Below are 56,298 nucleotides of genomic sequence, written 5' to 3'. Positions count from 1 at the left end.
TTTTCCTAGGCTCGATTATTTGGCTATCGACACTTGGACCTCCGGTAGGTCACAAAAAATAATATCAATAATATGATTGAGACAGAAGACTCCCCAATGAGTCATTGGACCAGGATAACTATTATCGGCAACAGTCGCATGCCACCAAGACTACTCCTTCTCTTCTTCAGGAGTTTCTATTTTCGGCTTAAGCAGGTTTCTCACTTTCTCCCGCATTTCGTTTCTTTGATTGATGGCTTCCGTAGCTACCCGCCAAGAGGATTTCAGGAATTTCTCTGCTTGCTCATCAGCGAAACCAGCACTTTTGACCTTGCCGGCGATCTTCACCGGATCACTGCCCTTAATGTGATCTTCGTCCATTACCTTCTTGAGTTCGCCTTCAAGGTAATCCCAAAATTCCTGTGTCGCGTAGTGCCCTTCTGCCTTAGCGATGGAACCCTGGGCACCATAGAAATCAGGAATCACTACCGACTTGCGAAGATCCAGCCATTCCACAAGCTGCTTTGCCTTCCCATTGCTGGCTTCCTTCAAGATATCCAGCGCATGGATGACGGGCAAATCTTCCGAAACAGCGAGTTCACATACAGGCAGCAGATCCAGCATCAGATGGATTGCCGTTTCTTCCAAATCGCCATCGACCAAGCCACCATGCGCGACCAAGTTTCTCAGCACTGGGAACTTAAAGGAGTAGTATTCAAAGTAGAAGAAGCTTGTCATCTTGCCATCAATGTGCTGAAGCTTGTCGTTCAGCGACGAAATGTCTAGCTGACTCTCAGAGACGCCGATTTCCCTACAAATGTCTGCAAAAATCCCCTCGATCTGCAAGGGGGCCATGCTGACCAACGATATGTAGTCTTTCGCTTCGTAGTGCCGAAGCATCGTTTCGATGACATTCCTTCGGGTGAAGAGGATGTGCGACTTCTCCACGAGATCAAGAAGCTTTACCCGAAGACTGGAAAGCTTATCAGGAATTCCGTTTATATAGATAGTCGAGCATTCTTTGAATTTCTCAGGAGAACTCTTGCACTCCCTCACCATCTCACGGTAACTGCCCGTTGGCAGATCCATGAACTTATTGGAATAGGAGTCCAGCGAGCGAACATCGTATGGGTCGGAAATCGCCCAAAGGAACTTCCGTCCAAAGGCATAGGGACTATCACCCAGCAACGACCTTCCTAAAATCATAATGCTGGATTGAACAGATGCCTTTGATATGGCATAGCTCTTGATCTTGTGCGTCATGAAATCAACGATCTCATCTTTCGCAACAAGATTCTTCTTCTCAAAATATTCCAGTTGATTCCTGTAGTACCGCTCATCAGCAGTCAGTCGCCCATCAGTTTTCTTCTTCTCTTCCAGGTTGGCTAGCTCTTTCTTGATATAAGAAAGATTTCCCGCCAGCTCTACAAGGTGCTCGTTCACACGGAAGCAGATGTCGGTGAACTTGGTCTTCGGCTCTGCCTCAAGATGCAGATATTCCTTCTCGACAAAGCTCCAGAATTCTGTTGAATCTTCGGGGATTTTTTCCCTTGGAGAACACGCCTTGTATGTGGTTTCCAGTTCCGCATCGGCGGCACTGGCAGGGAGGTCCAGAAGCTCACGAAGAAAGATCTTCGCAAGCTTCCTCTTCCCCTGCGCGAACACATCGTTCTCTCTCTTGACCTTGGCACTCAGACTGAGAATTTCGCCAACAGTGGTGGAATTGTTGTAAGCCATTTTTTTATCAACCCATTTTTCTATTTTGCTTCCCTATACGGCAGCAGTAACCCTTGTCACTGACGCCACCGACGCACCAGGTGCTCTAGGAATGGAGAAATTTCTCCATCATGAACCCGGTAAACTCAGCCGCCTTCTCCTTGGGAATGAAGATCCGATCCTTGGATCTGCCTTCAACAAGATCGGAAAGATATGCGAAGCCAAACGGGATGGCTTCAGCTTCAGGATTCAGCAGATACTGGCGCATATTGGTTCAAGGTCTGGACTTCCTCACGAAATGAATGGGGGCAAATGGCCGCAAGCGGGAGCGTTTCAATTCACCGAACTGTTACGAATTCGCTTGAACGACACCAGTTCAAACGCCACGCCAGCAAGAAAGAGGATGCCGGAGCCATATTCGAGTCCCAGGTAGTAAGTAACCAGTGCCGCAGCAACAAATCCAGCTGTAATCAGATGACGCATGTTATCTCCTAATTTTTCATTGGGTCATTCCAATGGCGCGGCCGCTTTTGGCCGATTACAGCCTTCGGTGACAGGATATCATCTTGGTGAAAGGAAAAATGCGCGCTTTCTCACGTATATTGGTCGTGCGGGTGGCGGTATCGGTTGAGTTTTCAATTTCCCCGTGTAGAATCGGCACATCTCAGTTCATTGAAAGGACCATCTATGTCGACTTCATACCAGGAAATTCAAAAGCAAATTGCGGAACTGCAGGCGAAGGCAGAAGAAGCTCGGCGCTCTGAAGTGGCTGCAGCGCGTGCTCAAATTCAGGCAATTATGAGCGAGTACGGATTAACGCTGGCCGATATCGCCGGCGGCGCTAAACAGCCCAAGGCTGCACGCAAACCAGTAGAAATCAAGTACAAAAATGAAGCAACTGGGGATACCTGGACCGGCCGTGGGCGCGCACCGAAGTGGCTCGAAGGTAAAGACAAGAATCAATACCTGGTTCGATAATTACTCCGCTGCGCGTTGGTCAGATTTATCTACGCATCAGTTTGCTCGGCCAGTTCTAGCGCATCGTCAACTTCGATTCCCAAGTAGCGGACGGTGCTCTCCAATTTGGTATGGCCAAGCAACAGCTGGACCGCCCTCAGATTCTTTGTCCGGCAGTAGATCAAAGTTGGCTTTGTTCGGCGTAGGGTATGCGTGCTGTACGCGGTAGGATCCACTCCTATCTCATCGAACCACTGATGAACAATACGGGCGTACTGCCTGGTTGAGATATGTGGTGAGTTCCCGACTCGGCTCGGGAACAAGAAGTCGCGATGCCTGAGTGCTGCAACCGCGATCCATTCATCCAGGCTTTTGCGCGTGCCGGTCGTCAATTCAAACTGCACCGGCTGCTTTGTTTTTTGCTGCATCACAGTGGACCGGCTGGCGACGTGACCGCCGTGGCAAACATCTTGTACCCTCAGCTGAACAAGATCGCAGCCCCGCAGCTTGCTGTCAATGGCCAAGTTGAATAACGCAAGGTCCCGCCGACGCCCATAGATTTCCAGGCGTACTCTAATCGCCCAGATCTCGCTGATCCTCAGCGGCGCTTTCTGCCCAATCAGTTTGCCCTTGTTCCAAGGGATGCCATGTTCGCGGGCTATACCAGTACGGGTATTCATGATCGTCCTCCTCCGTTGGTTGGGCCTCAACTATGCGCTTTGGGGACGGGGCCGCCTGACGTGGGAATGTGTGAGGTTTTCATTTCGGCAAGCTGGTATCCTATGACCTTAAGCCGTAGCCGATCAGGATCGGCCCTTGGATTCGAAATACCAGATAAGGAAACCATGAGTGAGCAGCTTGTAATTCGAGCAATAGAAAAGAAGGATTTAGCAGGATGGACTCCGCTTTGGGACGGCTACAACGCCTTCTACGGACGTTCGGGAGAAACTGCTCTAGCGCAAGAAATTACCCAAATGACCTGGTCTCGCTTCTTCGATACCTATGAGCCAGTGCATGCAATGGTCGCGGAATGTTCCGGAAAACTGCTTGGACTAGTCCACTTTCTTTATCACAGAAGTACCACTCAGATTACCCCGACATGCTATTTACAGGATTTATTCACTGCCGATGAGGCAAGGGGCCTCGGTGTAGGCAGAGCACTTATCAATGCTGTATACGAACAGGCCAGAGCAGCTGGAGTTTCTCGCGTTTACTGGCAGACTCGCGAGACCAATGCCACCGCTATGCGGCTGTATGACAAGGTTGCTGAAAAGCCTGGATTTGTCATTTATCACAAATTGCTGTGATATGGTCAATTAGGCTGAATTCGGCCAATTTCGGACCGTCCGTATATAAATAACGTAATAGGTAGCGTTTAACTCGAATCACTCATAAAAGATCTTTCAATTTCTAGGGATTATTATGAACATCGATTTCCATTATGGTGTGGTATACGTCATTGGCCGACTAGGTGGCCTAAGCAAAGAAGATGCTCGAGTCGTGGCCCATGCATGTCAGTATGTCGATGACGCTACGACTCCAGGATTGCTTCGATTTAGTGGTGGGGAAACGTTCGAACGCTTTGCTAGCGCACACAAGATGTTCGATTACAAAAATGCCGACAATGACCAGAATCGTATTGTTTGGGCGCCGTTTCACTTTTTACCTGGGGCTGAGGGCGACACACTTGAAAAGAAGGCCCTGTGTCGGCCGAATAGTATTGTCGCCAAAGAGATGGTCAAGCACGCTTTGGCACAAAAAAAAGCAACGAATTCTCTACATCGACTGGGCGTAACATTGCATGTCTACGTCGACACGTGGGCGCACCAAGGATTTAGCGGAACCGAGAGTAAGTACAACAAACTGACTTCCCTTGTCGGCGACCAGCATGATCACCAGACATGGTTAGAGAAGCTGAGGTCTGGGTTGCAGACACTGGAGGAAAATGCGGAGGCAGTCACACTGGATCTTATATCTGGACTTGGGCATGGTGCTGCGTTGCATTTCCCAGACATGCCGTGGGCAAAATGGAAATATACCAACGCCCACAAGGAAACGATTGAGCGAGAAAATCTTCCAGACTTCATTAACGCTGCAGACATGGCTTGCAAAGTCGTGCAAGCATTTTGTGCAGGTGTTTGGGACTTCGAAGGCCAGCCTGGTCTCCCCGCGCAGGCTAAAGCAGACTTAATTAAATTACTCGAATCAAATCAGGACCATGACGAGAAAAAACGCTTCGAGGTTGTGTGCAGTAGCGTTGCAGCCGGCGCAATCTCAGGACTTCATGAGCCGATTCCCCCTTACATTCCTAAGGGCGAGGGTTCTTGGAAGGCACTGGGAACCGGTATCACGTCTGAAGATGACGGTGACGAAAGGCCGGCTTGGACACCAGCCTTCGAGGAGTCAGACTATCGTAAATTCCATGACGCAGTGAAAGAGCACCGTTTCGTAGTGATACAGGAGATTTTACCGGCCAATGGTATCCGTCTTGCTTGATTTAACACGCCCGCAACCGGCCAACAGCAGTCCTTGGAATAGCTGAGATTGGTAACAATTATTGACGATATATATGATATATAGACCCGACTCGCAACATCGAAAAAATATCCAAGGCGTTCTAATGCCGTTGACCGCTGCCGTTTACCTAGTTTTCGGAAGTCGGGCTCAAGATAATGGAAGACCCATTGGTGCGTTCTATCCTAAAAATGTGAGCGCTGATACATGGGAACATTTGGGTGGAATTTGGTATCGAGCCAGAGATGAGCAGAAGGTGTTAAGCCGAAGGGTTAATATTGAGATTGTCCAGGCATTCGCGCATAGTATATGCACTGGAGAGGACGTCATACTTCTAAGTGGTAAAGTCATCACCTGGGAGCCGATTCCCACCGTCGATGCTTCAAAGTTGCCGCCACCTCTTTTCAACAATTAAGCCGGATTTCCATTGTTGTGGGCCGCGTTCGGCCACAAGCTGCCACTTCGTAAGTTTAACAAAACTCGTCATGTATTTAATTAGACATGTAATCTAAATACAAAAAATGGCAAAAGCTGCATCATCTTGAATTTAACCACCGGGCCCTCTTACTATAATGATTCGATCATTTGCCATCGACAATCGCGTATACTCTCTTATCCCGTCTTCAGTTCAAAAAGACCCCAATCTAAATATTTTTTCTGCTAATTCGATGACGCTGTTAGTTGGACCAAATGGAAGTGGTAAAACTCAAACACTCCTCTCATTAGGGAAGGCGATTGCGCGATACGAGACGCCAGAAGTCGAAATTGATTGGAGTGCCAATGGCGAGTCTCGTAAAACATTCGCTCTCTATTTTACTGCAATTCCGTACATAATTGATCTGCCTGGTGATACAAAACATTTTTCCGCTGTGCATCCGAAAAGTACTCGAGGTCATGTCCTCCCAGAGGTTAAAACTGCGACTGATTTAGCGAAGGAATTTAATCTGTCGCCAAGTCCAACGCTTACTCTCACCTCCTTCGAAAAGGTATTCAGCTTCGTCAAAGACTTAATCTTTCGTCCATATATATATAGGAGAGAGAAGTACAAGCTTGGTGCTGATTGGATCGCGTCACTAGTGGAACTCGAAAATAAAATCACTACCCGTCGAACAGAGTTGTCAAAAATGCGAAGAGATAATAATATTACCTTCGAAGATATGTTCAATTCCGAGGAATATAGATCTATCCTTAACGAAGAAATATTGCTACGGAACCAGTTGCTGGCATCGATGGAAGAACTCTTGGGAGAGGAGGCTTTGTTAAGAATGCGCGCTGTACACAGAGTCACCCAGGAGCAGCGGTTGACCAAAGATGTGAGAATTGATCTCCTCACTCGGCTTGGCTTACCTGTTATCTTGGCTGATGGGAATAAAGCCCAGCCCAAAGCAGAAGAACGATTTAACCATGCTCTCCAGCAACTACGGGAAATTCACAAAGTCTTAGGGCGACCGGACTTCAAAGGAAAACATTACAGATTAAACGTCACGCAATGGGAGAAATTATCAAAACTAAATCTTAATGGCATTGCACAGCTATCACTCGCAGGAGCAAGCTCGGGTGCCGCGGCACTTCTAGACCAGTTTGCTCGATTAAAGCGCAAAATCGATGACATCTCTCTTGATAAATCGATACGCAATCTCGTTTTATTAATTGATGAGGGCGACGTGTTTCTTCATCTAGAATGGCAACAGCAATATGTGAATTTTCTGGATTTGACTATCGAAAAATTCTGGAAACAGCGCTTCGATTGTATACAAATCGTGATGGCGACCCATTCTCCTGTTCTAATGTCGGACTTCCCTAAGGATTGCATCCATAAGTTGTCTCCGACCACAGACCAGCCGAACAACAAGACAGCGCCCAATGAAATGATGTCGTTTGGCGCGCCTTTAGATAGGATCGTGCGAAGTGTTGGAGGGGCAGGCACATTGGGGGCGTTCGCCACGCGTACTATTCGAAAGTTGTTAGCGGACATTGAAAAGGGAGTTCCTATCAATCAATACCACCTAGATATGATTGACGATCCAGTTATCAAGCAACACATACAGCGAATTCTCGAAACTATAGATCTTACTGCTCAAGCCAATGCTAATTAATATACAAGACATCTGGCATGCCGACGTCCTGCGTACTCATGATGAGTATGTTTCTGATATCATTGATAAGGCTATTGTTGCGCCGGGTTCCTATCTTGATGTGTTAATTAAAAAACATAGAAATCATTTCGCAATCGCTGAGCCAAAACAGCTTCGATTAATTATCAAAAGTGTCAAAGACATGACGAGTTCGGCGTGTCATGCGACGTACCAAGAGTTTTTGGAAGACTGCAAGAAAATCTTCAATTATGGGAAATTTTCTGATAAGGATAAAAAAGGATGGAATGCATTCCAGCTTTGTGCATCATCCATGTATCAAATGTGCCCCTATTGTCAACAAGCTGGTGCATTAACCGTCTATCGCGAATCAGACACTCAAGCCTTTCGGCCGACCTTAGATCATTTTTACCCAAAAGCACAATATCCATTTTTGGGGTTGTCGCTCTACAATCTAATTCCAAGCTGCCATAGCTGTAATAGCTCCCTTAAGACTACGGCAGATTTTTATGAAGAAGAACACCTGCATCCATTCGAAGATGGTGAGCTCATTCGCTATGAATGGGATGTAGAGCAATATTTGCGCAATCGTGAAGCTATTGGTCCTATTGGTGGCTCACTAGACCTGAACGGGGTAAGCATTCAATCTATCCCAGCTGGGCATATCAAGTCTGCTAGTATAAAAAATTCTATTTCGACTTTTCTAATTGAGGAAAGGCTGACTTTGAACTTGATGTCACTACGCCGATTTCAAGACATTTTGCTTTATTACAGTCCAGAACGTTTGGCAGAAGCGAATGCCAAGATACTTTCCCCATCGGGATGGACGTTGACTGAGGATCAGGCATTACAGTTTTCATACAAAGACTACAAAAATGAATGGCTTGGACGGTTAAAAGCCGATCTCTACGATGCGGCATGGGTTCGCATTTAATAAAATCTCTCTAATCACTTGACTTTTCGCAGCCGACACTTTCCTGTAGTTGGAAATCTAAACATAACATAGCGAGACGCTTATCTTAGTGATAGATATTTAAAAATAGGAATTCAAATTTTATTAAATCTCATTTATATAATTTTTTTGCAAAAATAAATATGGCTTGATAGAAGAGGTATTATAAATATGGTTAGCTTATAGTGGCGGTCTATGGTGATACTGGCAAAGTGAAGGTCTATTCTTATGTCTGAAATATTGGAAGATGATTTTTTGTGATGTAATTTCATTTCAAGGCCGGAATTGCGAATTCCGCTTTGGGGCGATAACAGCCAGAGCTGATGGTTGGCATTTTAAAAGTGTAGCGCGACCTTTTTCGTTTAGTGTGGGCAAGCAGTACGAAGGTGCTTTGAAAGGATGTTATGAATAAAATAAAGAGCTTTAAGGATTTTTTTAACGATGGAATTTTATGTTTTGTATATATACTTTTTTTGACTGCGGGCTTTTCTCCTGTCGCATCGGCGGAAGTTGATTATTTTCGAAATTGCCCAATTAAAAAAGGTGATTCGATTTTAACAGTTAAGGAACACTACAAAATTAATTATGAGCCTCAGATGTATGAAAAGGCGACTCCTGGGGGTACGTATTATAATTATCACCTCACTGAGTATGGTATTTACATATTTCTTGACGCCTCGAAAAATGTATTATCACTTCGATTTGATGCTCCTTTTTCTGGAAAAATCGATGGGGTTTCAGTAGGTGATACAAAGGAAAATGTGGTTAAACTTAAAGGAGAGCCCCTTAAGCAATTTGAGGGACTGCCTGATACGGAGGTGATTGAGGGTAGAAAAAAGCGGGCACTTTTGATCATTGAGAATTTGCCGGATCCTGCTTCGAAAGATCAAGTGCGCAAGGCGTTTTCAGAAATTGAGGCCATTAGGGCGCTGCCGCTTCCGTTTGAAACGGCGTGGATGTTTAAAGGAAATGAGAGGGGATTTCTTCGTTACGATTTTGGCTCAATAAGTAGCAAGGTTGAATCAATTCTATCTGACCGGGGGAATTGAGAACCTGCTACGCTGTAAAGCTGCGTTATTGGTGCATGTCGTTGGATAAGTATCGCGTCGGTTGCAACTGTACCCAATAAAATGGGCCGATGGCTACGTCGGCCCTGAGTCTCTCATGTCTGCCGTGGGGCGAAGGCTGACCTGCCAGAGGTGTAGTCTATTTAGTAATTGTCAGATGGTAAAGGGCGATGATAGTGCTTGAGCGCTGTTAAGATTTACGCAGCGGGAAAGAGACTTCTTTACTGTTGCCCGGGAGGCTCATCGAGGAAGCTGATATCGTCTGAAATGTTGCCTATTTGGTACGCTTCCAATTGCGATTCACAATTGTGAATCGAACCGTGGAACACATTTACAATGTGATGGACCTGTGATGGACTTTTTGACGTTTTTGGCGTTGTTCTCATAGGGAGTGTGATTCCGGCCCGAGCACCAGGAACAAGTACTACGCTGTATCGAAACCCGCTTAGCCGACCGCTACGCGGGTTTTTTGTTTTCCGGCCAGGCGTTGCCCCCTCCCCGCTTCCCGTTCCGTTTGTTCCCCCTCAATTGCCACAATTTCCGCACGGATAGAATCGACCGGCGGGCGCGCATTTTCTACCTGGAATCGCCCGCCTCACGAGGACAGCAAGGGCAAGCCATGGCACACGTCGCGACATGGAGCAATGACAGCCGGCACAGCGCCCGCGGCGGCCCGCCACGGCCGTGCCCGGACGGCCGGCGGGCGCCCCAGCGCGGCGCCGTCCTGATCATGTTCGCGCTGCTGACCATGGTGGTGCTGGGGTTCATGGGCATGGCGCTGGATCTGGCCCAGATCTATAACCGGCGCGAGGAACTGCAGACCCTGGCCGAGAGCGTTGCCCTGGCCGCCGCCCGTTCGCTCAACGGCACCCAGGCCGGTGTCAGCGCCGCGCTGGCGCAAGCGGCGACGGAAGCGGCCAGCATGCGGTATCGATACAATAACGCGGCCGTGGACTGGTCGGAGACGGCGATCAAATTCGCGGCCTCAGCCACGGCCCCGGACGGCGCATGGCTCGACGCCGCGTCCGCCCAGGCGGCGCCGGACGGCTTGTTGTTCGTCAAAGTGGACACGTCAGCATTCGCCTCCACCATGGGCACCGTCAACGCCGTGTTCTTGCAATTTCTGACCGGCAGTATGACGGCCACCACCTACGGACGGGCAATCGCTGGACGCTCGACCATCCGCGTGGCGCCGCTGGCCATTTGCGCGCTGTCGGCCGCGCCGGCCGCCGCGCGCAACAACGGTGGCGGCAACGTGGAACTGGTCGAATTCGGTTTTCGCCGTGGCGTCGCCTACGATCTGATGCAGCTCAATCCGAATGGCGTGACGCCGGTCAATTTCGTGGTCGACCCCATCGATGCGCTCGGCACGCTGGGGTCGGCGGCCAATGTGGCCCCGTCCGTGGTCGGCCCTTTCGTCTGCACCGGCGCCATGCCGATGACGCGGGTGACCGGCGCGCAACTCACCGTGCAAAGTCCCTTTCCGCTGGCCTCGCTGTTCCAGCAGCTCAACTCCCGTTTCGACCAGTACCCGGGCGGCCTGTGCAGCCCTAATTCAGCGCCGCCCGATGCCAATATCAAGTCCTACCAGTTCGCGGCCATCCCATGGATGAGCACCGCCCGCATAGGCCAGAGCGCCGCCTCGGCGACGACCGCCGGCACCAAGCTGTGGACCGTCGCCGACCCCGTGCCCGCCACCGGCACCGCCACCAATTACGGACCGTTATGGGCTTATGCCAAGGCGGTGCCGTTTGCCGCCTATACGGCGGGCGTGCCGGAACCGACGGCCGGCTATACCACCTTCGCCAGCGCTACCTGGGCGACACTTTATCCCGGCAATCCGGTCGCCATCAGCTATCCCACGCAACCGCCCTTTATGGCGGCCAACGGCGTGAATTTCCTGGCCCCGTCAACGGCCAACAGGCCGGGTTCGCGCGGGCGCCGGGTATTGAACCTCCCCTTGTTATCCTGTCCGGTCGCCACCGGCACCCCCACCTTGGCCACCGTGCTCGGTATCGGGAAATTTTTCATGACGGTACCGGCCACGGCGACCAGTATCAGCGCCGAGTTCGCCGGCGTGGTGCCGGAACAATCACTGGCGGGCCAAATGGAGCTCAGCAAATGAACACACGATACCAGTACCAGGCGGCGGCGCGCCAGCGGGGCATCGCCGCGATCGAGTTCGCCCTTATCCTGCCTTACATGGTGGGGCTGCTGGCGTTTCTGCTGCTGTATGGACGCGCGTTCTTCCATTATGGCGCGGCCCAGCAAGCGGCGCGCGACGCGGCGCGCTATATGGCGTCCGTGCCACCGATCGCGCTGAGCAGCACCCCCAGAGCCAACAGCGAGGTGGCGGTCGCCAAAGCGATCGCGGCTATGGAACTGGCCGATCTCAATCCTGGACCGTCTGCCCCAACCGTCGCCATCCGCTGCAATAATAACCTCGATTGCGACGGTGGCGGTCCGCCCGCCAACGTCGTGGCGCTGGTACACATGTATTTATTTGACGACATTTTCCAGGAACTCACCCTGCAAGTCACCGGATATGATGGCTTGTCGCTGACCGCCGGCGTGACGATGCGCTATGTGGGCATTTGAATCATCACCGGCGCGCCGGCGCCAGCCCGGCACAGCACGCCAGACGGGCGTGGCGGCGGTCGAATTCGCGCTGGTGGCGATCCTGTTCTTCATGCTGCTGTTTTTCACCATCGACCTGTCGCGCGCCATCTACATGTGGAACACCCTGCGCGAAGTGAGCCGGCGCGCCGCGACCGCGGCCGCCAACACCGACGTGGCCGATCAGGCGGCGAAGGACTTGCTGCGGCAAAACGCGGTGTTCCGCACGACGCCCGGCCCACTGGCCTGGGGTGCCCCCGTGACCGACCAGCACATCCGGATCGACTATTTTTCGCTGGCGCGCGACGCCAACGGCGCCCAGACCCTGCAGGCGATCCCGACCGCCAACCTGCCGGCGTGCCCCGCGCGCAACCGCCTCAATTGCGAAACGGACCAGAACGCTGGCAACTGCGTGCGGTTTGTGCGGGTGCGCCTGTGCGCCACCGGCACGGACGAGAGCAGCTGCGATCCCATCCCCTATCGGTCGCTGACCTCGCTGTACAGCTTCAGCGTCAATCTGCCCACCGCCACCATGGTGGTGAAAGCGGAAACCTTGGGCTATCAGCCGGGGATGGCGTTGTGCCCCTGAGCCGCTACGGCCGCCCGCGCTCGGCCCGTTCGATCGTCTCCAGCGTGGCCTGGGCCTCGGCGCGCCACGGGCCGCCGAGCGCCAGCGCGCGGGTGGCCGCCGCGCGGGCCGCGCCATAGTCGCCCAGCTCGCTCAGCACAAAGGCCAGGTTGTTGAAGGCCGGCGCGCTGTCCGGATGGGCCAGCGTGGCGCGGCGGAAGGCATCGGCTGCGCCGGCCCGGTCGCCCGCCGCATACGCCGTGTTGCCCAGCCCCAGTTGCAAGCCCAGCACGTTGGGCCAGCGGCGGTCGGCGGCCGCATAGCTTTGCCGCACGGCGGCCGGCTGGCCGTTGCGCTCCCAGGCCACCAGCGCGTCGAGCACGCTGTGCTGCTCACTCGTCTCAGGCAACTGCCCTGGCGCCAGCGCCACCATGGCCCAGTAGCCGCTGCGGGCCCAGGTATGTTCGAAGGTCGACATGGCCATCACCATGTGTTCCGTGGTACCGGAATGGAGCACGATGTCGCCCTGCGCCAGGTCGTAGCCGGTCACGACGGCGTAATGCCAGCGGGGGAAGATGGGCAGGCTCAGGTTCTGCAGCACCAGCACCGGATGGCCGGCGCGCAATTCGGCCAGCAGCGCGTCCAGCCGCGGCGCGATGGTCACGCCCAGCGCACCATGGCGGCGGGCGGCGGCCAGCATCTCCACTTGCAGGCTGCCTTCGCGTGCGGGCAGGTAGACTTGCGGCACCAGCGCTTCGGGCGCGACGGCGATGCCGGCCGCGCCCAGCGCCATGGCCAGCGCGGCCGGGCCGCACTGGTAACGTTCCTGGGCGAAAAACGGCGTGCCCGCCAGTTCCAGCCGGGGCGCCAGACCGGCCGGCGGGGCCGCACGCAGCGCCGCCGTCTGGCTGGCGCAGCCGGCCAGCGACAGGGCCGCCAGCAGCAGGACCGGCCACAGCCGGCCCCGGCGCGCGCGCCGTGCCGCCATCAACGATGACGGGTGAACGGGAACACCTTGGTCAGGCCCAGGATGTCGGTCACCAGCAACAGCACGAAGATGAACACCAGCGCCCCCACGATGCCGTCGCCGCCGGCCGGCAGGCTGTCGACCTGATGCGCCACCGATGCCACTTCAGCGTCGCTCAAGGCGGCGATGCGGGCCTGGGCTTCGGCCGGGTCGATGTGGTAACGCTGCAACTCGGCTTGTACGTCGGCACGATTGAGAGTGGCGGCCAGGCTGGCGCGCGCCTGCTCGGCGTTGGCGGCGGCCACCACTTGCTGGGTGCCGACGAGGGCGGCCTGGGCCGGTTGGGCGATGCCCACGCTGACAAAGGCAATCATGGCGGCATGGACGCACAGCTTCTTGAATGGATGGGGCATGTTGTTCTCCTTGTGATGGCAAATAATCAAGCGTAGCGGAAATTAAATTTCCGTGGCGCACGAATGGTCTGGCGGGAACACGTTGCAGCACCAGCGGCGTGGCGCTGGCCATCCTATTGTACGGAGGGGAAGAATTGCTGTCGATCAGCGGCGGCGCGCTCGCCGGCGGAAACGGCGCCGCCGTGGTGAACTCTCGCCACCCGCGCCGTCGTTGCGTCGCATGAAACCGTCAATCACTGGCCCGACCGGTATTACGGACCGGCAACGGGGGCAGAGAGTCCAGCGCCATGGTAGCGTCCGCCCGGCGCCGTGGTTTGCGCCAGATCAAACGGCGGTGAAAAATCAGCGCGCGCGCGCCGCCACCACGTCGCGGTACAAGGCCGCGTAGCTGGCGGCCATGCGCTCGGCCGTAAACAGCGCGTGGTAGCGGGCGGCGGCGCGCCGGCCCATGGCGGCGGCCAGTTCCGGCTGCTCCCACAGGGTGCGCATGGCGGCCCCGAACGCGGCCGGATCGTTGGGCGGCACCACCAGCCCCGTGTCCTGGTCGATGTTGATGTAAGTGGTGCCGGTGCCGATCTCGCTCGAAATCATGGGTTTGCCGTACATGGCGCCCTCCAGCAGCGAGATGCCGAACGCTTCCGAGCGCAAGTGGGACGGGAACACCATCGCGTAGCACAACTGCAGCAGCGCCACCTTGTCCTCCTCCTCCAGCGCCCCCACGAACAGCACGTGGTGCAGGCCCAGGCGGGCGGCGTGGGCCTTGAGTTCCTCCTCGATGGGGCCGGCGCCCACGATCACCACCGGGTAATCCACGCTGGCCATGGCGTCGAGCAGGATGTGCAAGCCCTTGTAGTAGCGCAGCACGCCCACGAACAGGAAGAAGCGCTCGCCGCACAGGGCGCGCCACTTGTCGCGCGTGGCCTGGGCCGGTTCCGGATAGATGGCCTGGTCCAGGCCATAGGTGATGGTGCGGGTCTTGTGCTGGTAGCGGGTCAGCACGGGCGAGGACGCCAGGTAGTTGGGCGAGGTGGCCACGATTGCGTCCACGCTGCGCAGGAAACGCTGCTTGAGCGGGGTGTACAGGCGCAGCAGATGCCTCTGGCGCACGATGTCCGAGTGGTAGGTCACCACGCTGGGCTTGTCGATCCGGGCCAGGAAGTGGGCCAGGTCCATGAACGGCCACGGGAAGTGGTAATGGATCACGTCGGCCTGGCGCGCCAGCCGCGCCAGCTGACGGATGGCGGCCAGCGAGAAGCCGGTGGAGGCGATCTCGAAATCGAGCGGCACCCGGTGCACCAGGTGGCCTTCCAGCGCCAGCTCGGCCGGCTCGGGCTGGCGCGTGAGCGTCAGCACCTCGTTGCGCACGCCCAGCTTGCCGGTGCCCACGCACAGTTGGCGGATCACCTGTTCGATGCCGCCCCAGCTGTCGGGGTAATAGGTCTTGTAAAAATGAAGCACGCGCATGGGGGAGGGGACGCTCGCGCGTCACTGAGTAAGGATGGATTGGTAGACGGCCAGTGTGCGGCGCGCCATCTCGGCCCGGGTCGCCCGCAGCGCGCGGCGCTGGCCGGCCGCCACGCAGCGTGCCCGCAGCGCCTCGTCGCGCACGATGCTGTGCAGGGCGGCCGTCCATTCCGGCAGCGACCGCGGGTCCGCTTCCAGCGCGGCGCCCTCGGCCAGCTCGGCCAGCACGCCGCCGGCCGCGCACAGTACCGGCAGGCCGGCGGCCAGCGCTTCCAGCATGGCCAGGCCGGCGCGCGCATGCAGCGCCGGCAGCACGAAGGCGCCGGCGCCGGCGTACAGCTGATGCAGTTCAGGCTGTTCCGCCACGCTGGCCAGCCACAGCACCTGCTCGCCTTGCTGGTGGGCCGCGGCGATGCGCCGCACCAGCTGCGCGCTATCCCAGCCGGCCTGGCCCACGATCAGCAGCTGGCGCGCCGCGCGCACCACGGGCGGCAGGGCCAGGTAGGCTTGCAGCAAATGTTCAAGGTTCTTGCGCGGCTCCAGCGTGGCCACGCACAGGAAGTAGCCGGGCCGCAGGCTGTGGCGTTCCAGCGTGGCCGCCACCGCGTCCGCCGGCGGCGCCTCGAACCAGGCTGGCGCCACACCGTGCTGCACCACGCTGACGCGGCCCTCGGCGATGCCGTAGGCGCGCACCAGTTCCGGCACGGCGTGCCGCGACAGGGCGATCACATGGTCGGCCTTGCGCACCGCCTTCACCAGCAGCCAGTTTTGCAGGCGGCGCCGGCGCGGCGCACACCATGCGGGATGAGCGATGGGCAGGGCGTCGTGCAAGGTCGCCACCACCGGGCAATCCATGCGCACGATGCGGTGGTCGGTGGCATGGAACAGGTCCAGCGGCTGGCCATCATGGCCCGCATCGCGCACGGCCAGCCGCGCGCTGGCCGGCAGGATCAGGTCGCCGACCGAGGCCAGCGCGTACGACAGCGGCAAGGCGCGGCCCACACGCAGGGATTCGGGCAAGCCGGGCGGCGCGAACGACAGCGGCCGCACGGCGCAGCCGGCGGCCGGCAGTTCGTCCAGCAGGGCCTGGGTGTAGCGGCCCATGCCATCCAGGTGGCCGTCCGTCAGGGCAGGTTCAACTGAGGTGGCGGACAGGCCGATGCGCGGCGCACTCACCCCGCGTACATCCAGCGCAGCGTGTCGGCCAGCGGCGGCGGCGCCAGCGCGCCCACCACGGCGGCCAGGCGGCTGTTGTCGCCCGTCAGGCGCTCCACCTCGTTGGCGCGCACGAAGGCCGGGTTGACATGCACGTTGATGCGGTAGCCGGCGATGCCGGCCATCATGTCCAGCACCTCGCCCAGCGAGTGGGCGCGGCCGGAGCAGATATTGAACGTCTGGCCGGCCGGCGCGGCCGCCAGCAGCGCGCGGTAGCTGGCCGCCACCATGCGCACGTCGGAAAAATCGCGCCACACGTGCAGGTTGCCCAGCTCGATGTCGGCGGCGCGGCGGCGGAAATGGCCGACGATCTTGGGCAGCAGGAAGTTCTCGTGCTGGCCCACACCCGTGTAATTGAACGGCCGGGTGACGATCAGGGGCAGCTTGTCCTGCCACAGGCGGGCCATGTATTCCATCGCCAGCTTGCTGACGGCGTAATCGTTGGCCGGCGCGGCCGCCACGTCCTCGCCGATGACGGGCACGCTGGTGTTGCCATAAATATTGGCGCTGGACGCCAGCAGCACGGCCGACGGCTTGCGCTCCAGCCCCGCCAGCGCTTCCAGCAGGTGGCGTGTGCCCACCACGTTGACGCGGTAGAACTGCTCGACGTCGGCATGGCCGACGAAGGCGATGCCGGCCAGGTGGGCCACCACATCGGGCCGCACTTGCTGCACCATGGCCGCCACGGCGGCGCGGTCGGTCAGGTCGACCGGGTACAGACCGGGGGCGGCCGGGTGGCCGGGCGTGGTGCTGCCGTGCACTTCATAGCCGGCCGCGCGCAGCTCGCGCTCCAGGTAGCGCCCCGTGAAGCCGGCCAGGCCGGTGACCAGGGCGCGCTTGCCGGCGCCCTCCTGCGCGGGGGCCATCAGGGCCAGCGGTGCGGTCGCCATGGCGCGCGCTTAGAACGAGAAGCCGGCCGCGTTGCGGCGCAGGTCGGCCTCGACCATCATCTGGCACAGCTGTTCCAGCGTGGTCCGGGGTTTCCAGCCCAGTTCCGTGACGGCCTTGGCCGGGTCGCCGATCAGCAGCTCCACTTCGGCCGGACGGTAGAATTTCGGGCTGACCCGTACCAGCACCGTGCCGGTGCGGCTGCAGTGGCCCGTCTCCTGGTCGGCCGTGCCCTGCCATTCGATGGCCACGTCGATCGCCTTGAACGCCATGGTGACGAAATCGCGCACGGTCTCGGTACGGTTGGTGGCCAGCACATAGGTGCCCGGCTGGTCGGCCTGCAGGATGCGCCACATGCCTTCCACATATTCCTTGGCATAGCCCCAGTCGCGCTTGGCGTCCAGGTTGCCCAGTTCCAGCACGTCGAGCTTGCCCAGCTTGATCTTGGCCACCGCGTCGGTGATCTTGCGGGTGACGAATTCACGGCCGCGCAGCGGCGACTCGTGGTTGAACAGGATGCCCGAGCTGCCGAAGATGCCGTACGATTCGCGGTAGTTGACCGTCATCCAGTGCGCATACAGCTTGGCCACGCCATACGGGCTGCGCGGGTAGAACGGGGTGTCTTCCTTTTGCGGGATGGCTTGCACCTTGCCGAACATTTCCGAAGTCGACGCCTGGTAGAAACGGATCTTGGGGTTGACGATGCGGATCGCTTCCAGCAGGTTGACGGGGCCGATGCCGGTGATCTCGGCCGTCGTCACGGGCTGCTCGAACGACACGCCGACAAAGCTTTGCGCGGCCAGGTTGTACACCTCGTCCGGCGCCGCGTTCTGCATCAGGCGGATGCTGGAGCCGAGGTCGGTCAGGTCGTACTCCACCAGCTTGAGATTGGGGTGGGCGGCGATGCCCAGTTCCTCGATACGCCAGAAATTGACGGAACTGGTGCGGCGATAGGTGCCCGTGACTTCATAGCCCTTCTCCAGCAACAATTCTGCCAGATAGGCGCCGTCCTGGCCGGTGATGCCCGTGATGAGCGCTTTCTTCATTTTTTGCATGATAGTTGAATCCGATGCTGGGAATGGCGGGAGGACGCGTTGCGCCCTCGAACAACCCGGTATTGTAGCAGAGCGCTAGTGACGCACTTCTCACCAATTATGGCGATTACAACACTTACATATTGTTACAAGGCAATTTTTAAGAACCCAGCAGCCATTGTTTGATTTGCATCAACAACCAGTCCGCCCCCATCATCATGGCGCAAAAAACAACACCGGGGTCAGGTCATGCAATCCAGCATGACCTGACCCCGGTGTGTCAGTCGGGACCGGATCAGTTCTTGCGTTCCGCCACCGCGTCCACCACGCACAGGGCCGTCATGTTGACGATACGGCGCACCGTGGCCGACGGCGTGAGGATGTGCACCGGACGGGCGCAACCGAGCAGGATCGGGCCCACGGCGATGCCGTTGCCGGCCGCCGTCTTGACCAGGTTGTAGGCGATGTTGGCGGCGTCGATATTGGGCATGACCAGCAGGTTGGCGTCATGCGCCAGGTTGGAGCCGGGCATGATCTTGGCGCGCAGCTTGGAGTCGAGCGCCGTGTCGCCGTGCATCTCGCCATCCACTTCCAGTTCCGGCGCCTGTTCCTTGATGATGGCCAGCGCGGCCCGCATCTTCTGCGCCGACTCGCTGTTGGACGAGCCGAAGTTCGAGTGCGACAGCAGCGCCGCCCGTGGCGACAGGCCGAAGCGCACCATCTCGTCGGCCGCCATGATGGTGATCTCGGCCAGTTGCGCAGCCGTGGGGTTCTCGTTGACGTGGGTGTCGACCATCACCAGCTGGCGTTCCGGCAGGATCAGCACGTTCATGGCCGCATACACCTTGGCGCCGGCCCGCTTGCCCAGCACCTGGTCGATGTACTTCAAGTGCAGGTCGGTGGTGCCGAAGGTGCCGCAGATCATGCCGTCGGCGTCGCCCTTGGCGATCATCATGGCGCCGATCAGGGTGTGGCGGCGGCGCATTTCCAGCTTGGCGTATTCCTCGGTCACGCCCTTGCGCGCCGTCAGCTCGTAATACGCCTTCCAGTAATCGCGGTAGCGGGCATCGAAATCGGGGTTGATCACGTCGAAGTGCACGCCCTGCTTGAGGCGCAGGCCGAACTTCTGGATGCGCGTTTCCAGCACGGCCGGACGGCCCACCAGGATAGGACGGGCCAGGCGTTCGTCGACCACCACCTGCACGGCGCGCAGGATGCGCTCCTCTTCACCTTCGGCGTAGACGATGCGCTTGAGGTCGGCGTGGGTGTTCTTGGCGACCTGGAACAGCGGCTTCATGAAGGTGCCGCTGCGGTACACGAATTGCTGCAGGCTGTCGGCGTAGGCTTGCAAGTCCTTGATCGGACGGGTGGCCACGCCGGACTGCTCGGCCGCCTTGGCCACGGCCGGGGCGATCTGGATCAGCAGGCGCGGATCGAACGGCATCGGGATCAGGTACTCGGGGCCGAACGACAGGTTGCTGATGCCGTAGGTAGTGGCCACGATGTCGCTCTGCTCGGCGTGCGCCAGCTCGGCGATGGCGTGCACCACGGCGATCTCCATCTCACGGGTGATGGTGGTGGCGCCGCAATCGAGCGCGCCACGGAAGATGTAGGGGAAGCACAGCACGTTGTTGACCTGGTTCGGATAGTCCGAACGGCCGGTGCAGATCACGGCGTCGTCACGCACTGCCTTGACGTCTTCCGGCAGGATTTCCGGCGACGGGTTGGCCAGTGCCAGGATCAAAGGCTTGGCCGCCATCTGGCGCACCATGTCCTGTTTCAGCACGCCGCCGGCCGACACGCCGAGGAAGATGTCGGCGCCAGGAATCACTTCGGCCAGGGTACGGGCCGTGGTGTCGCGCGCGAAACGTTCCTTGTCCGGGTCCATCAGCTCGGTGCGGCCCTTGTAGACCACGCCGGCCAGGTCGGTGACGAAGATATTTTCCAGTGGGAAACCCAGATCCACGATCAGGTCCAGGCAGGCCAGCGCGGCCGCGCCGGCGCCCGACACCACCAGTTTGCAATCCTTGATGTCCTTGCCCACCACCTTGATGCCGTTGAGGATGGCCGCGCCGACGATGATGGCGGTACCGTGCTGGTCATCGTGGAACACGGGAATCTTCATGCGGTCGCGCAGCTGGCGTTCGATGTAGAAGCACTCGGGCGCCTTGATGTCTTCCAGGTTGACGCCGCCGAAGGTCGGCTCCAGCGAGGCGATGATGTCGCACAGCTTGTCGGGGTCGGATTCGTTGATCTCGATATCGAACACGTCGATGCCGGCGAACTTCTTGAACAGCACGCCTTTGCCTTCCATCACCGGCTTGGCGGCCAGCGGGCCGATGTTGCCCAGGCCCAGCACGGCGGTGCCGTTGGTGATCACGGCCACCAGGTTGCCGCGCGCCGTGTACTTGTAGGCGTTGGCCGGATCGACAACGATCTCTTCGCAGGGCGCCGCCACCCCGGGCGAATACGCCAGCGCCAGGTCGCGCTGGTTGGTCAGTTGCTTGGTGGGGGTGACGCTGATTTTGCCGGGGCGTGGTATCTCGTGATACTCAAGTGCGGCAAGGCGCAGTTGTTGGCGAAGTTCCTCTTTTTGATCAGATGACGAATCCATGCTGTGCTGCCTTCCTGTATGTTCGATCGGAAAGCTTCCGATTTTATCAGACCCATTCTTTCAATTAAGTAGGTATTTTCACCAAGTGTTATAACCATTTTGTAGATAAATGACACGCAGGCAACGGAAATTGCATATCAATTTGTATCAATCGCCCCGCGCCGCCGCCCTTTCCGCTTCGGTACAATAGCACCATGCTCTCTGAATTCGACCTGATCAAACACTATTTCAACCGCGACCGTCCGGCCCGCGCCACGCTGGGCATCGGCGACGATTGCGCGCTGCTCACGCCCACGCCCGGCATGCAGATGGCCATCTCGTCCGACATGCTGGTCGAGGGCCGCCACTTCTTCGCCGGCGCCGAACCGTATCAATTAGGCCACAAAAGCCTGGCCGTCAACCTGTCGGACCTGGCGGCCATGGGCGCGCGGCCCGTGGCCTGCACCTTGGCGCTGGCGCTGCCGGCGGCCGAACGGGACTGGCTGCACGGCTTCTCGTCCGGCCTGTTCGCGCTGGCCGACGCCCACGCGTGCGAACTGATCGGCGGTGACACCACCAAGGGCCCGCGCAACATCTGCATCACCGTGTTCGGCGAACTGCAGCCGGGCCACGCGCTGCGGCGCGACGCGGCCCAGCCGGGCGACGACATCTGGATCTCCGGCACCCTGGGCGACGCCCGCCTGGCGCTGGCCGGCTACCTGAATGAAGTGCCGCTGGACGAGGCGAGCCTGCGCGCGGCCGCCGTGCGCATGCACGCGCCCACGCCGCGGGTGGAACTGGGCATGTTGCTGGCCCGCCAGCGCCTGGCGCACGCGGCGATCGACATTTCCGACGGCCTGGTGGGCGACCTGGGCCACATCCTGGCCCGCTCGCGGGTGGGCGCCACGCTGGACGTGGACGCGCTGCCGGCCGGCGACGTGCTGGCCACGCGCGACACGGCCCTGCGCCGCGCCTACACGGCCGCCGGCGGCGACGATTACGAACTGTGCTTCACGGCCCCGGCCAGCGCCCGCGCCGCCGTGCTGGCGGCGGCCGGCAGCGTGGCCACGCCCGTGACCCGGGTCGGCCGGATCGAGGCTGCCCCCGGCCTGCGGCTGGTCGATGCCGGCGGCCATGCGCTCGACCTCAAACTGAGCAGCTTCGACCACTTCACCAGCTGAGCGACGAGCCGGCCGTCACAGGGCAGTGTGATCCTCGTCCGGCAGCCCCACGCGGCGGCCGCTGCCGTGCATCAGCCAGTAGTGGTGGAACGCCAGCCGGATATTGTCGCGCAGCTGGGTGTCGTCCCACGGCTTGGTGTAGAAGCGGTAGATGGCGCCCCGGTTGATGGAATCGAGCACCGCCTCCAGCCCCGTGTAGCCGGACAGGATGATGCGTATCGTGTCCGGGTACATCTCCTTGACCTTGCTGAGAAATTCCGTGCCGCTCATGATGGGCATGCGCTGGTCGCACAGGATCACCTGCACCGGGTGCAGCGCCAGCAACTGGAACCCTTCGGCCGGCGACTCGGCCGTGAGAATCTGGTAGCCGTCGCGCCGGAACAGCCGGTGCAGCGAGGACAGCACGTTGACGTCGTCGTCCACGATCAGCAGGGTCTGGGGCGGCGTGTCGCGCCCGCCCTCCTCCGGTGGCACGCCCTTGCCCGCCTCCACCAGCGCGCCCATCTCGGCGGCCGGCAGCGGGCGGCTGAAGAAGAAGCCCTGCATCTCGTCGCAGCGGTTGCGGCGCAGGTATTCCAGTTGGGGCCGGGTTTCCACCCCTTCCGCGATCACCCGCAGCTTGAGGCTGTGCGCCATGCTGATGATGGCCAGCGCAATGGCCGCGTCGTTGGGATTGGTGGTGATGTCGCGCACGAAGGCGATGTCGATCTTGAGCTTGTCGATCGGGAAGCGCTGCAGATAGGCCAGGCTGGAATAGCCGGTGCCGAAATCGTCGATCGCCACCTGCACCCCCAGTTCCTTGAGGCTGGCCAGCACCACGATGGTGCGCTCGGCGTTCGACATCAGGGCCGTCTCCGTCAATTCCAGTTCCAGCAGTTCGGGCGGCACCTTGTAGCGCTCCAGCGCCGTGCGCACTTCCTGTTCCAGGTCGCCCTCGACGAACTGGCGGCTCGACACGTTGACGGCCACGTGCACGGCGCCCACCCCGGCCCGGGCCCAGGCCGCGATCTGGCGGCAGGCCGTGTCGATGATCCACGCCCCCACCCGCACGATCAGCCCCGTATCCTCCAGCACCGGCACGAATTCGGCCGGGAACACCAGGCCGTAGCCGGGCCGCTGCCAGCGCAGCAAGGCTTCCGCGCCGCTGATGGCGCCCGTGTGCAGGTTGACCTTGGGCTGGTAGTACAGCACCAGCTCGTCGTTGTCGAGCGCGCGCCGCAGCGCCATCTCCAGGTCCAGCCGCGCCAGCACCTGCACGTTCATGCCGGCCGTGAAGAAGCGGTAGCCGTCGCGCCCCGCCTCCTTGGCCCGGCTCATGGCCGTATCGGCGTAGTTGACCAGGGTTTCCGGGTCGGTGGCGTCATCCGGGTACATGGCGATGCCGATGCTGGCCGTCAGCGTTGGCCGGTGGCCGCCCAGGTCGAACGGCGCGCGCAACGCTTCGCGCACTTCGTTGGCCACATACACGGCATCCTGCTGGTCGCGCGTCATGGTCAGGATCAGGCCGAACTCGTCGCCGCCCAGCCGGCCCACGGTGTCGCGGATCCGTACGCACTGCACCAGCCGGTTGCTGAACTGGCGCAGCAGTTCGTCGCCCGATGCCGCACCGAGCGAATCGTTGATGTTCTTGAAGCGGTCCAGCGCGATGAACAGCACCACGATGCGCCATTCCTTGTCCTGCGCCAGCTCGATCGATTCGGCCAGGGTCTGGAAGAACAGGCTGCGGTTGGGCAGGCCCGTCAGGCTGTCATAGCGGGCCATGTGGCGCAGCCGTTCCTGGGCCTGGCGGCGTTCGCTGATGTCGCGCGCCACCCCCAGCAGCACGGGCGGCTGGCCCGGCGCGGCGCCGGGCCGCAACTGCCAGTAGATCTCGACCGGCACCTTGGCCTGGTCCTGGCGCGCCAGTTCGATCTCGGCCAGTTCCGGCGCCCGCGCGGCCGCGCAGTCCAGCGCCGCCTGCTCGTCGAGCCGGCCGGCCAGCAGCGCGGCCTGCTCGCGCAGCATCTCCGGCGCGCCCAGCGCCAGCCGCTGCGGCGTTTGCGCTAGCAGCGCGGCCCGCTCGTAGCCGAGCATGCGGCAGGCGCCCTCGTTCACGTCCAACAAATCCAGGCTGTGGGCGTCGAGCAGGAAGATGGCGTCGGCGGTGGCATCCATGGCGCTGCGGAACCGCTGCAACTCGGCGGTGCGCTCGCGCACGGTCTGCTCCAGGCGGACGTTGTAGTCGCGCGCCTCGCGGTGCAGCAGCCGCACTTCCAGCATGTTGCGGATGCGGGTCAGCACTTCCACCGGGTCGAACGGCTTGCTGACGAAGTCGCGCGCGCCCGCCTCCAGCGCCGCCAGCTTCTTGTCCGGCTCGGCCGTCACCACCAGCACCGGCAGGTAGGCTTCCGTCTCCAGCGGCTTGAGCGCCTCCATCACGTCGAAGCCGCTCATGTGCGGCATGTGCAGGTCGAGGATGATCAGGTCGTAGTGGTGCTGCCCATGCCAGCCGGCCACCACGGTGGGGTCGCCGGTGGCGCTGACGGCCTGGTAGCCGCTGCTCGAGAGCAGGAATTCGAGCAGCTGGATGTTGACCGGCTGGTCGTCCACGATGAGGATTTTCGCCCGCAGGATATCTTCTGGTCTGATCATGTGCGCACCGCCGCTTTGGCCAGGGCGCGCCGGCTGGCCAGGTGGGCCAGCGTGGCGTTGATCGCCTCGGTGAATTCATCGATGTTGATGGGTTTGACGAGGTAACGGAAAAAGCCCAGCGCCAATCCCTTCTCCACATCGCGCGGCATGGCGTTGGCCGTCAGCGCGATCACCGGGATGTGGGCCGTGGCCGGGTCGGCGCGCAGCAACTGCAGCGCGTCGAAGCCGCTCACGCAGGGCAGGTGGATGTCCATCAGGATCAGGTCCGGCAAGTGGGCGCGCGCCAGTTCCAGGCCCAGGTGGCCGTCCGGCGCCGACAGCAGCCGCAGGTCGGGCCGGTAGCGCAGGATTTCCTCCACCAGTTTCAAGTTGGCCGGATTGTCCTCCACGTACAGCAGCGTGGCCTGGCCCAATGCCTCGGCGCCGGCCGGCACGCCGGCCAGCGCGCGGGCCGCCTCGTCCTCCAGCGGCGACGGCAGCGGTTCGGTCGCTTGCAGCTCGATCCAGAACGTGCTGCCCACGCCGGCGCTGCTGGACACGCCGATGGCGCCGCCCATCAGTTCGACGAGGCGCTTGGTCACCACCAGGCCGATGCCGGTGCCCTCCTCCGCGCCGGCCTCCTGGCCGAGCCGGTTGAACGGCTGGAACAGCAGGGCCAGCTGCTCCGGCAGCAAGCCCAGGCCCGTGTCCTGCACCGACACGCGCAAGCGGTCGGCCGCCGTCATGCTGCAATCGACCACCACGGCGCCGCCGTCGCGGTTGTACTTGATGGCGTTCGACAGCAGGTTGAGCGCGACCTGCTTGAGGCGGGTGCGGTCGGCCTGCACGGTGGCATGGCAGTGGGCCGGGAACAGCAGCCGGATATTGCGCTGGGTCGCCAGCGGTTCCGTCATGGTATGGCATTCCTGCAGGATGTCGTCCAGCGCCACCGGCTCCAGCGACAACGCCACGGCGCCCGATTCGATCTTGGCCAGGTCGAGGATCTCGTTGATCAGGGTCAGCAGGTGGCGGCCGGACTTGAGGATGTGGCTGGCGAACTCCTTTTTCTGCGGCAGGGTCGAGGGCAGCTTGTCGGAGGTGAGGATCTGGGCGAAGCCGAGGATGGCGTTGAGCGGCGTGCGCAGCTCATGGCTCATGGACGACAGGAAGGCTGTCTTGGCCTGGTTGGCGTCGCGCGCCTCCGCCATGGCCCGTTCCAGTTCGGCGTTGGCCGCCTCCAGCTGCAAGGTGCGCTCATGCACGCGCTGCTCCAGCTCCTCGTTCAGCCGCATCACTTCCTGCTGCGCGAAACTGCGCTGGCCGGCCTCGCGTTCCAGCTCGTGGTTGGACAATTCCAGCGCCTGGGTGCGGGCCTCGATCTCGCTCAGCATGCGGTTGAAGGAATCGACCAGTTGCGCCACCTCGTCATCCGACAGCTTGCGCGCGCGGCGCGAATAGTCGCCCGTCTCCACCACCTCGCGCGCGATGCCGGCGATGTCGAGGATGGGCTGGGTGATCACGTGGTTCAGGCGTCCCATGACCAGCCAGGCGATCAGCATGGCCAGCGCCGTCACGCCCAGCGCGATCACCAGGTAGTCGACGATGCGGCCCACCATTTCGTAGTCGGCGCGCAGGTAGACGGTGCCCAGCAGCTCGCCATTGTCGACGATGCGCTTGAACAGGATCAGCTTGCCCTGCTCGAAGCGGGCGCTATCCTCGTTGGCGGCCTGGCGCGGGAAGTCGCCCTCCTGGCCCGGCGCCACGTAGTTGGCGAACAACTGGCCGCGCGCGTTGTAGATGGCGCCCGCGTTGATCTTGGGCCGCAGCCGCAACAGGGCCAGGTTTTCCGTGGCCAGGCGCTGGTCGTCGAAGGCCAGCGCGGCCGACGTCATGTGGCCGATCAGTTCGGACTGGGTGCTCATGTCGGCCAGGATGGTGCGGTGATAGGACCGCAGGTCGTACGCGATGATGGTGCCCACCGACACCAGCAGCGCCGCCAGCGTGGTCAGCAGCACCACTCCCAGCAGTTTCCGGCGCAGGCTGCGGGCCGGTTTCATATGGCCCCCTGCACGCGGTAGGCGGCCGACAGCATGCGCGCGCTGATCTTGATGCGCGCGGCGAGCGCCTGCTTGAGCGCCACTTCGAAGCGCAGCTTGTCATCGGCGATCACGAAATGGATGATGCTGCCCAGCGCGTGGGCTTCCTCGCTGTCGGACACGGTCAGCACCGACTGGCTCTGGCTGGCGGCCAGCAAGTCCTGCGCCTGGGCCTTGTCCATGGCGCCCATGAACAGGATGTGGACCCCAGCCAGCGGTTCGCCCTTGCGCACCCGCTTCACTTGCAGCGGATGGCCGCCCGCGTTGCGCCCGGCCACCGTCAGTTCCAGCTGGTCGGCCAGCGCGTCGGCGCCGGCCACCCCGATCACCAGCGGGCTGTCGGGCCGGGCGAAGCTGCCGTCGGGCCACTCGACGAAGCCGGCGAATTTGTACAGGTAGGCGGCCTTGACCTGGCGTTCCAGCGCGCCCGCCGGCGACTGGGCCACGGCCGGCACCAGCCAGGCCACGCCCAGCGCCGCCAGCAGCAGGCGCCGGCGCGCGCGCGCGGACGCGCCGGCGCACGCGCCCGGGGTCGCTCCAGTGTCGAAACCGTTCAACAACGTCATAGCTGAGCTGTCAGATCAATGCGGTGGAAGCGCGCCGGCTGCCCTTGCGGTGGGCGCCGTCGGCCAGGTCCGCGCGCGGCGCGCGGCTTGCAAATGAACAGTCGTGCGGCGCGGATCCAAGGGCGTGGAACGCGCGCAGTGCGTTTTCGAGTGTACGCATTTTCATCGGGCTTGGGGAGCTTTTTTCGTAATATTGCCGATTGAACAGGACGACCGCAAAGACGGTGGCGGCCGCCCGGCCAGGTACTGGCACCGGCCCTGGCGGCATGGTAAAGTGAACTCAGGCTGTGACGAGGAGACCGTCGCCCATCCGACAGACTCTGCTGCGAAGGAGCATATCGTGACCACCCCCACCATCATCGAACTGGCCACCAATGTAGGCCAGGCATTGCAGCGCAAAGGCTGGCTGCTGGCCACGGCCGAATCGTGCACGGGGGGCGGCATCGCCCAGGCCATCACGGAGATCGCCGGTTCCACCGGCTGGTTCGACTGCGGCTTCGTCACCTATTCCAACGCTTCCAAGACGGAAATGCTGGACGTGTCGGCCGCGCTGATGGCGCAGCTGGGCAGCGTGAGCGAGGAAGTGGCGGCCGCCATGGCCAATGGCGCGCTGGCCGGCAGCAACGCCCATGTGGCCGTGTCCGTGACGGGCATCGCCGGTCCCACCGGGGCCGTGCCGGGCAAGCCGGTGGGCACGGTGTGCTTCGGCTGGTCCGACGGCAACCAGGTGCACACGGAACGCCTGGTGTTCCCCGGCGACCGCCAGGCCGTGCGCGAACAGACCGTGATCCACGCGCTGCGCGGCCTGCTGCGCTTTATCGACTGAATTGCCGCCGCGCCGGCCCGGCCGGTTGCCATCCGCTCCCAAAACAATTACCCTCGACGCTGTGCGGCGGGCCCTCGGCCCCCGCACGTCCGACGGAATCACAGACTCAGGGAGTATTTCGATGCAAAACACGGTACATTTCATTCTCCAGGGCAAGGGCGGCATCGGCAAGACGCTGGTGTCGACCATCCTGGCCCAATGGATCGCGGGCAAGGATGAAGCGCCGCTGCGCTGCTACGACACCGACCAGGAAAACGCCACCTTCTCGCGCTACAAGGCGATGGAGGTCAAGCATGTGCCGGTGATGACGGATAGCCGCAACATCGACCCCAAGCGTTTCGACGCCCTGATGATCGACATCCTGGAGGAGGATGGCAACTGCGTGGTTGACAACGGCGCCAACACCTTCTCGCCGCTGATGGGCTACCTGATCGAGAACGATTGCTTCTCGCTGCTGGAGGAATCGGGCCGCAAGGTCTACATCCACACCATCGTCGGTGGCGGCGACACGCTGCACGACACGGCCATGGGTTTCGTGTCGACCGCCAAGTCGACCAATGTGCCGCTGGTGCTGTGGGAGAACGAACACTTCGGCCTGCTGCAATCGGCGTCCGGCAAGCAGTTCACGGAATCGCAGACCTATGCCGACAACGCGGCGCGGGTCAAGGGCCGGGTGGTGCTCACCCAGCGCAACGCCGACACCTTCGGCGCCGACATCAAGAAGATGAACACGGCGCGCCTGACGGCCAATGAAGTCAAGGAAAGCGACAAGTTCAACGTGATGGAGAAGCAGCGCATCAAGGTCGTGTTCCGCGACCTGTTTGAACAACTCGACAAAGTGCAGTGGTAAGGCCCATGGACCAGCACAAGCTGCGCAGCCTCGTATTCGACAAGACCGGCGTGCGGATCGACATCGACGATCCCATCTTCGCGCTGGTGGCCCTGAACGAAGCGGTGCTGGAGGAGACCGTGGAACGCCATGTGGCGCTGATCGAGGCGGCCTCGCGCGACCTGGCGCAGCACGCGCGCGCGGCCGGTGGTTTGCCGAATGCGCCCGTCGCGCCAGCGGTGACGGCTGCCGGCCGTAGCGCGGCCGAAGCAGCGGGCACACCGTCCGCTGCGCCTGCACAATCAGGCTCAACCTCAGCCCCTACCTTAGCCGTGCCCGCATCCGGCGCGCCCATGGAGGGTGGTTTCTCCCCGCGAGAATGGCGCTTGCTGGGCGCGGCGGCGGCCGTGTCCGTGCTCAGCGCCTTGCTGGTGCTGGGTGGCCAGGCCCTGTTCTTCAAACCCGTGCCGCCACCGGCGCCCGTGCTGCAAGCCAAGAGCCTGACGGCCGAACAACTGCTGGCCATCCAGAACGGCGAAAAACTGGCCAAGGCCGTCCAAAAGCTCGACCCCAAGACCCGCAACCTGGTGCAGGCGGAAATGCAAAAGTAAGGCGCGGTACCCCGCCGTCCTGATGGCGGCTGCCACTACACGTCGTTTTCTGCTAACATATGAACACCTATTCATATGTTAGCCATGAAATCCTACGCCGAATCCGATCCCGCCATCGCGCAACTGGCCGACCTGTTCCACTTGCTGGGCGATCCAACCCGCTTGCGCATCGTGCTGGCCTGCCTGACCACGCCGGTGGCCGTGAGCGCCATCGCCGCTTCGCTGCACCTGAGCGGCTCGCTGGTGAGCCACCACTTGCGCCTGCTGCGCGCGGCCCGCATCGTCAAGTCGGAACGGCATGGCAAACAAGTGTTCTACACCGCCGCCGATGGCCACATCAGCGACGTCCTGTGCGATATGCTGGAACATATCGCCGAACCTACTTCGGGAAATGAAGCATGAGCCGCCACCACGACCACCACGGGCATGACCATGCTCAGCACGACCATCCGCACGGCCACGCGCCCGCCGCCAAAGGCGCGGCGTGCGGCCACGATCATGGCCACGGTCACGGCCACCATCACCACCACGGCGACCCGACCACCCACGCCCGCGCGTTCGCCATCGCCATCGTGCTCAACAGCGCGTTCACGGCGATCGAATTCATCTACGGCTTCATCGCCAATTCCACGGCGCTGATGGCCGACGCCGGCCACAACCTGTCGGACGTGCTGGGCCTGATGCTGGCCTGGGTGGCGGCCATCCTGGCCAAGCGCTTGCCGGACGGGCGCTATACCTACGGCATGCGCAGCAGTTCCATGCTGGCGGCGCTGTTCAATTCCATGTTGCTGATGCTGGCCTGCGGCGCCATCGCCTGGGAGGCGATCCAGCAATTGCTGCATCCGTCGCCAGTGGCGGGCCTGACGGTGTCGGTGGTGGCGGCGGTGGGCATCGCCATCAACGGTTTCTCGGCTTGGCTGTTCATGGCCGGCAGCAAGGACGACATCAACATCCGTGGCGCCTACCTGCACATGGCGGCCGACGCGGCCATCTCGCTGGGCGTGCTGCTGGCCGGCCTGGCCGTGATGTACACGGGCTGGACCTGGCTCGATCCGCTGGTCAGTATTTCCATCGTGGCCATCATCGCGTGGAGCACATGGTCGCTGCTGAAGATGTCGCTGCGCATGATGATGGCGGCCGTGCCCGATGGCGTGAACCATGGCGAAGTGGAGCAGTTCCTGCGCGGGCGCGACGGGGTGAGCGGTATCCACGACCTGCACATCTGGGCCATGAGCACTACCGAGACGGCCCTGACGGTCCACCTGGTGATGCCGGCCGGCTATCCGGGCGACGTGGCGATGGACGCCATCACCAACCAGCTCAAGCAGGACTATGCGATCCACCACTGCACGCTGCAAATCGAACAGGGCACCACCGTCCACGCCTGCAGCCTGCACGATCAGGGCATAGTGGACAGCCATGCCGGCGATCATCCGCATGACCACGACCATGACCACGACCATGACCACAAACACGATCACGATCACGAACACGGTCATGAGCACGGCCATGAACATGGCCACGATCACGATCACCGGCATTAAATACAACGGCCGGCATGCAAGCCGGCCGTTGTTGTAAGCAGCGGCGCCCGTGCGGCGCCGCGTCCGTTCTCAGTCCGCCAGGTTGGCGTACAGCGGCGTGCTCAGGTAGCGTTCGCCGAACGACGGCACGATGGTGACGATCATCTTGCCCGCGTTTTCCGGCCGCTGGGCCACCTGTATGGCCGCCCACAGCGCCGCGCCGGACGATATCCCCACCAGCAACCCTTCCTGCCGTGCCGCCTCGCGCGCCGTGGCGAAGGCGTTGTCATTGCTGACGCACACCACTTCGTCATAGACCTTGGTGTTCAACACGCCCGGCACGAAGCCGGCGCCGATGCCCTGGATCGGGTGCGGGCCCTTGGTGCCCTTGGACAGCATGGGCGACGCTTCCGGCTCCACGGCGATGCACTGGAAGCCAGGCTTGCGGGCCTTGATCACTTCGCCCACGCCGGTGATGGTGCCGCCCGTGCCCACGCCAGCCACCAGGATGTCGATCCGGCCCTCCGTATCGCGCCAGATTTCCTCGGCCGTCGTGCGGCGGTGCACGGCGGGATTGGCGGGGTTGTTAAATTGCTGCGGCATCAGGCAGCGCGGGTCGGCCGCGCACATTTCCTCGGCCTTGCGGATGGCGCCCAGCATGCCTTCGGCGCCCGGCGTGAGCACCAGTTCGGCGCCGTAGGCACGCAACAGCATGCGCCGCTCGCGGCTCATGGTGTCGGGCATGACCAGCGTGCAGCGATAGCCGCGCGCGGCGCACACCATGGCCAGCGCGATACCGGTATTGCCGCTGGTCGGTTCGACGATGATGGTGTCGGGCCGGATCTGGCCAGCCGTCTCGGCCGCCTCGATCATGGCCAGGCCGATGCGGTCTTTCACGCTGTGGGCCGGGTTGGCATATTCCAGCTTGGCCAGGATCTGCGCGCCGGCGCCGGCGCCCAGGCGGTTCAGGCGTACCAGCGGGGTGTTGCCGATCAATTCGGTGACGTCGTTGGCGATCTTCATTTGTTGTTCTCCGCGGGTGGAATTCGAATCAATAGTCTACCGCTTTTTATTGCATGCGGGAGCGGCTGGTGCTGGCTCCGCCTTATTTCACGTCCATCAGTTCGACTTCGAACAGCAGCGCGGAATTCGGTGGGATGTCGCCACCGGGCGCGCCGCGCGAACCGTAAGCCAGGTCGGCGGGGATGATCAGGGTGCGCTTGCCGCCCACTTTCATGCCTTGCACGCCCTGGTCCCAGCCCTTGATGACCTTGCCTGCGCCCAGCGGGAATTCCAGCGGTTCGCGGCCAGGGTCGCGCGAGGAGTCGAACTTCTTGCCGCGGAAATTACGTGCCAGCGGACGGTACAGCCAGCCCGTGTAATGGACCCGGACGGTGGAGCCGGCCATGGCTTCCTTGCCGTGGCCTAGCTTGGCGTCGGTGACGATGAGCTGTTCGGCCAACGGGCCTGGGCTGGCCGATCCCGGCACCACGGCGGCGGCTGGCGCAGTGGCCGGCGTGTCGGCGGCAGGCACGCTGGCGGCCGGTGCACTGGCGGCAGGCATGCCGGCAGCCTGGTCCTGGGCCTGGGCCGGCATGGCGGCCATGGCGACGCTGGCGCCGCAGAAAGCGAGGGTAATGAAACGACGCATCATGTTGTATTCTTTCGGTCAGAGTTGAACTTGGCCGCCCCGGCTTGCCGCTCCGGCTTGCCGGGGCACCAAGGTGGAGCGGCATCATCATAGCAAAACCTGCCTTTTATGCACGACGATCACGGACCACAGAAGTTGTTTTTTGCGCTCTGGCCCGAGCCGGCCGAGCGGGATGCGCTCGCCCCCTGGCAGACGCTGGTGCGGGGCCGCCCCGTGGTGACGGCCAATCTGCATCTGACGCTGGCCTTCCTGGGCTGGCAGCCGGCCGCCGCCGTGGCGCCGCTGATGGCGATCCTGGATGAACTGTCGGTGCCGCCGCTGCGACTGGAATTCGATATGCTGGGCTACTTCAGCGGCCAGCGCATCGCCTGGGCCGGCATGCGCGCCCCGCCGCCGGCGCTGCTGGCCTTGCAGGAACAATTGACCGGCGCGCTGGCGCGGGCCGGGTTCACGGCCGACAGCCACGGTCCCTTCCGTCCGCACGTGACGCTGACGCGCCACGCGCCCGCGCCGGAAGCGCTGATCACCACGCCGGTGATATGGCAGCACGCCCAGGTGGCGCTGATGCGTTCAGGAACGCCGGACGGCGTGTACCGCGTGCTGCGCGCCCGGCGGCACTGAGCGCGCGGGCCGGCGCGGAAAGCGCCGGTCAGGCTGCGGTGGCGGGCGTGCTGCGCACGTCCGGCGTGGCGGCCGGCTGGCCCGCCGCTTCCGGGGCCACCTCGCCCCCCGCCACGCCCACAACCTCAGGCGCCGCCGCGGACGTCAAATCAGTCGCCACTTCCGGCGCCACGGCCACACTGTCGGCCAGCTTGCGCAACATATGGCTGGCGGCCACCATGCCAAAGCTGGCCGTGACCACCATGGCCGAGCCGAAACCGGCGCAGTTCAAGCCCGTCACGCCGCCGCGGTCGTCGCCATCCACGGCGCACGTCTCACCCGACTCGGGAAACTTGAGCGGTTCCATCGAGAATACGGCGTCCACGTTGAACTTGTTCTTGGTGCCGCGCGGGAAGCCGTACTGGTTGCGCATCAGCTTGCGCACGCGCTTGAGCAGCGGTTCCTGTTCCGTGCGGGCCAGGTCGCGCACCTGGATCTGGGTCGGGTCGGTCTGGCCGCCGGCGCTGCCGATCATCATCAGCGGGATACCATGCGCGCGGCAATAGGCCAGCAGGGCCGCCTTGGCCTTGGCGCTGTCGATGGCATCGAGCACATAGTCGTAGCCCTGGCCGCCTATCATCTGGTCCAGGTTGTCCGGCGTGATGAAATCCTCCACCTGGCGCACCTGGCAGTAGGGATTGATCTGGGCGATGCGCTCGGCCAGCGCCGTCACCTTGGCCTGGCCGACGGTGCCCGTCAAGGCCTGGATCTGGCGGTTGATGTTGGACTCGGCCACGTTGTCCAGGTCGATCAGCGTGAGCCGGCCGATGGCGCTGCGGGCCAGCGCTTCGACCGCCCACGAGCCCACCCCGCCCACGCCGATCACGCAGATGTGGGCACTGCGGAAACGTTCCAGCGCGGCGGCCCCGTACAGCCGCGCGATGCCGCCAAAGCGGCGCTCGAAATCGACCTCGTCGCCAATAATTGGCATGCTATTGATATCGGTACTGTTCATCCCGCCATTTTAACGGACGCGCTGGCAAAATTATTTTAGAATGCTTTAGTTGGCAGCCAGTCAACTCCTGCCGCCCTCCTTCCACGCGCTTTTTCCGAGACCATCCATGAGCAACTCCCTGATCGATACCGCGCCCGATTTCAACCAGCCGATCGCTGTCCTCAAACACTGCCACGATCGCATCCGCAAGCAACTGCAAACGCTGCAGAACCTGCTGGGCCACCTGCCCCAGCATGGCGCCGACACGGCCGCCCAGAAGGCAGCCGAAGCGGTACTGAAGTACTTCGATACCGCCGCGCCCATGCACCATGGCGATGAGGAGCAAGACTTGATGCCCATGCTGCAAGCGACCGCGCGCGGCGCCGACGCCGCCCTGCTGGCGGCCGTGGTGCCCGGTATCCTGGCGGATCACGAGCGTATGGACGCGGAATGGACTATACTTAAATCACAACTTGATAAAATTGCCAATGGTGTCAGTACGCCCCTGTCGGTGGACGATGTGAACCGCTTCAGCGAAGCCTACGCGGCCCACATGCTGACCGAGGAAACCCAGATCGCGCCCATGGCCAAGCGTTTGTTCACGGACGAACAGATGGAGTTGCTGGGCCAGGCCATGCAGCGCCGCCGTGGCATCGTGCCCACCAGCGCGCAGACGCTGGCCGATTTGCGGCTCGATTACGGCCTGGCCAGCCTGAGCGAAGAGGACGTGCTGGCCAACCCGATCGCCCAGTTCTCGAAGTGGTTCGACGAGGCGCTCAACGCCCAGGTGGCGGAAGCGAACGCGATGAGCGTGGCGACGGTGGATGCGGAAGGCAAACCGACGTCGCGTATCGTGTTGATCAAGCAGTACGACGAACGTGGCTTCACGTGGTACACGAATTACGACAGCCAGAAGGGCCAGCAGTTGGCCGTCAATCCCAACGCGGCGCTGCTGTTCTTCTGGAGCGAGGTGGAGCGCCAGGTGCGCATCGAAGGCCGGGTGGAGAAAACTTCGCCTGAGGAAAGCGACAAGTACTTCTACAGCCGGCCCGTGAAGAGCCAGTTGGCCGCGCTGGCCTCGAAGCAGAGCGCGCCCATCGGCAGCCGGGCGCAGATGGAGGAAAACTATGAAGCCGTGGCCCAGGCCCAAGGCGAGCAGCCCAAACGTCCCGACTACTGGGGCGGCTACCGTCTGGTGCCCGAGCGCATCGAGTTCTGGCAAGGCCGGCGCTCGCGCTTCCACGACCGCATCGTGTATGTGCGCCAGCCTGACGGTACCTGGCTGAAGCAGCGCCTGCAACCCTGACCCCGCCCGGGCGGGGGCACGCGCGTGGCGCTGGTGACGGACCGGCATGGCTGGACTGACGTTTCTGAACCTGGAACGGCCCTGCCGTCCCTGACCCGGAGGCTACCGTGTTCCTGCAAAACCGCCTGCGCAGCTGGATCGCCCGCATCCGCCAGCAAATCGCGCTGCCCTTGCGCATCGAATTGTGGAACGGGCAGCGCATCGATTTTTCGCCCGACGCGCCGCGCGTGACGATACGCGTGCCGCGCCCCTCGGCCGCGCGCTACCTGCTCACGCCGTCGCTGTCCAACCTGGGCACGGCCTATGTGGAAGGGGCGATCGAAGTCAAGGGCAAGGCGCGCGACATGATCGCCGTCGTCAACGCGCTGGCCCGCACCACCCTCAAGGCGGAAGGCAAGTTCGCCCGCATCGTGCGCGGCATCCGCCACGACCGCAACAAGGATGCCGAAGCGATCCGCTACCACTACGACGTCTCCAACGATTTCTACCAGCAATTCCTGGACCCGAACATGGTCTATTCCTGCGCCTATTTCGAAACGGGCGAGGAAGACCTGGCCACGGCCCAGCTCAAGAAGATCGACCACATCCTGGCCAAGATCGCGCTGCAGCCCGGCCAGCGCCTGCTCGACATCGGCTGCGGCTGGGGCGCGCTGGTGATCCGCGCGGCCCAGCGCTACGGCGCCCGCTGCGTGGGCATCACGCTGTCGGAAAACCAGTGCGCGCTGGCACGCGAGCGGGTGCATGCGGCCGGGCTGGAGCACCTGGTCGAGATCCGGCTGCAGGATTACCGCGACGTGCGCGGCGAGTTCGACCGGATCACCAGCGTCGGCATGTTCGAACACGTGGGGGTGCGCCACCTGCCCGCCTATTTCGCCGCCATCCGCGCGCTGCTGGCCGACGATGGCCTGGCCATGAACCATGGCATCACCAGCACCGATCCCGACAACGGTGAAACGCCCTATGGCGGCGGCGAATTCATCCACAGATACGTGTTCCCGCACGGCGAACTGGCGCACCTGGGGCAGGTGCTGAAAGCCATGCAGCAGGGCCAGCTGGAAGCGTATGACGTGGAAAACCTGCGCCGCCACTACGCCCGCACTTGCGCGCTGTGGACCGAGAATTTCGAAGCGCGCGCGGAACGGGTGCGCGCGCTGGGCGGCGACAAGCGCTTCCGGATCTGGCATGTCTACCTGGCCGGTTGCAGCTATGCGTTCGAACAGGATCTGATCAGCCTGTACCAGATCGTGTGCGGCAAGGCGGGCCGCGCCGCCGGCGCCCTGCCATGGTCGCGCCGCTACATGTATGCCGCGCCCGGCACGGCTCAACCAGCGCTCGGTTCGCCGCCGTCCGTCACCGTCCTGAGCGCGTCGTAGACTTGCGCCAGGGCTGGCTCCAGCCGGGCCGCGGCGGCCTGCGCCTGGGCCATGCCGCCGCCGGCCCGCAGGCTGGCCGACAGTTGCTCGGCCGCCGCCAGCGCCCGTGCCGCGCCGAAATTGACCAACACCCCTGTCAAACTGTGCACGGCGCGCGCGCTGCGCTCAATGTCGCCGGCCGCCAGCGCCGCCGACAACTCGCGCCACAACTGGGGGCCATCGTCGAGGAACAACGTGGCCAGTTCGCGCAACAGCTCGGCGTCGCCGTCGAGGCGCAGCAAGGCCGTGCGCCAGTCCAGCACCAGTTGCACCGGCTGCGGCCGGTAGCGGGCCAGCTTGTCGGCCAGCGCGGCGCTGTCCACCGGCTTGGCCAGGTAATCGTCCATGCCCGCTTCCAGGCAGCGTTCGCGGTCGCCCGCCATGGCGCGCGCCGTCATGGCGATGATGGGCACATGGCCGCCCCGCTCCAGCTCGCGCTGGCGCAACTGGCGCGTGGCGGCCAGCCCGTCCAGGCCCGGCATCTGCACGTCCATCAGGATCAGGTCGTACTGCTCGCGCGCCGTGCGTTCCAGCACGGCCAGGCCGTTGTCGGCCAGGGTCACGCGGTGGCCCAGCTTTTCCAGCAGCCGCAAGGCCAGCCGCTGGTTGACGGGATTGTCCTCGGCCAGCAGCACGCGCAAGCCGTCGCGCTCCGACCCGGCCAAGGGCGGCGGCAAGGGTTCGGCGCCCAGCGGGTCGGGGCGCGGCACTTGCGGCCGCAGCGGCGGCAAGGGCGCCACCAGCGCCACGCCCGTGTGCTTGAGCGGCACGGTGAAACTGAAGGTGCTGCCCTCGCCCGGCACGCTGTCGACGTCCAGCTGGCCCTGCATCAGGATCACCAGCCGGCGGCAGATGGCCAGCCCCAGGCCGGTGCCACCGTATTGGCGCGAAGTGGAGCCGTCCACCTGGGCGAAGGCGTCGAAGATCATGGCCTGTTTTTCCGGCGGCACGCCGATGCCCGTGTCGCGCACGGCGAAGCGGATCTCGCTGCGGTCGTCATGCTCGCGCACCACGGACAGCGCCACGACCACGCTGCCGGCGGCCGTGAACTTGATGGCGTTGCCCACCAGGTTGACCAGCACCTGGCGCAGCCGGCCCGGATCGCCCTTGACGATGCGCGGCAGTTCCGGCGCCAGTTCGCACTCCAGCGCCAGCCCTTTCTGGCGCGCCCGCAAGCGCATGGCGCGCACCGTGTCGGCCACCAGCTGGCGCACGTCGAACGGCACTTCCTCGATGTCGAGCTTGCCCGCCTCGATTTTGGAGAAATCCAGGATGTCGTCCACGATGTGCAGCAGCGCGTGGGCCGAGCCCTGCACCAGCGCCAGGTCGGCCCGCTGCGCGGGCGTGAGGTCGGACTCGAGCAGCAGTTCCGTCATGCCGAGGATGCCGTTCATGGGGGTGCGGATCTCATGGCTCATGTTGGCCAGGAATTCGCTCTTGGCCCGGCTGGCCGCCTCGGCCGATTCCACTGCCCGCTGCATGGCCTGGCGCGCGGCGCGCTGTTCGCTGATGTCGATGAAGTAGCCCAGCATGTAGCTGTGGCCGCCGCTGCTGATCACGTTGCGGCTCACCAGCACGTCGACCGGCGGATCGAAGCCGGCCAGCCGGCGTTCGCTGGTAATCATGCGGCCGCTGCTCCACGCCAACGCGTCTTCCTGGCGGGTCAGCGCGGCCCAGCGCGGCGAAGCGAAATCGTCGATGGTGCGGCCCACGATTTCCACCCGCGAACGCTGGGTCAGTTCCTCGAAGCGGCGGTTGAAGCGCAGGAAGCGGCCTTCGCGGTCCTTCAGGAACACGGGGATGGGCAACTGGTCCAGGATCTGTTCCGTCAACGCCTGCTGGCCACCGGCCTGTTGCGCTTCCTGCTGCGCATCGATGGCTTGCGCGCGGCGCGCGGCGCGCTTGTCGCGCCAGGTGCCCACGTTGCCGCGCTGCTGGCGGTTCTCCTTGCGCAGCAGGGCGTTGGCCTGGCGCAGTTGTTCGTTCTCCGCCTCCAGTTCGCGCAGGCGCGGTTCGATGCCGGGGTCGGCCCGCTCGGCCTGGGCCATCAGCGCCAGCAAGCCGTTGGCCAGCGTGGTTTCGCCGATGGCGCGCAGGTCGTCCAGGCGCTGCTGCATTTCCGCATCGTCGGCCGCGTTCAGCGCGCGCCGCACCAGCTGGACCAGGCGTTCGTATTGCATGGTTGACGCCGGCTCAGGCCGGCTTCCCCTCGTCCTGGTAGCGGGCGCGGATGTCCTGCACCTCGCGCCAGCGCCGCAACAGCGCGTGCACGCATTGCGGATCGAAATGGCCGCCGCAGTTGTCGAGCAGATGCTGGCGCGCCGCCTCCATGCTCCATGCCTGCTTGTAGGGGCGCACGCTGGTGAGCGCGTCGAACACATCGGCCACGGCCACGATGCGGCCCACCAGCGGAATGTTTTCGCCGGCCAGGCCGTGCGGGTAGCCGCCGCCGTCGTAGCGTTCGTGGTGGCTGAGGGCGATCTGGGCCGCCAATTGCAGCATGGGGGCCTGGCAATCCTTGAGGATCTGGTAACCGATGGCCGCGTGCTGGCGCATGATGGTCATTTCCTCCGGGGTGAGCCGGCCCGGCTTGAGCAGGATCTGGTCGGGCGTGCCGACCTTGCCCACGTCGTGCATGGGGGCCGCGTTCAAAATGTCCTGCTGCTGTTCCAGCGGCAAGCCCAGCTCGGCCGCGATCAGACAGGAGTAATGGGCCATGCGCTGGATGTGGGCGCCCGTTTCCGGGTCGCGGTATTCGGACGCGCGGCACAGCAGCAGGATGGTTTCCTGCTCGCGCGCGCGCAGTTCGGCCGTGGCCTGGCTTACTTCCTCGGCCAGCCAGCTGGCGCGGTGCTGCAGGCTGACGGTGGCGCGCCGCAACGCCAGCATGTTGCGGGTGCGGGCCAGGAATTCAACTTTGTCGATGGGCTTGATGAGGAAATCGCTGGCGCCATTTTCCAGCGCCCGGTGCCGCACCTCCACGTCCACGCTGGCCGTTACCATCAGCACGGGCGGGCGTTGGTCCGCGGGCGCGGCCAGGCCGGCGATCAGTTCCAGGCCGTTCAGGTCCGGCATCATGTAATCGACGATCAGCAAGTCGTAGGGATGGCTGTTGCACCAGGCCAGCGCTTCGCGCGCCGACTGGAAAGTGACGGTATCGACGCCATCGAGCTTGTCGATCAGGCGCGACATCAGCACCAGGTTGATGTGGGTATCGTCGACGATGACTACCTGCATGCGCGCTCCGCGGTGAGAGGAATTATTTGCGGCGCTCGCCGAAGGTTTTACGGAACTTGGCCACCTTGGGCGCCACCACGAAGGCGCAATAGCCTTGCAAGGGGTGCTGGCGGAAATAATCCTGGTGATAGTCCTCGGCCTTGAAGTAAGGCTGGGCCGGTGACAATTCCGTCACGATGGGCGCGTCCCACACATGGGCCATGGCCGCGATCACCTGGCGCGCCGTGGCCTCCTGTTCGGGCGACTGGTAGTAGATCACGGAGCGGTATTGGGTGCCCACGTCGTTGCCCTGGCGGTTGGGCGTGGTGGGATCGTGGATGGTGAAGAAAATTTCCAGCAACTCCCGGTAACCGATCACGGCCGGGTCGAACTCCAGTTTCACCACCTCCGCATGGCCCGTGGCGCCGCCGCATACTTGCTCGTAGGTGGGATCGGGCTGGGCGCCGCCCGTGTAGCCGGACTCCACGTGCAGCACGCCATCGACCTCCTGGTACACTGCTTCCAGGCACCAGAAACATCCTCCTCCCAGCACCGCCGTTTCCGTCGCGGCCGCCGCCCCCGTATTGCTCGTCATGACATCCCCTGCTCGTCGGCTGTTCGATGAGACTAACTGTAACGCAAACGGCGGGGCCGCGCACCTATTACAGGAAAGGGCCTGATTGCACAGGCCCCTGTGATTCTTTGGCATAATGACGGAAAGACACAGGCTTCCCATGAATACTCGTTCCCCGCGCGCCCCGGCGCCCACCTTCGACACCGGTCACTTCCGCCAGGCGCTGGGCCAATTCGCCACTGGCGTCACCGTCATCACGACCCGGCTGGCCGATGGCAGCTTCCGTGGCTTGACGGCCAGTTCCTTCAATTCCGTCTCGCTGACGCCACCGCTGGTGCTGTGGAGCCTGGGCACGGCCGCCAACAGCATGCCCATCTTCAGCGGCAATTCCCATTACGTGATCAACGTGCTGGCGGCCGACCAGGCCCACCTGGCCAAAGTGTTTTCCACCCGCGGCGACTATCCATGGGACACGGTGCCGTATGAATTGTCGCGCACCGGACAACCGATCCTCACGGGCGCCTGCGCGTGGTTTGAGTGCCACAACCGCAGCCGTTATCCGGAAGGCGACCACGTGATTTTCGTGGGCGAAGTGGAACACTGCGAATTCATTCCGCGCCCGCCGCTGATTTTCCACGGCGGGATGTTCCACAGCCTGGCCTGAGCCTTCCTGCCGGTGGCATCAGGGTTGGCACTGCCCCCCTGTTTTACTTATTCTGGAAAAAATCGCGCGTGGCGCGCATGCAGAACGGCGCCACCAGGCCCGCGTGGTAGCTGTCGCGCACGGCCTGGTCGCCGGACGCCGCGCGCAGCAAGCCCTTGGCGGCCTCGAACGCGAGCCGGGTGGAACCGTAACTGTCGACGATGATGCCGCTCTCCAGGTCCAGCAGGGTCAGGCTGGATGAAGTCATGCCGTGGGCCGTGAAATAGTCGGCCGTGGCACTCGCGTTCTGGAACGGCACCACCGGATCTTGCGCGCCGCCGCACAGCAGCACGGGCACGGCCGGCACATAGCTACGCAGATCATTTTTCACCAGCCACTTGCGCAGCGTGTGCACGGGCATGCAGTTGAGCGGGTCGGCACTGTTCGCGCCGCAAGGGTGGCTATTCATGTCGGCCAGGTAGCTGGCGCGATAGCTGGTCTTGACCAGGTTGCCGGCGCCGAAGAAGCTGGCGTAGCCGTCGCCCTGCGGCAGGGAGTCCTTGGCGAACAGCACATCGTTCGGCAGCGCACCCGCCGCCACCAGCTCACTCAGGCTGGCCGTGCCAGGCAGCAGGTCGGCGATGCCGGCCGCATAAGGCGCCTCGTAGATGTCGCTGGTGCTCGCGTACAGGCCGGCGTTGGCGTGCTGGCCGGCGTTGATCAGCATGGGCAGGAAGGCGGCCGAGCCCTGCGAGGGCTTGCCGCCGAAGATGGCGTCGCCGAACTGGGTCAGCGCGTACGGGCCGGACATGGGCGCGGCGGCCGTCACCGTGAACTCGCCGGGATAGCCGGTCTGCATGGCGCGCTGGGTGGCCAGCGCCACGTAGCCGCCCTGCGAATAACCGGTCAACAACAACTTGTTGGACGGATGGGCGCCGATCACGGCGAACACCTTGCGCGCGGCGCGCAGGCCATCGACCATGTCGCTCGTCTGCTGGCTGGCATCCAGGTAGGAGTGGTAGGACAGCGAGGAGCCGGCATAACCGGCGTAATCGGGCGCCACCACGATGTACCCCTGGGCCGCGTACATGGCCGCCACCAGCCGTGGTTCGGCGGCCGACAAATCACTCATGTCATTGCGCTTGAGCACGGACGTGCCGTGCGCGTACAGCAGCACCGGGCGGTTGCCCTGGCAAGCGCTGTCAGTGCCGGACGGCACCATGATGGCGGTGGCCGCGTCCGTGTCCTCGCCGGCGCCGCCCACCGTGTGGTATTTCAGCGTGAAGGTGGTGACGGCGCAGGTGGGCGTGCCGGTGAGGGTGCTGCTGCCCTTCTGGGCCGCTTCCAGCAACTGGGTGAAGGCGGCCGGCTGCAGCGTGGTGACGCTGGCGCCGTTGACGGCGACCGGCACCGGGGCCGCGCCGCCGATCAGGGTGCCGCGCAAGGTGGTCGGTGGTGGCGGCGTGACGATCACGCCGCCGTCGGAGGTCTGGCCACTGCCGCCGCCGCCGCCGCCGCAGGCGGTGAGCAAGGCCAGCATCAATGCCGGTGCGCAAGCGCGGGGCAAACAACTACGGACGGTCGGGTGGCGCATGGCGTTTCCTTGCAAGAGTCGGATTGGCCGGGCGGTCGTATGGTCGGCCGGCAAGCTACTCAGGATAGCAGATAGGAAAAGTTAACGCGCTGACATCCTGAAAAATTCCCGCGCCGCCATCAGGCAGTATTGGGCCACCAGTCGGCCATGGTAATTGTCCAGCACGGCCTTGCGCGGATCATGGTCGTGCGCGATCGCGTCGGCGCGCATGCGCTCGACCGTCTGGGCGAATCCAGCGTGGATGTCCGGATAGGCGTCGGGGCCGGCCGCCTCCAGGTCCAGCAACTGCGGCGCCACACCATGGGCGACGAAATAATCGTAGGCGGCGCTGGCGTTGGCGAACGGCACCACCGGGTCGCGCTGGCCGCCGCACAGCAGCAGCGGACTGCGCGGCTGGTAGTTGCGCAAATCATTCTTTTGCAGCCACTGGCGCAGGCGGTTGGCGCTGTGGCAGGCCAGCGGCTGGGCCAGGTCGGTGCCGCACGGGTGAGCCGCCACATCCTGCAAGTACGCCTTGCGGTAGCTGGTGCGCACCAGGTTGCTGTCGGCGAAATGGGTAGGCGCGGCCTCGCCCTGCGGCGGCGGGTCGCCCGCGAACAGGGCGCCGGCCGGCAGCTTGCCTTGCTTGATCAGGTCATCCATGCGCTGGGTGGCCGGCAGCACCGATTCGATGCCGTCCGCATACGGTTCTTCGTACAGCTCAGCCGGCGAGGTGTACAGCGTGGCGCCGGACTTCTGGCCGGCCGTGGTCAGCAGTGGTAAGTAAGCCGTGATGCCCACGTTGGGGCGGCCGCTGAAGATGTCGTCGGCCATTTGCAGCAAGGCGTAGGGGCCGGACAAGCCGGCCGTGGCCGTCACCCGGAATTCGTCGGGGTAGCGGTCCTGCATGGCGCGCTGGGTGGCCAGGGCCACGAAGCCGCCCTGCGAATAGCCGGTCACAAACAGTTTTTGCGAGGTGCGCGCGCCCAGCCGGGGCAAGGCGGTGCGCGCCGCACGCAGCGCATCGATCATGTCGCCGGCCTGCTGGTCAGCGTTCAGGTAGGGGTGGTACGGTAGCGACGACACGCCATACCCGGCATAGTCGGGCGCCACCACGATGTAGCCCTGGGCCACGAACATGGCGGCCACCACCCGCGCCTCACCGTTCAGGCGAGCCATGCTGAAATTGCGGTCGAGCACGGTGCCGTGGGCGTACAGCAGCACGGGACGGGGCCCCATGCAGCGCTGATCCTCGCCACCGGGCAGCATGAGCACGCCGCCGGCGTCGGTCGCCTCGCCACGGCCGCCGCCGGTCGTGTAGCGCATCTGGTACACGGTGATGCTGCACAGCGGTTCGCCCGCGATGGCCATCAGCGCGCCGCCCTGGGCGCGCTTGAGGACGGCGCCCAGGGTGGCCGGTTCCAGGGTCTCCACGCTGGCGCCGCCGCCGAGTGGAATGGGGACCAGGGTGGGACCGTCGAGCAGCGTCCCGGCAGGCGGCGCGGGCGGCAATGCGGACGCCGCGGACGCCGCTGTGGATGCTGAGGATGCCGAGGATGCCGAGGATGCGGAGGATGCGGAAGACGGCGGGGCCGCCATGCCCGGGCTGTTGTCGGCCGCGCCAGCCAAGCTGGCCGCCAACGCCAGCGCCGCCACAGCGGCACGCGACACGCAAGTGAGCGCGATATGGGAGATGGGCAGATACGTGCACATGGCGGCCTCCTGAATTGGTCAGGCGCGCCGTGGCCGCTCATGTCGAAATCACAAAATCAACGGGCTTGTCATCAAGCGCGCAGGAACCTCTCAACAATACCAGAAGATCCGAATGCTGCGCGCCGCAATCGATCATTTACGCCCAACCAAAGCAACGCATGTGGCGGTGCTTCGACCAGGATCAAATCGGCGCCACTTTGGTCCAACTCACGCAACGCCGCGTACAAGCCATAGGCATAGCCAACGGGCTCATCCGGCAAGCACACGCGGGGGCCGGCCCCGGCCGTGGCCGAATAGACGATCAGGGCCACCTTGCGGCCCATCCCTTCCAGCCGGGCGAGCGTGGCCGGCAACTGCGCCGGCGCCAGCATGGCCACCGGGGTGTGCGGCGCGTAGTGCGATTCCAGCGTGCCGGAGGCGCGCGGCGCGCTCTGGTCCGGCAGGCCCGGCATCTGGCCGATCACGTCGGCGATCTGCTGGGCGCTGATGTGGCCAGGCCGCAGCAGCACCGGGCCATGCGTGGCCAGGCGCGACAGGTCGACGATGGTCGATTCGATGCCCACTGCGCTGGGGCCGCCGTCGAGCACGGCCGCCAGCAACGGCTCGGCGCCGAATTCGTCGCGCACGTGCTGGGCCGTGGTGGGGCTGACGTTGCCGAACTTGTTGGCCGACGGCGCGGCCAGCCCGCCCTTGCCGCCCTTGAAGGCGCGCAGCAGCGCGATCGCCACCGGGTGCGACGGGCAGCGCACGCCCACCGTGTCCTGGCCGCCGGAGACGGCGTCGGGAATGTGGCTGGCGCGCTTGAGGATCAGGGTCAGCGGACCGGGCCAGAACGCGGCCGCCAGCTGGCGCGCCGCTTCCGGCACGTCGCTGGTCCAGTAATCGAGGTCGGCGCCAGGCGCCACGTGCACGATCACCGGGTGGTCCTGGGGCCGGCCCTTGGCGGCGTAAATGGCGGCCACCGCTTGCGGGTTTTCCGCGTCGGCGCCCAGGCCGTACACGGTTTCGGTGGGAAACGCGACCAGCCGGCCCGCCTCCAGCAGCGTGGCGGCCGCGCTAATGGCGGCCGCGTCGGCGGCCACGCCCGAGTCTTGCATCCCGCTCACGGCGCGATGCCCAGGATGGCGCAAGCGGCGTGCAGTTGTTGCTGCGCCTGCTCCAGCGTGGCGCCGATCAGGGTCAAATGGCCCATCTTGCGGCCACGGCGCGGGTCGTCCTTGCCATACAGGTGCAAACAGGCGCCGGGCAGCGCCAGCACGCGGTCCCAGGCCGGTTCGCGCGGCTGGGCGCTATCGCCCTCGAACCACAGGTCGCCCAGGATGTTGAGCATCACGGCCGGCGAATGCTGGCGCACCTCGCCCAGCGGCAGGCCGGCCATGGCCCGCACCTGCTGCTCGAACTGGCTGCTGACGCAGGCGTCGATGGTGTAGTGGCCGCTGTTGTGGGGGCGCGGCGCCATCTCGTTGACCACCAGCGTGCCGTCGTCGAGCACGAAGAACTCAATGCACAGCACGCCGACGTAACCGAGCTCGGCCACCATGGCACGGGCCGCGTCCTGCGCCTTGCGCGCGCAGTCGGCCGACACGTTCGGTCCCGGCACCGTGGTGGTGTACAGGATGCCATCGCGGTGCACGTTCTCGGCGATCGGATACACGACGGACTGGCCGTCGGCGCCACGCGCCGTCAGCACCGACACTTCGTAGGCCAGCGGCAGCATCTTTTCCAGCAGGCAGGTGACCTGGCCCATGGCGTCGAACGCGGCGCGCACGTCCTCACGGGTCTTGACGCGGACCTGGCCCTTGCCGTCGTAACCCATGCGCACGGTTTTCAGGATGCCGGGCAGCAGCGCATCCTCGATCGCGTCCACATCCTCGAACGAGGCGATCACCTTGTGCGGCGCCGGCATCACGCCCGACTTGGGCGCGCACGCGACGAAGAAACGTTTTTCCGCGATGCGGTCCTGGGCCACCGACACGCCCTGCGCGTTGGGCGCCACAAACACTTTTTCGGCCAGGCGCGACAGGCTGTCGGCCGGCACGTTCTCGAACTCGGTGGTGACGGCCTGGCAGCGGGCGGCCAGCGCGTCGAGGCCGGCCGCGTCGGCATAGCCGGCCTGCACCAGATGCTGGGCCACCTGGCCAGCCGGGCAATCGGCCGCCGGTTCCAGCACGGCCACCTGGTAACCCAGGCTGTTGGCGGCCTGGGCGAACATGCGGCCCAACTGGCCGCCGCCCATCACACCCAGCCAATGGCCGGGCGCGGGCAACAGGGGGGAAGAATCGACTGTACTCATTACGCTAACGGCAAGGTCATGGCTAGGGCGGCGGCCGTCTGCTGGACGCGGAACGCTTCCAGTTTGTCAGCCAGCGCGGGGTCGGTGGCGGCCAGGATGGCCACGGCCGTCAGGGCCGCATTGGCGGCGCCCGCCTCGCCGATGGCGAAGGTGGACACCGGCACGCCCTTGGGCATCTGCACGATGGACAGCAGCGAATCCTCGCCGCGCAGATACTTGGACGGCACCGGCACGCCCAGCACCGGCACGATGGTCTTGGCCGCCACCATGCCAGGCAGGTGGGCGGCGCCGCCGGCGCCGGCGATGATGGCGCGCAGGCCGCGCGCGTGCGCCGTCTCGGCGTAGGTGAACATCTGGTCCGGCATGCGGTGCGCGGAAATCACTTGCGCTTCATGCGGCACGCCGAATTGCTTGAGGATGGCCACGGCATGCTGCATCACGTCCCAGTCGGAGGACGAACCCATGATCACGCCCACCAGTGCTTGATTCTGCTCGCTCATATCACACCTTCAACGGCTGGCCGGTCAGGCGCTCGATGGCTTCCAGGTACTTGGCCTGGGTCTTGTTGATCACGTCGGCCGGCAGCGCGGGCGCAGGCGCGGTCTTGTTCCACTCGGTCAGCGTCTCCAGGTAGTCGCGCACGAACTGCTTGTCGAACGATGGTGGCGACATGTCGGGCGCGTAGGAATCGGCCGGCCAGAAGCGCGACGAATCGGCCGTCAGCACTTCGTCCATCAGGTGCAGCACGCCATCCTTGTCCAGGCCGAATTCAAACTTGGTGTCGGCGATGATGATGCCGCGGGTGGCCGCGTACTCGGCGGCGGCCGTGTACAGGGCGATACTGATGCTGCGGATCTTCTCGGCCAGCTCGGCGCCGATGCGGGTTTCCATTTCGGCGAAGCTGATGTTCTCGTCATGCTCGCCCAGGTCGGCCTTGGCGGCCGGGGTGAACAGGGGCTCAGGCAGCTTGTCGGCCTGGCGCAGGCCGGCCGGCAGCTGGATGCCGCAAATGCTGCCCGTGGCCTGGTAATCCTTCCAGCCCGAACCGATGATGTAGCCGCGCACCACGGCTTCCACCATGATGGGCTGCAGGCGCTTGGCCACCACGGCGCGGCCCCGTACCTGCTCCACTTCCGACGGTGCCACCACCGATTCCGGCGCCACGCCAGTCAGGTGGTTGGGCACGATGTGGCCCAGCTTGTCGAACCAGAAGTCGCTCATCTGGTTCAGCACCATGCCTTTGCCGGGGATGGGCTCGTTCATCACGACGTCGAACGCCGACAGGCGGTCGGTGGTGACGATCAGGATCTTGTCATCGCCAACGGCGTAGTTGTCGCGGACTTTGCCGTGGCCCAACAGAGGGAGGGACTGGATGGAGGATTGGTAGAGGCTGTTCATAACGGGCGATATCTTGGTAAGCGGAACCGGCGGCGGGGGGCGCCCGCCACCGGTTGGGAAGGCCGGGCCGTTGCGGCCCGATCCGGATGGGATTTTACTTCACAACCTGGGCCAGGCTGCCGGCGGCGTAGCGCTCGGCCATTTTTTCCAGCGCGATCGGCTTGATCTTGGCGGCCTGGCCTTCGCAGCCGAACGCCAGGAAACGGGCCTTGCAGATCTCCATGGCCGCCTGACGGGCTGGCTTGAGGAAGTCGCGCGGGTCGAACTTGGATGGGTTCTCGAACATGAACTTGCGCACGGCGGCCGTCATGGCCAGGCGGATGTCGGTGTCGATGTTGATCTTGCGCACGCCGTGACGGATGCCTTCCTGGATTTCCTCGACTGGCACGCCGTAGGTTTCCTTCATGTCGCCGCCGAACTGGCGGATGATGGCCAGCAGGTCTTGCGGCACCGACGAGGAACCGTGCATCACCAGGTGGGTGTTGGGGATGCGGGCGTGGATTTCCTTGATGCGGTCGATGGCCAGGATGTCGCCGGTGGGCTGGCGCGAGAACTTGTAGGCGCCGTGCGAGGTGCCGATGGCGATCGCCAGCGCGTCGCACTGGGTGCGGGCCACGAAGTCGGCCGCTTGCGCCACGTCCGTCAGCAGCTGTTCGCGGGTCATGGTGCCGTCGGCGCCGTGGCCGTCTTCCTTGTCGCCCTTCATGGTTTCGAGCGAACCGAGCACGCCCAGTTCCGCTTCCACCGTGACGCCGATGGCGTGCGAGAACTTGACCACTTCGCGCGACACTTCGACGTTGTATTCATAGGAGGCGACCGACTTGCCGTCCGCTTCCAGCGAACCGTCCATCATCACCGAGGTGAAGCCGGAGCGGATCGCGGCCTGGCACACGGCCGGCGACTGGCCGTGGTCCTGGTGCATGACGACGGGGATGTGCGGGTAGGCTTCGACGGCGGCGTCGATCAGGTGGCGCAGGAACGCTTCACCGGCATACTTGCGGGCGCCGGCCGACGCTTGCATGATCACGGGGCTGCCGACGGCGTCGGCGGCGGCCATGATGGCTTGCACTTGTTCCAGGTTGTTGACGTTGAACGCGGGCAGACCGTAGCCGTTTTCAGCGGCGTGGTCCAGCAATTGACGCATGGATACGAGAGACATGGTAAATACTCCAACTATAGAAAAACTGTGTCGGCCACCGAGCCGTCCTGCACGCCGGGCGGATGACCCGGGGCGGCGGCCGGTGGGCCTGAATTTTGGTTAATCAACTGCTCCGACTTTGACGATTTTCAAGGCATTGGTGCCGCCCACCTGGCCCATCGGTTCGCCCCAGGTGACGACCATCAGGTCGCCCTTCTGGACCACGCCGTTGGCCAGCATGACATCTTCAGCCTGCTTGAGCACGACGCCGCTGTCGCCCTTGGGCTCCAGGTGGCAGGCGCGCACATTGCGGTACAGCGCGGCCTTGCGCTGCGTGGTCACGCTGGGCGTGAGCGCGTAGATCGGGGTGTCGATGCTGTGGCGGCTCATCCACAGCGCCGTCGAGCCCGATTCCGTCAACGCCACGATGGCCTTCACCCGCAGGTGGTGGGCCGTAAACAGGGCGCCATAGGCGATCGACTGGTCGATGCGGGTGAAGGTGGCGTCCAGGAAGTCCGCGTCCAGCTTGTTGTATTCGGACTGCTCGGCCTGCTCGCAAATGGCGGCCATCATCTCTACCGTCTCGATCGGGTACTTGCCGGACGCCGTCTCGGCCGAGGCCATCACGGCGTCGGTGCCGTCCAGCACGGCGTTGGCCACGTCCGACACTTCAGCGCGGGTGGGCACGGCGTTGAAGATCATCGATTCCATCATCTGCGTGGCCGTGATGGCCAGCTTGTTGGACTCGCGCGCCATGCGGATCATGCGCTTTTGCAGCGCCGGCACGGCCGCGTTGCCCACTTCCACGGCCAGGTCGCCGCGGGCCACCATGATGCCGTCCGACGCAGTCAGGATTTCCTGCAGCACGGGGATGGCTTCGGCCCGTTCGATCTTGGCGATCATCATGGGCTTGTGGCCGTATGGCTCGCCGGCGATGTTGGCCAGCTGGCGCGCCATTTCCATGTCGGTCGCGCTTTTCGGGAACGAAATGGCCAGGTAGTCGGCCTGGAAGCTCATGGCCGTCTTGATGTCTTCCATGTCCTTGGCCGTCAGGGCCGGCGCCGTCAAGCCGCCACCCTGGCGGTTGATGCCCTTGTTGTTGGACAGCTCGCCGCCGATCTTGACGGTGGTGTGGATCTCGTGGCCGGCGATCCTGTCGACCACCAGCACGATCAGGCCATCGTTCAGCAGCAGCACGTCGCCCGGGTGCAAATCGCGCGGCAGGGCCTTGTAGTCCAGGCCCACCCGTTCCTGGTTGCCCAGTTCGCCGTTCTCGCCCCACCTGGCGTCCAGGATGAACCGGTCGCCGTTGGCCAGCTCGATCTTGTTGTGCTCAAATTTGCCGACCCGGATCTTGGGGCCTTGCATGTCCGCCATGATCGCCACTTCGCGGCCGCATTCGGCCGCCGCGTCGCGCACCAGCCGCGCGCGGTCGATATGGTCCTGCGCCTTGCCGTGGGAAAAATTGAGGCGCACGACATCCACCCCGGCACGGATCATCTTGACCAGGATGTTGAAGTCGGTGGAGGCTGGGCCTATCGTTGCGACGATTTTGGTACCACGGGACATGGGTTTCCTTGAGCGTTAGGTCAGGCGGACGGCCCCGGGCGCGGGCCCGGGGCCGAATCAAAGTACCGGCGCAATGGCGGCGCGGCCGTGGGGCCGCGCCGTGGTACTGCGTGTTGCCGTGTTGCTATGCTGCCGTCTTGCTGGTTTGCTGCTCTTGCTTGTTATTGCTTGTTATTGCTTGTTATTGCTTGCTATCGCGGACTGGCTTACTTGGCCTGACGCTCGACCAGGATCTGCACGGCCGGCAGGGTTTTACCTTCCAGGAATTCCAGGAAAGCGCCGCCGCCGGTGGAGATATAACCAATTTTATCGGTAATGTCGTACTTTGCAATCGCCGCCAGCGTGTCGCCGCCGCCGGCGATGGAGAACGCCTTGGAACCGGCGATGGCCAGCGCCAGCGTCTTGGTGCCTTCGCCGAACTGGTCGAACTCGAACACGCCGACCGGGCCATTCCACACCACGGTGCCAGCCGCGCCGATCTGGGCGGCCAGGGTGGCGGCCGTTTTCGGGCCGATGTCCAGGATCATGTCGTCGTCGGCCACATCGGCCACGTCCTTGATGGTGGCGGCGGCCGTCGGCGAGAATTCCTTGGCGCACACGACATCGACGGGAATCGGCACTTGCGCGCCGCGGGCCGCCATCATGTCGATGATGGCCTTGGCTTCGCCCACCAGTTCCGCTTCCACCAGCGACTTGCCCACGTTCAGGCCGACGGCCTTCATGAAGGTGTTGGCGATGCCGCCGCCGACGATCAGGTTATCGACCTTGTCGGCCAGCGCTTTCAGGATGGACAGCTTGGACGATACTTTCGAGCCAGCCACGATGGCCAGCAGCGGACGGGCCGGCGCGCCCAGGGCCTTGCCCAGCGCGTCCAGCTCGGCGGCCAGCAGCGGGCCGGCGCAAGCGATAGGAGCGAACTTGGCGATGCCGTGGGTGGACGCTTCGGCGCGGTGGGCGGTGCCGAACGCGTCGTTCACGTAGACGTCGCACAGGGCGGCCATCTTCTGGGCCAGCGCGTCGTTGTTCTTTTTCTCGCCTGGATTGACGCGCACGTTTTCCAGCAGTACCACCTGGCCGTCTTGCAGGTTGTCCAGGCCGGCACCGTCGACCCAGTTCTGTTTCAGTTCCACGCCCTGGCCCAGCAGTTCGGCCAGGCGCACGGCGACCGGCGCCAGGCTGTCTTCCGGCTTGAACTCGCCTTCCGTGGGACGGCCCAGGTGGGACGTGACCATGACCTTGGCGCCAGCGTCGAGCGCGGCGCGGATGGCCGGCACGGAGGCGCGGATGCGGGTGTCTTCCGTGATGCGGCCCGCATCATCTTGCGGCACGTTCAGATCGGCACGGATAAAGACACGTTTGCCGCGCAGCGCATCGCGCGCGACGAGGTCTTGCAGGCGGAGAAAGTTCAGAACAGCTTGCATGGCTACCCAAGGAGGAAAGTTGAAAGAAAGACCGCTATTTTACCGCAAGGCCGCGCCCACTTAGCCGTTTATGAAAACACGTGCAGCAAACGCAGGGCCGTGAAACTGCCCATGCCGAACACGATGGTTTGCAACATGTTGCGACGCAGCAAGTAAAACACGATGGCGGCGATGCCGGCCACCAGTTTCAGGTTGGCCGGCTCCAGCTGCAACTGGCCATTATTGAGCAACAGATCGGGGGCGATGATGGCCGCCAGCGCGCAGGCCGGCGCGTAGCGCAGCATGTCCTGCACCCGGCGCGGGATGGTGATGTGGTGGCCGATCAGCCAGAACGAGCTGCGGGTGCAGGCCGTGGCCAAGGCCAGCGCGGCGATCGTGACCCAGATTTCCCAGTCGGCCATCATGACTCCTTTTTCTCAGTCAGTTCTTCCACCAGCATGGCGGCGGCCATGCCCAGCAGCACGGCGGCCAGCAGGCCCAGCTTGTAGGGCAATCCGGCCGCCAGCACCGCCACCACACCCGCCACCAGCACCCCGCACAGGGCCGGGCGGCTAGCCACCAGCGGCACCGTGATGCAGATGATGGCCAGCGTGCCGGCGAAGCCCAGGCCCCATTCGGGCGGCACGGCGCTGCCGAGGAAGATGCCGGCGATGGAGCCCACTTGCCAGGCCGCCCAGTTGGGGTACAGCAAGCCTTTCAGGTAGGACAGCTTGCCCACCTGGGGCGCTTCGCTGGGGTACTTTTGCAGGAACAGGGCCACCGTCATGTCGCCGGCCACGTAGCCCAGCAGGAAGCGCTTGCGCAGCGGCAGATTGGCGAAATGGGGCGCCAGCAGGGCGGAAAAGATCACGAAACGCAGGTTGACCACCAGCGCGGTGGCGAAAATGACCCAGATCGGGGCGTGGGCGGCGATCAGCGGCAGCGAGGCCAACTGGGCCGAACCGGCGAACACCACCAGCGTCATGGCCAGCGCCTGCGGCACCGTCAAGCCGGTCTTGACCATGGCGATGCCCACCACCAGGCCCCAGGCGCCGATCCCGAACAGGGTCGGCATGCCCGTCTTCAAGCCTTCGCGCCAGGACGGCTCGTCATGCTCGGCGACGTAGGGAGTGGCGGCGCGGGTCAAATCAGTCATGTGGTTTTCTCGCCACAACAGCGCCGGATCGGCGCCCACGCGCGCGCGGCGGGCACGGCCGGCGGCGGCGTGACAGGCGGGGCGATGGCGGTCGACAGGTCAGCTTGTGGCGTCATGTGGAGTGCGGCACTGGCGTTGCTTTAACAGAAACACACGCTGGCGGCAGGGGAATAATGAAGGCGCTATTTTACCGATGAATTTTGTCCGTTGCGCGAATCCGTTAAAATCGTGTTTTGTTTGGCGGTTTCCAGCCGGGGACCGTCATGTCCCTTTGCCTCACGGAGAACCCGCAGATGACCCACGCTACCACACCCGCCGCCGCTAACGCAGTCGAGCTCGAAGGCAAGGACTTGCCCGCCCACTGCCCCAATCCGGCCATGCCGCTGTGGTCGTCCCACCCGCGCGTGTTCCTCGATTTCAAGCATGGCGAAGCCAAGTGCCCGTACTGCGGCACGGCGTACCGCCTGAAACCAGGCACCGTCGTTTCGCATCACTGATCGCAGCACCGAGCCCAGCGCCGATCCCGACCATCCGCCCGTCCCGGAGGAGCCCCTATGAAACGTGTCAAACAGCTCAATGGCAGCGCCGCCGAAGTGGAAGCGGCGTTCTACGACGCGCTCAACCGGGCCGATCTCGACGCCCTGATGGCGTTATGGGCGGATGACGAGGAAATCGTCTGCATCCACCCGGGCGGACCGCGCCTGATCGGCCACGCGGCCATCCGCGCCGCCTGGAGCGCGCTGCTGGAACATGGCGGCCTGCACATCCGGCCGTCCCAGCTGCATGAAACCCATAACCTGATGAGCTCGGTTCACACGGTGATCGAGGGCACCACGGCCGCCACCGGCGAGCCGGCCCACTTGCTGGCCACCAACGTCTACGTGAAGACGCCGCGCGGCTGGCGCATCGTGCTGCACCACGTGTCGGTGGCGCCGGGCGCGGTGCCGGCCGAAGCGCCGGGCCTGGTCCTGCACTGAGGCCGCATGCGCTACCCCGCCCCACGGTGGCTGCCCAGCGGCCACCTGCAAACCATTTATCCGGCCATCTGCATCCCTAAACCGGCCGTCGCGTTCCGGCGCGAACGGTGGGAGACGCCCGACGGCGACTTCATCGACGTCGATTTCGTCGATGGCCAGCCGGGCCAGCCGTTCGTGGTGCTGTTCCACGGGCTGGAAGGTTCCTCCGACAGCCACTACGCGCGCGCCCTGATGGCGGCCGTGGCCGCGCGCGGCTGGTCCGGCGCCGTGCCCCATTTCCGCGGCTGCTCCGGTGAACCGAACCGGGCGCCGCGCTTCTACCATTCCGGCGACGCGGCCGAGATCGACTGGATCGTGCGCAAGCTGCACGGGCGCAGCCTCGGCAAGTTCTACGCGGCCGGCGTCTCGCTGGGCGGCAACGCCCTGCTGCGCTGGCTGGGCGAGGCGCAGCACCAGGCCGACTTCGTGGACGCGGCCTGTTCCGTGTCGGCCCCGCTGGACCTGGCCCAGGGCGGCATCGCCCTGTCGCGCGGCTTCAACCTGGTCTACACCCGCATGTTCCTGCAAACGCTCAAGCCCAAGTGCGAGGCCAAGCTCAAGCAGTTCCCCGGCCTGTTCGACCTGGACGCGCTGCGCGCCGCGCGCGACCTGTACGCGTTCGACAACGTGGTGACGGCGCCCCTGCACGGCTACCGCGACACCGACGATTACTGGAACCGGGCCAGCGCCCGGCATGTGCTGGGCGACATCACCGTGCCCACGCTGGTGCTGAACGCGCTCAACGATCCTTTCCTGCCGGGCCAGCATCTGCCGCGCCGGGCCGCCGCCTGCGTGCAATTGGACTATCCTGAACATGGCGGCCATGTGGGCTTCGCCGTGGGCGGCATGCCGGGCCGGCTCGACTGGCTGCCGCAACGACTGCTGCACTTCCTCGAAGGCAGCCCCGCCGAAGTCGCGGCGCACGCTATCAACTGATTGAAAACATGGACGAAATCGTCAAACAAGCGATGGCCAAGTGGCCCAACGTGCCGCACTGCTACGGCTGGCTGGCGCTGGATGCGCGCGGCCAATGGCGCATGCGCGACGAGCGCGCCCAGCACTTGAACCTGCCCGGCGACAAGCTGCACCACGTGGCCCTGATCGGCTTCATCGCCCGCAATTACGGCAGCGACGAACGCGGTTGCTGGTATTTCCAGAACGGCCCGCAGCGGGTCTACCTGAATGTGGAGGCCACGCCCTACATCGTGCGCACCGACCCGGCGCTGGGCTGGCGCTTGCACACGGGCGAAGCGCTGGGGCCGCTCGATGAAGCGCTGATGACGGAACAGGGGGAATTGATCCTGCGCAGCGGCGCCGTGCTGGCCCAGCTCGACGACCGCGACGGCGCCGACGTGCTGTCCCGCCTGG

At 63.4% G+C, this 56,298-nt stretch carries 55 protein-coding genes (1 of these 55 only partly in view); 24 read left to right on the top strand and 31 right to left on the bottom strand.

What is annotated here, in order from left to right:
- Positions 1-150: 150 nt before the first annotated feature.
- The 3 genes from H3H39_RS22455 to H3H39_RS22445 form a co-directional block, all read right to left on the bottom strand.
- Positions 151-1,716, bottom strand: a complete 1,566-nt coding sequence (locus H3H39_RS22455; RefSeq protein WP_182156601.1) for a hypothetical protein — start codon at positions 1,714-1,716, stop codon at positions 151-153.
- An 85-nt stretch (positions 1,717-1,801) separates the two neighbouring features.
- Positions 1,802-1,963, bottom strand: coding sequence for a hypothetical protein (locus H3H39_RS22450; protein WP_182156600.1), 162 nt, complete (start codon positions 1,961-1,963; stop codon positions 1,802-1,804).
- 65 nt (positions 1,964-2,028) lie between these two features.
- Entirely contained in the window at positions 2,029-2,178 is a 150-nt protein-coding gene (locus H3H39_RS22445; protein WP_182156599.1) for a hypothetical protein, read from the bottom strand.
- Positions 2,179-2,382: 204 nt separating this feature from the next.
- On the opposite strand from H3H39_RS22445, the gene H3H39_RS22440 reads away from it, so the two are divergent.
- On the top strand, positions 2,383-2,673 hold the full coding sequence (locus H3H39_RS22440; protein WP_182156598.1) for an H-NS histone family protein: 291 nt from the start codon (positions 2,383-2,385) through the stop codon (positions 2,671-2,673).
- A 29-nt stretch (positions 2,674-2,702) separates the two neighbouring features.
- Here H3H39_RS22440 and H3H39_RS22435 read toward each other — a convergent pair whose 3' ends face one another.
- Positions 2,703-3,332: a tyrosine-type recombinase/integrase gene (locus tag H3H39_RS22435; RefSeq protein WP_182156597.1), complete on the bottom strand. Its 630-nt coding sequence runs from the start codon at positions 3,330-3,332 to the stop codon at positions 2,703-2,705.
- Positions 3,333-3,497: 165 nt separating this feature from the next.
- On the opposite strand from H3H39_RS22435, the gene H3H39_RS22430 reads away from it, so the two are divergent.
- The 8 genes from H3H39_RS22430 (at position 3,498) to H3H39_RS22395 (ending at position 12,483) form a co-directional block, all read left to right on the top strand.
- A complete protein-coding gene (locus H3H39_RS22430) occupies positions 3,498-3,959 on the top strand; it encodes a GNAT family N-acetyltransferase (protein ID WP_182156596.1) in 462 nt (153 codons plus the stop codon).
- Positions 3,960-4,074: 115 nt separating this feature from the next.
- Positions 4,075-5,148 carry a DUF6765 family protein gene (locus H3H39_RS22425; RefSeq protein ID WP_182156595.1) on the top strand — a complete coding sequence of 358 codons (1,074 nt, stop codon included), beginning with the start codon at positions 4,075-4,077 and terminating at the stop codon, positions 5,146-5,148.
- Between the two features lie 686 nt (positions 5,149-5,834).
- Entirely contained in the window at positions 5,835-7,262 is a 1,428-nt protein-coding gene (locus H3H39_RS22420) for an AAA family ATPase (protein ID WP_182156594.1), read from the top strand.
- Positions 7,252-8,193 (top strand): HNH endonuclease family protein, encoded by a 942-nt coding sequence (locus H3H39_RS22415; RefSeq protein WP_182156593.1) that lies wholly within the window; start codon positions 7,252-7,254, stop codon positions 8,191-8,193. The genes H3H39_RS22420 and H3H39_RS22415 overlap by 11 nt, the downstream gene beginning before the upstream one ends.
- Before the next feature lie 422 nt (positions 8,194-8,615).
- The gene (locus H3H39_RS22410) at positions 8,616-9,260 is read left to right on the top strand and encodes a hypothetical protein (protein ID WP_182156592.1); all 645 of its coding nucleotides are present in this window, start codon (positions 8,616-8,618) and stop codon (positions 9,258-9,260) included.
- 637 nt (positions 9,261-9,897) lie between these two features.
- Positions 9,898-11,403 carry a TadE/TadG family type IV pilus assembly protein gene (locus H3H39_RS22405; protein WP_182156591.1) on the top strand — a complete coding sequence of 502 codons (1,506 nt, stop codon included), beginning with the start codon at positions 9,898-9,900 and terminating at the stop codon, positions 11,401-11,403.
- Positions 11,400-11,876 carry a TadE/TadG family type IV pilus assembly protein gene (locus H3H39_RS22400; RefSeq protein ID WP_182156590.1) on the top strand — a complete coding sequence of 159 codons (477 nt, stop codon included), beginning with the start codon at positions 11,400-11,402 and terminating at the stop codon, positions 11,874-11,876. Before H3H39_RS22405 ends, H3H39_RS22400 begins: the two co-directional genes overlap by 4 nt.
- Entirely contained in the window at positions 11,863-12,483 is a 621-nt protein-coding gene (locus H3H39_RS22395) for a TadE family protein (protein WP_182156589.1), read from the top strand. Before H3H39_RS22400 ends, H3H39_RS22395 begins: the two co-directional genes overlap by 14 nt.
- Before the next feature lie 4 nt (positions 12,484-12,487).
- On the opposite strand, the gene H3H39_RS22390 is transcribed toward H3H39_RS22395, so the two are convergent.
- From H3H39_RS22390 to H3H39_RS22360, 7 genes are all read right to left on the bottom strand, one after another.
- The gene (locus H3H39_RS22390) at positions 12,488-13,450 is read right to left on the bottom strand and encodes a PA2778 family cysteine peptidase (RefSeq protein WP_182156588.1); all 963 of its coding nucleotides are present in this window, start codon (positions 13,448-13,450) and stop codon (positions 12,488-12,490) included.
- Complete coding sequence (locus tag H3H39_RS22385) at positions 13,450-13,842, bottom strand: PA2779 family protein (protein WP_182156587.1); 393 nt, start codon at positions 13,840-13,842, stop codon at positions 13,450-13,452. Before H3H39_RS22385 ends, H3H39_RS22390 begins: the two co-directional genes overlap by 1 nt.
- Before the next feature lie 342 nt (positions 13,843-14,184).
- The gene (locus tag H3H39_RS22380) at positions 14,185-15,306 is read right to left on the bottom strand and encodes a glycosyltransferase family 4 protein (RefSeq protein WP_182156586.1); all 1,122 of its coding nucleotides are present in this window, start codon (positions 15,304-15,306) and stop codon (positions 14,185-14,187) included.
- 21 nt (positions 15,307-15,327) lie between these two features.
- The gene (locus H3H39_RS22375; RefSeq protein ID WP_311196960.1) at positions 15,328-16,482 is read right to left on the bottom strand and encodes a glycosyltransferase family 4 protein; all 1,155 of its coding nucleotides are present in this window, start codon (positions 16,480-16,482) and stop codon (positions 15,328-15,330) included.
- Positions 16,479-17,387: a GDP-mannose 4,6-dehydratase gene (locus tag H3H39_RS22370; protein WP_182156622.1), complete on the bottom strand. Its 909-nt coding sequence runs from the start codon at positions 17,385-17,387 to the stop codon at positions 16,479-16,481. Before H3H39_RS22370 ends, H3H39_RS22375 begins: the two co-directional genes overlap by 4 nt.
- A gap of 33 nt (positions 17,388-17,420) precedes the next feature.
- Positions 17,421-18,464, bottom strand: a complete 1,044-nt coding sequence (gene gmd, locus H3H39_RS22365; RefSeq protein WP_220461635.1) for a GDP-mannose 4,6-dehydratase — start codon at positions 18,462-18,464, stop codon at positions 17,421-17,423.
- A 274-nt stretch (positions 18,465-18,738) separates the two neighbouring features.
- The gene (locus H3H39_RS22360) at positions 18,739-21,057 is read right to left on the bottom strand and encodes an NADP-dependent malic enzyme (protein WP_182156585.1); all 2,319 of its coding nucleotides are present in this window, start codon (positions 21,055-21,057) and stop codon (positions 18,739-18,741) included.
- Positions 21,058-21,251: 194 nt separating this feature from the next.
- Between H3H39_RS22360 and thiL the strand changes: the two genes are divergently transcribed.
- A complete protein-coding gene (gene thiL, locus H3H39_RS22355) occupies positions 21,252-22,217 on the top strand; it encodes a thiamine-phosphate kinase (protein WP_182156584.1) in 966 nt (321 codons plus the stop codon).
- Between the two features lie 15 nt (positions 22,218-22,232).
- Here thiL and H3H39_RS22350 read toward each other — a convergent pair whose 3' ends face one another.
- The 3 genes from H3H39_RS22350 to H3H39_RS22340 are packed head-to-tail and all read right to left on the bottom strand — an operon-like array spanning position 22,233 to position 27,489.
- Positions 22,233-24,848, bottom strand: coding sequence for an EAL domain-containing protein (locus H3H39_RS22350; RefSeq protein WP_182156583.1), 2,616 nt, complete (start codon positions 24,846-24,848; stop codon positions 22,233-22,235).
- Complete coding sequence (locus H3H39_RS22345; protein WP_182156582.1) at positions 24,845-26,884, bottom strand: sensor histidine kinase, YfiR-like protein-associated; 2,040 nt, start codon at positions 26,882-26,884, stop codon at positions 24,845-24,847. The genes H3H39_RS22350 and H3H39_RS22345 overlap by 4 nt, the downstream gene beginning before the upstream one ends.
- Positions 26,881-27,489, bottom strand: coding sequence for a TOL_0243 family YfiR-like periplasmic protein (locus H3H39_RS22340; protein WP_182156581.1), 609 nt, complete (start codon positions 27,487-27,489; stop codon positions 26,881-26,883). The genes H3H39_RS22345 and H3H39_RS22340 overlap by 4 nt, the downstream gene beginning before the upstream one ends.
- A gap of 340 nt (positions 27,490-27,829) precedes the next feature.
- On the opposite strand from H3H39_RS22340, the gene H3H39_RS22335 reads away from it, so the two are divergent.
- The 5 genes from H3H39_RS22335 (at position 27,830) to H3H39_RS22315 (ending at position 31,299) form a co-directional block, all read left to right on the top strand.
- A complete protein-coding gene (locus tag H3H39_RS22335) occupies positions 27,830-28,315 on the top strand; it encodes a CinA family protein (RefSeq protein ID WP_182156580.1) in 486 nt (161 codons plus the stop codon).
- A gap of 121 nt (positions 28,316-28,436) precedes the next feature.
- The gene (locus tag H3H39_RS22330) at positions 28,437-29,165 is read left to right on the top strand and encodes a P-loop NTPase family protein (protein WP_182156579.1); all 729 of its coding nucleotides are present in this window, start codon (positions 28,437-28,439) and stop codon (positions 29,163-29,165) included.
- 5 nt (positions 29,166-29,170) lie between these two features.
- Positions 29,171-29,755: a hypothetical protein gene (locus H3H39_RS22325; protein ID WP_182156578.1), complete on the top strand. Its 585-nt coding sequence runs from the start codon at positions 29,171-29,173 to the stop codon at positions 29,753-29,755.
- Positions 29,756-29,839: 84 nt separating this feature from the next.
- Positions 29,840-30,157 (top strand): ArsR/SmtB family transcription factor, encoded by a 318-nt coding sequence (locus tag H3H39_RS22320; RefSeq protein WP_182156577.1) that lies wholly within the window; start codon positions 29,840-29,842, stop codon positions 30,155-30,157.
- Positions 30,154-31,299 carry a cation diffusion facilitator family transporter gene (locus H3H39_RS22315; protein ID WP_182156576.1) on the top strand — a complete coding sequence of 382 codons (1,146 nt, stop codon included), beginning with the start codon at positions 30,154-30,156 and terminating at the stop codon, positions 31,297-31,299. Before H3H39_RS22320 ends, H3H39_RS22315 begins: the two co-directional genes overlap by 4 nt.
- Positions 31,300-31,368: 69 nt before the next feature.
- Here the strand turns inward: H3H39_RS22315 and cysK are convergent, their stop codons facing one another.
- Together cysK and H3H39_RS22305 are read right to left on the bottom strand one after the other, a co-directional pair.
- Positions 31,369-32,301, bottom strand: a complete 933-nt coding sequence (gene cysK / locus H3H39_RS22310) for a cysteine synthase A (RefSeq protein ID WP_182156575.1) — start codon at positions 32,299-32,301, stop codon at positions 31,369-31,371.
- A gap of 82 nt (positions 32,302-32,383) precedes the next feature.
- A complete protein-coding gene (locus tag H3H39_RS22305; RefSeq protein ID WP_229218186.1) occupies positions 32,384-32,932 on the bottom strand; it encodes an FKBP-type peptidyl-prolyl cis-trans isomerase in 549 nt (182 codons plus the stop codon).
- A 132-nt stretch (positions 32,933-33,064) separates the two neighbouring features.
- Between H3H39_RS22305 and thpR the strand changes: the two genes are divergently transcribed.
- Complete coding sequence (gene thpR / locus H3H39_RS22300; RefSeq protein ID WP_182156574.1) at positions 33,065-33,550, top strand: RNA 2',3'-cyclic phosphodiesterase; 486 nt, start codon at positions 33,065-33,067, stop codon at positions 33,548-33,550.
- Between the two features lie 28 nt (positions 33,551-33,578).
- Here thpR and tcdA read toward each other — a convergent pair whose 3' ends face one another.
- Positions 33,579-34,520, bottom strand: a complete 942-nt coding sequence (gene tcdA / locus H3H39_RS22295) for a tRNA cyclic N6-threonylcarbamoyladenosine(37) synthase TcdA (protein ID WP_229218185.1) — start codon at positions 34,518-34,520, stop codon at positions 33,579-33,581.
- Between the two features lie 130 nt (positions 34,521-34,650).
- On the opposite strand from tcdA, the gene pdxH reads away from it, so the two are divergent.
- Entirely contained in the window at positions 34,651-35,829 is a 1,179-nt protein-coding gene (gene pdxH, locus H3H39_RS22290; protein ID WP_182156572.1) for a pyridoxamine 5'-phosphate oxidase, read from the top strand.
- Between the two features lie 107 nt (positions 35,830-35,936).
- On the top strand, positions 35,937-37,202 hold the full coding sequence (locus H3H39_RS22285) for a class I SAM-dependent methyltransferase (RefSeq protein WP_182156571.1): 1,266 nt from the start codon (positions 35,937-35,939) through the stop codon (positions 37,200-37,202).
- On the opposite strand, the gene H3H39_RS22280 is transcribed toward H3H39_RS22285, so the two are convergent.
- From H3H39_RS22280 to msrA, 3 genes are read right to left on the bottom strand one after another with little or no spacing between them, the layout of a single operon-like run.
- A complete protein-coding gene (locus H3H39_RS22280) occupies positions 37,151-39,421 on the bottom strand; it encodes an ATP-binding protein (protein ID WP_229218184.1) in 2,271 nt (756 codons plus the stop codon). The two genes, H3H39_RS22285 and H3H39_RS22280, sit on opposite strands and share 52 nt — an antisense overlap.
- A gap of 13 nt (positions 39,422-39,434) precedes the next feature.
- A complete protein-coding gene (locus tag H3H39_RS22275) occupies positions 39,435-40,478 on the bottom strand; it encodes an HD domain-containing phosphohydrolase (RefSeq protein WP_182156570.1) in 1,044 nt (347 codons plus the stop codon).
- Between the two features lie 22 nt (positions 40,479-40,500).
- On the bottom strand, positions 40,501-41,052 hold the full coding sequence (msrA, locus tag H3H39_RS22270; RefSeq protein ID WP_182156569.1) for a peptide-methionine (S)-S-oxide reductase MsrA: 552 nt from the start codon (positions 41,050-41,052) through the stop codon (positions 40,501-40,503).
- A gap of 139 nt (positions 41,053-41,191) precedes the next feature.
- On the opposite strand from msrA, the gene H3H39_RS22265 reads away from it, so the two are divergent.
- Positions 41,192-41,695, top strand: coding sequence for a flavin reductase family protein (locus H3H39_RS22265; RefSeq protein ID WP_182156568.1), 504 nt, complete (start codon positions 41,192-41,194; stop codon positions 41,693-41,695).
- Between the two features lie 43 nt (positions 41,696-41,738).
- Here the strand turns inward: H3H39_RS22265 and H3H39_RS22260 are convergent, their stop codons facing one another.
- Positions 41,739-43,268, bottom strand: coding sequence for an alpha/beta hydrolase (locus tag H3H39_RS22260; protein ID WP_182156567.1), 1,530 nt, complete (start codon positions 43,266-43,268; stop codon positions 41,739-41,741).
- Positions 43,269-43,349: 81 nt separating this feature from the next.
- Positions 43,350-44,759: an alpha/beta hydrolase family protein gene (locus H3H39_RS22255; RefSeq protein ID WP_182156566.1), complete on the bottom strand. Its 1,410-nt coding sequence runs from the start codon at positions 44,757-44,759 to the stop codon at positions 43,350-43,352.
- Positions 44,760-44,781: 22 nt separating this feature from the next.
- Here H3H39_RS22255 and H3H39_RS22250 point away from each other — a divergent pair, with 22 nt between their 5' ends.
- Positions 44,782-44,973 (top strand): hypothetical protein, encoded by a 192-nt coding sequence (locus H3H39_RS22250; RefSeq protein WP_182156565.1) that lies wholly within the window; start codon positions 44,782-44,784, stop codon positions 44,971-44,973.
- 58 nt (positions 44,974-45,031) lie between these two features.
- Here the strand turns inward: H3H39_RS22250 and H3H39_RS22245 are convergent, their stop codons facing one another.
- The 9 genes from H3H39_RS22245 to H3H39_RS22205 all read right to left on the bottom strand — a co-directional run bounded on the left by H3H39_RS22245 (position 45,032) and on the right by H3H39_RS22205 (position 53,914).
- Positions 45,032-46,057 (bottom strand): L-threonylcarbamoyladenylate synthase, encoded by a 1,026-nt coding sequence (locus H3H39_RS22245; RefSeq protein ID WP_182156618.1) that lies wholly within the window; start codon positions 46,055-46,057, stop codon positions 45,032-45,034.
- 5 nt (positions 46,058-46,062) lie between these two features.
- Entirely contained in the window at positions 46,063-47,253 is a 1,191-nt protein-coding gene (locus H3H39_RS22240) for a 5-(carboxyamino)imidazole ribonucleotide synthase (RefSeq protein WP_182156564.1), read from the bottom strand.
- On the bottom strand, positions 47,253-47,753 hold the full coding sequence (purE, locus tag H3H39_RS22235) for a 5-(carboxyamino)imidazole ribonucleotide mutase (protein WP_182156563.1): 501 nt from the start codon (positions 47,751-47,753) through the stop codon (positions 47,253-47,255). Before purE ends, H3H39_RS22240 begins: the two co-directional genes overlap by 1 nt.
- Before the next feature lies 1 nt (position 47,754).
- Entirely contained in the window at positions 47,755-48,651 is an 897-nt protein-coding gene (locus H3H39_RS22230; protein WP_182156562.1) for a phosphoribosylaminoimidazolesuccinocarboxamide synthase, read from the bottom strand.
- 94 nt (positions 48,652-48,745) lie between these two features.
- Positions 48,746-49,810 carry a class II fructose-bisphosphate aldolase gene (gene fba / locus H3H39_RS22225; RefSeq protein ID WP_182156561.1) on the bottom strand — a complete coding sequence of 355 codons (1,065 nt, stop codon included), beginning with the start codon at positions 49,808-49,810 and terminating at the stop codon, positions 48,746-48,748.
- A 99-nt stretch (positions 49,811-49,909) separates the two neighbouring features.
- Positions 49,910-51,358: a pyruvate kinase gene (pyk, locus tag H3H39_RS22220; protein WP_182156560.1), complete on the bottom strand. Its 1,449-nt coding sequence runs from the start codon at positions 51,356-51,358 to the stop codon at positions 49,910-49,912.
- A 206-nt stretch (positions 51,359-51,564) separates the two neighbouring features.
- A complete protein-coding gene (locus H3H39_RS22215; RefSeq protein ID WP_311196959.1) occupies positions 51,565-52,779 on the bottom strand; it encodes a phosphoglycerate kinase in 1,215 nt (404 codons plus the stop codon).
- A gap of 68 nt (positions 52,780-52,847) precedes the next feature.
- Positions 52,848-53,180, bottom strand: a complete 333-nt coding sequence (locus tag H3H39_RS22210; protein WP_182156616.1) for a branched-chain amino acid transport AzlD family protein — start codon at positions 53,178-53,180, stop codon at positions 52,848-52,850.
- Complete coding sequence (locus tag H3H39_RS22205) at positions 53,180-53,914, bottom strand: AzlC family ABC transporter permease (RefSeq protein WP_182156559.1); 735 nt, start codon at positions 53,912-53,914, stop codon at positions 53,180-53,182. Before H3H39_RS22205 ends, H3H39_RS22210 begins: the two co-directional genes overlap by 1 nt.
- Positions 53,915-54,207: 293 nt before the next feature.
- Between H3H39_RS22205 and H3H39_RS22200 the strand changes: the two genes are divergently transcribed.
- The 4 genes in view from H3H39_RS22200 to H3H39_RS22185 are tightly spaced (at most 57 nt apart) and all read left to right on the top strand, a layout consistent with a single transcriptional unit that may run on beyond the window.
- Positions 54,208-54,411 carry a zinc-finger domain-containing protein gene (locus H3H39_RS22200; RefSeq protein WP_182156558.1) on the top strand — a complete coding sequence of 68 codons (204 nt, stop codon included), beginning with the start codon at positions 54,208-54,210 and terminating at the stop codon, positions 54,409-54,411.
- A 57-nt stretch (positions 54,412-54,468) separates the two neighbouring features.
- Complete coding sequence (locus H3H39_RS22195; protein ID WP_182156557.1) at positions 54,469-54,891, top strand: YybH family protein; 423 nt, start codon at positions 54,469-54,471, stop codon at positions 54,889-54,891.
- A 6-nt stretch (positions 54,892-54,897) separates the two neighbouring features.
- Positions 54,898-55,866 (top strand): YheT family hydrolase, encoded by a 969-nt coding sequence (locus H3H39_RS22190; RefSeq protein WP_182156556.1) that lies wholly within the window; start codon positions 54,898-54,900, stop codon positions 55,864-55,866.
- Positions 55,867-55,874: 8 nt separating this feature from the next.
- Positions 55,875-56,298: the 5' portion of a DUF2946 family protein gene (locus H3H39_RS22185; protein WP_182156555.1), read on the top strand. The gene runs 182 nt beyond the window's last position; 424 of the gene's 606 nt are visible here — the first part of the coding sequence; it begins with the start codon at positions 55,875-55,877; its stop codon lies off the right edge, out of view.

This window comes from Rugamonas apoptosis (assembly GCF_014042355.1).
Taxonomy (GTDB): Bacteria; Pseudomonadota; Gammaproteobacteria; order Burkholderiales; family Burkholderiaceae_D; genus Rugamonas; species Rugamonas apoptosis.
The sequence above is the reverse complement of the archived record's forward strand: the minus strand, read 5'-3'. Positions and strand labels throughout refer to the sequence as shown.

Coding starts and splice junctions, on each gene's coding strand:
- H3H39_RS22340 (WP_182156581.1), bottom strand. CDS start 27,489: ATGACGTTGTTGAACGGTTTCGACACTGGAGCGACCCCGGGCGCGTGC.
- H3H39_RS22195 (WP_182156557.1), top strand. CDS start 54,469: ATGAAACGTGTCAAACAGCTCAATGGCAGCGCCGCCGAAGTGGAAGCG.
- H3H39_RS22410 (WP_182156592.1), top strand. CDS start 8,616: ATGAATAAAATAAAGAGCTTTAAGGATTTTTTTAACGATGGAATTTTA.
- H3H39_RS22325 (WP_182156578.1), top strand. CDS start 29,171: ATGGACCAGCACAAGCTGCGCAGCCTCGTATTCGACAAGACCGGCGTG.
- pdxH (WP_182156572.1), top strand. CDS start 34,651: ATGAGCAACTCCCTGATCGATACCGCGCCCGATTTCAACCAGCCGATC.
- H3H39_RS22350 (WP_182156583.1), bottom strand. CDS start 24,848: ATGATCAGACCAGAAGATATCCTGCGGGCGAAAATCCTCATCGTGGAC.
- H3H39_RS22425 (WP_182156595.1), top strand. CDS start 4,075: ATGAACATCGATTTCCATTATGGTGTGGTATACGTCATTGGCCGACTA.
- H3H39_RS22395 (WP_182156589.1), top strand. CDS start 11,863: ATGTGGGCATTTGAATCATCACCGGCGCGCCGGCGCCAGCCCGGCACA.
- H3H39_RS22305 (WP_229218186.1), bottom strand. CDS start 32,932: ATGATGCGTCGTTTCATTACCCTCGCTTTCTGCGGCGCCAGCGTCGCC.
- H3H39_RS22445 (WP_182156599.1), bottom strand. CDS start 2,178: ATGCGTCATCTGATTACAGCTGGATTTGTTGCTGCGGCACTGGTTACT.
- H3H39_RS22345 (WP_182156582.1), bottom strand. CDS start 26,884: ATGAAACCGGCCCGCAGCCTGCGCCGGAAACTGCTGGGAGTGGTGCTG.
- H3H39_RS22370 (WP_182156622.1), bottom strand. CDS start 17,387: ATGGCCCCCGCGCAGGAGGGCGCCGGCAAGCGCGCCCTGGTCACCGGC.
- H3H39_RS22360 (WP_182156585.1), bottom strand. CDS start 21,057: ATGGATTCGTCATCTGATCAAAAAGAGGAACTTCGCCAACAACTGCGC.
- H3H39_RS22450 (WP_182156600.1), bottom strand. CDS start 1,963: ATGCGCCAGTATCTGCTGAATCCTGAAGCTGAAGCCATCCCGTTTGGC.
- H3H39_RS22210 (WP_182156616.1), bottom strand. CDS start 53,180: ATGGCCGACTGGGAAATCTGGGTCACGATCGCCGCGCTGGCCTTGGCC.
- H3H39_RS22240 (WP_182156564.1), bottom strand. CDS start 47,253: ATGAGTACAGTCGATTCTTCCCCCCTGTTGCCCGCGCCCGGCCATTGG.
- H3H39_RS22435 (WP_182156597.1), bottom strand. CDS start 3,332: ATGAATACCCGTACTGGTATAGCCCGCGAACATGGCATCCCTTGGAAC.
- H3H39_RS22420 (WP_182156594.1), top strand. CDS start 5,835: ATGACGCTGTTAGTTGGACCAAATGGAAGTGGTAAAACTCAAACACTC.
- H3H39_RS22330 (WP_182156579.1), top strand. CDS start 28,437: ATGCAAAACACGGTACATTTCATTCTCCAGGGCAAGGGCGGCATCGGC.
- H3H39_RS22280 (WP_229218184.1), bottom strand. CDS start 39,421: ATGCAATACGAACGCCTGGTCCAGCTGGTGCGGCGCGCGCTGAACGCG.
- H3H39_RS22440 (WP_182156598.1), top strand. CDS start 2,383: ATGTCGACTTCATACCAGGAAATTCAAAAGCAAATTGCGGAACTGCAG.
- H3H39_RS22455 (WP_182156601.1), bottom strand. CDS start 1,716: ATGGCTTACAACAATTCCACCACTGTTGGCGAAATTCTCAGTCTGAGT.
- pyk (WP_182156560.1), bottom strand. CDS start 51,358: ATGTCCCGTGGTACCAAAATCGTCGCAACGATAGGCCCAGCCTCCACC.
- H3H39_RS22205 (WP_182156559.1), bottom strand. CDS start 53,914: ATGACTGATTTGACCCGCGCCGCCACTCCCTACGTCGCCGAGCATGAC.
- H3H39_RS22385 (WP_182156587.1), bottom strand. CDS start 13,842: ATGCCCCATCCATTCAAGAAGCTGTGCGTCCATGCCGCCATGATTGCC.
- H3H39_RS22275 (WP_182156570.1), bottom strand. CDS start 40,478: ATGCAGGTAGTCATCGTCGACGATACCCACATCAACCTGGTGCTGATG.
- H3H39_RS22320 (WP_182156577.1), top strand. CDS start 29,840: ATGAAATCCTACGCCGAATCCGATCCCGCCATCGCGCAACTGGCCGAC.
- H3H39_RS22230 (WP_182156562.1), bottom strand. CDS start 48,651: ATGAACAGCCTCTACCAATCCTCCATCCAGTCCCTCCCTCTGTTGGGC.
- purE (WP_182156563.1), bottom strand. CDS start 47,753: ATGAGCGAGCAGAATCAAGCACTGGTGGGCGTGATCATGGGTTCGTCC.
- H3H39_RS22400 (WP_182156590.1), top strand. CDS start 11,400: ATGAACACACGATACCAGTACCAGGCGGCGGCGCGCCAGCGGGGCATC.
- gmd (WP_220461635.1), bottom strand. CDS start 18,464: ATGCAAAAAATGAAGAAAGCGCTCATCACGGGCATCACCGGCCAGGAC.
- tcdA (WP_229218185.1), bottom strand. CDS start 34,520: ATGCCAATTATTGGCGACGAGGTCGATTTCGAGCGCCGCTTTGGCGGC.
- msrA (WP_182156569.1), bottom strand. CDS start 41,052: ATGACGAGCAATACGGGGGCGGCGGCCGCGACGGAAACGGCGGTGCTG.
- H3H39_RS22215 (WP_311196959.1), bottom strand. CDS start 52,779: ATGCAAGCTGTTCTGAACTTTCTCCGCCTGCAAGACCTCGTCGCGCGC.
- H3H39_RS22390 (WP_182156588.1), bottom strand. CDS start 13,450: ATGGCGGCACGGCGCGCGCGCCGGGGCCGGCTGTGGCCGGTCCTGCTG.
- thiL (WP_182156584.1), top strand. CDS start 21,252: ATGCTCTCTGAATTCGACCTGATCAAACACTATTTCAACCGCGACCGT.
- H3H39_RS22265 (WP_182156568.1), top strand. CDS start 41,192: ATGAATACTCGTTCCCCGCGCGCCCCGGCGCCCACCTTCGACACCGGT.
- H3H39_RS22245 (WP_182156618.1), bottom strand. CDS start 46,057: ATGCAAGACTCGGGCGTGGCCGCCGACGCGGCCGCCATTAGCGCGGCC.
- H3H39_RS22200 (WP_182156558.1), top strand. CDS start 54,208: ATGACCCACGCTACCACACCCGCCGCCGCTAACGCAGTCGAGCTCGAA.
- H3H39_RS22260 (WP_182156567.1), bottom strand. CDS start 43,268: ATGCGCCACCCGACCGTCCGTAGTTGTTTGCCCCGCGCTTGCGCACCG.
- H3H39_RS22380 (WP_182156586.1), bottom strand. CDS start 15,306: ATGCGCGTGCTTCATTTTTACAAGACCTATTACCCCGACAGCTGGGGC.
- H3H39_RS22405 (WP_182156591.1), top strand. CDS start 9,898: ATGGCACACGTCGCGACATGGAGCAATGACAGCCGGCACAGCGCCCGC.
- cysK (WP_182156575.1), bottom strand. CDS start 32,301: ATGAAGATCGCCAACGACGTCACCGAATTGATCGGCAACACCCCGCTG.
- H3H39_RS22415 (WP_182156593.1), top strand. CDS start 7,252: ATGCTAATTAATATACAAGACATCTGGCATGCCGACGTCCTGCGTACT.
- H3H39_RS22190 (WP_182156556.1), top strand. CDS start 54,898: ATGCGCTACCCCGCCCCACGGTGGCTGCCCAGCGGCCACCTGCAAACC.
- H3H39_RS22430 (WP_182156596.1), top strand. CDS start 3,498: ATGAGTGAGCAGCTTGTAATTCGAGCAATAGAAAAGAAGGATTTAGCA.
- H3H39_RS22315 (WP_182156576.1), top strand. CDS start 30,154: ATGAGCCGCCACCACGACCACCACGGGCATGACCATGCTCAGCACGAC.
- fba (WP_182156561.1), bottom strand. CDS start 49,810: ATGTCTCTCGTATCCATGCGTCAATTGCTGGACCACGCCGCTGAAAAC.